The sequence below is a fragment of the Halobacillus sp. A1 genome (assembly GCF_024189295.1).
In the GTDB taxonomy this organism is placed as follows: Bacteria; Bacillota; Bacilli; order Bacillales; family Halobacillaceae; genus Halobacillus_A.
In genome coordinates this window covers 1-57671 of the sequence record NZ_JAIZEN010000005.1, presented here as the reverse complement: position 1 = coordinate 57671, position 57671 = coordinate 1, and the positions used below count along the sequence as shown (strand labels likewise).

At 40.2% G+C, this 57671-nt stretch carries 57 protein-coding genes (1 of these 57 running past the window's edge); 13 read left to right on the top strand and 44 right to left on the bottom strand.

Annotation, left to right across the window (positions count from 1 at the left end):
- Both sigE and spoIIGA read right to left on the bottom strand, forming a co-directional pair.
- On the bottom strand, positions 1-66 hold the beginning of the coding sequence (sigE, locus tag LF817_RS07105) for an RNA polymerase sporulation sigma factor SigE (RefSeq protein WP_253935097.1). 651 nt of this gene lie to the left of the window's left edge; the window shows 66 of its 717 coding nt (coding positions 1-66); its start codon is at positions 64-66; the stop codon falls past the left edge of the window.
- Positions 67-85: 19 nt separating this feature from the next.
- Positions 86-1003, bottom strand: a complete 918-nt coding sequence (spoIIGA, locus tag LF817_RS07100) for a sigma-E processing peptidase SpoIIGA (protein ID WP_253935096.1) — start codon at positions 1001-1003, stop codon at positions 86-88.
- A 543-nt stretch (positions 1004-1546) separates the two neighbouring features.
- Between spoIIGA and LF817_RS07095 the strand changes: the two genes are divergently transcribed.
- The 3 genes from LF817_RS07095 (at position 1547) to LF817_RS07085 (ending at position 6766) form a co-directional block, all read left to right on the top strand.
- The gene (locus tag LF817_RS07095; RefSeq protein WP_253935095.1) at positions 1547-3361 is read left to right on the top strand and encodes a glycoside hydrolase family 2 protein; all 1815 of its coding nucleotides are present in this window, start codon (positions 1547-1549) and stop codon (positions 3359-3361) included.
- A gap of 17 nt (positions 3362-3378) precedes the next feature.
- Entirely contained in the window at positions 3379-4773 is a 1395-nt protein-coding gene (locus LF817_RS07090; protein ID WP_253935094.1) for an MFS transporter, read from the top strand.
- Between the two features lie 1072 nt (positions 4774-5845).
- Positions 5846-6766 (top strand): ArsR/SmtB family transcription factor, encoded by a 921-nt coding sequence (locus LF817_RS07085; RefSeq protein WP_253935093.1) that lies wholly within the window; start codon positions 5846-5848, stop codon positions 6764-6766.
- Positions 6767-7560: 794 nt separating this feature from the next.
- Here the strand turns inward: LF817_RS07085 and ftsZ are convergent.
- The 16 genes from ftsZ to LF817_RS07005 all read right to left on the bottom strand — a co-directional run bounded on the left by ftsZ (position 7561) and on the right by LF817_RS07005 (position 27039).
- Complete coding sequence (ftsZ, locus tag LF817_RS07080; protein ID WP_253935092.1) at positions 7561-8718, bottom strand: cell division protein FtsZ; 1158 nt, start codon at positions 8716-8718, stop codon at positions 7561-7563.
- 56 nt (positions 8719-8774) lie between these two features.
- Positions 8775-10064: a cell division protein FtsA gene (gene ftsA / locus LF817_RS07075; protein ID WP_253935091.1), complete on the bottom strand. Its 1290-nt coding sequence runs from the start codon at positions 10062-10064 to the stop codon at positions 8775-8777.
- A gap of 281 nt (positions 10065-10345) precedes the next feature.
- Positions 10346-11209: a cell division protein FtsQ/DivIB gene (locus tag LF817_RS07070; RefSeq protein ID WP_253935090.1), complete on the bottom strand. Its 864-nt coding sequence runs from the start codon at positions 11207-11209 to the stop codon at positions 10346-10348.
- Positions 11210-11520: 311 nt separating this feature from the next.
- Positions 11521-12621, bottom strand: a complete 1101-nt coding sequence (gene spoVE / locus LF817_RS07065) for a stage V sporulation protein E (protein WP_253935089.1) — start codon at positions 12619-12621, stop codon at positions 11521-11523.
- A 65-nt stretch (positions 12622-12686) separates the two neighbouring features.
- A complete protein-coding gene (murD, locus tag LF817_RS07060; RefSeq protein WP_253935088.1) occupies positions 12687-14036 on the bottom strand; it encodes a UDP-N-acetylmuramoyl-L-alanine--D-glutamate ligase in 1350 nt (449 codons plus the stop codon).
- Positions 14033-14992, bottom strand: a complete 960-nt coding sequence (gene mraY, locus LF817_RS07055; protein ID WP_371925014.1) for a phospho-N-acetylmuramoyl-pentapeptide-transferase — start codon at positions 14990-14992, stop codon at positions 14033-14035. Before mraY ends, murD begins: the two co-directional genes overlap by 4 nt.
- 69 nt (positions 14993-15061) lie before the next feature.
- The gene (locus LF817_RS07050) at positions 15062-16417 is read right to left on the bottom strand and encodes a UDP-N-acetylmuramoyl-tripeptide--D-alanyl-D-alanine ligase (RefSeq protein WP_253935086.1); all 1356 of its coding nucleotides are present in this window, start codon (positions 16415-16417) and stop codon (positions 15062-15064) included.
- Positions 16417-17892, bottom strand: a complete 1476-nt coding sequence (locus LF817_RS07045) for a UDP-N-acetylmuramoyl-L-alanyl-D-glutamate--2,6-diaminopimelate ligase (RefSeq protein WP_253935085.1) — start codon at positions 17890-17892, stop codon at positions 16417-16419. Before LF817_RS07045 ends, LF817_RS07050 begins: the two co-directional genes overlap by 1 nt.
- An 84-nt stretch (positions 17893-17976) precedes the next feature.
- Complete coding sequence (locus LF817_RS07040; RefSeq protein ID WP_253935084.1) at positions 17977-19902, bottom strand: stage V sporulation protein D; 1926 nt, start codon at positions 19900-19902, stop codon at positions 17977-17979.
- Between the two features lie 83 nt (positions 19903-19985).
- A complete protein-coding gene (locus LF817_RS07035; protein WP_253935083.1) occupies positions 19986-22118 on the bottom strand; it encodes a penicillin-binding protein in 2133 nt (710 codons plus the stop codon).
- A gap of 21 nt (positions 22119-22139) precedes the next feature.
- On the bottom strand, positions 22140-22508 hold the full coding sequence (gene ftsL / locus LF817_RS07030) for a cell division protein FtsL (protein WP_253935082.1): 369 nt from the start codon (positions 22506-22508) through the stop codon (positions 22140-22142).
- Entirely contained in the window at positions 22505-23482 is a 978-nt protein-coding gene (gene rsmH / locus LF817_RS07025) for a 16S rRNA (cytosine(1402)-N(4))-methyltransferase RsmH (RefSeq protein ID WP_253935284.1), read from the bottom strand. The genes ftsL and rsmH overlap by 4 nt, the downstream gene beginning before the upstream one ends.
- Before the next feature lie 23 nt (positions 23483-23505).
- Positions 23506-23937 (bottom strand): division/cell wall cluster transcriptional repressor MraZ, encoded by a 432-nt coding sequence (mraZ, locus tag LF817_RS07020; RefSeq protein WP_253935081.1) that lies wholly within the window; start codon positions 23935-23937, stop codon positions 23506-23508.
- Between the two features lie 148 nt (positions 23938-24085).
- Positions 24086-25711 carry a bacillithiol biosynthesis cysteine-adding enzyme BshC gene (bshC, locus tag LF817_RS07015; protein ID WP_253935080.1) on the bottom strand — a complete coding sequence of 542 codons (1626 nt, stop codon included), beginning with the start codon at positions 25709-25711 and terminating at the stop codon, positions 24086-24088.
- A gap of 87 nt (positions 25712-25798) precedes the next feature.
- A complete protein-coding gene (locus tag LF817_RS07010; RefSeq protein WP_253935079.1) occupies positions 25799-26179 on the bottom strand; it encodes a DUF3397 domain-containing protein in 381 nt (126 codons plus the stop codon).
- Positions 26176-27039 carry a ketopantoate reductase family protein gene (locus tag LF817_RS07005; RefSeq protein ID WP_253935078.1) on the bottom strand — a complete coding sequence of 288 codons (864 nt, stop codon included), beginning with the start codon at positions 27037-27039 and terminating at the stop codon, positions 26176-26178. Before LF817_RS07005 ends, LF817_RS07010 begins: the two co-directional genes overlap by 4 nt.
- A gap of 155 nt (positions 27040-27194) precedes the next feature.
- Here LF817_RS07005 and LF817_RS07000 point away from each other — a divergent pair, with 155 nt between their 5' ends.
- Positions 27195-27680 (top strand): N-acetyltransferase, encoded by a 486-nt coding sequence (locus tag LF817_RS07000; protein WP_371925007.1) that lies wholly within the window; start codon positions 27195-27197, stop codon positions 27678-27680.
- Between the two features lie 44 nt (positions 27681-27724).
- Here LF817_RS07000 and LF817_RS06995 read toward each other — a convergent pair whose 3' ends face one another.
- From LF817_RS06995 to LF817_RS06980, 4 genes are all read right to left on the bottom strand, one after another.
- The gene (locus tag LF817_RS06995; protein ID WP_253935077.1) at positions 27725-28195 is read right to left on the bottom strand and encodes an RsfA family transcriptional regulator; all 471 of its coding nucleotides are present in this window, start codon (positions 28193-28195) and stop codon (positions 27725-27727) included.
- 64 nt (positions 28196-28259) lie between these two features.
- Positions 28260-29024: an enoyl-CoA hydratase/isomerase family protein gene (locus tag LF817_RS06990; RefSeq protein ID WP_253935076.1), complete on the bottom strand. Its 765-nt coding sequence runs from the start codon at positions 29022-29024 to the stop codon at positions 28260-28262.
- Positions 29025-29112: 88 nt separating this feature from the next.
- Complete coding sequence (gene rpmF, locus LF817_RS06985) at positions 29113-29286, bottom strand: 50S ribosomal protein L32 (RefSeq protein WP_253935075.1); 174 nt, start codon at positions 29284-29286, stop codon at positions 29113-29115.
- A gap of 46 nt (positions 29287-29332) precedes the next feature.
- Positions 29333-29857, bottom strand: coding sequence for a YceD family protein (locus LF817_RS06980; protein ID WP_253935074.1), 525 nt, complete (start codon positions 29855-29857; stop codon positions 29333-29335).
- Positions 29858-30067: 210 nt separating this feature from the next.
- Here LF817_RS06980 and LF817_RS06975 point away from each other — a divergent pair, with 210 nt between their 5' ends.
- A complete protein-coding gene (locus LF817_RS06975) occupies positions 30068-31279 on the top strand; it encodes a nucleotidyltransferase (protein WP_253935073.1) in 1212 nt (403 codons plus the stop codon).
- 1006 nt (positions 31280-32285) lie between these two features.
- On the opposite strand, the gene LF817_RS06970 is transcribed toward LF817_RS06975, so the two are convergent.
- A complete protein-coding gene (locus tag LF817_RS06970) occupies positions 32286-33308 on the bottom strand; it encodes a SepM family pheromone-processing serine protease (protein WP_253935072.1) in 1023 nt (340 codons plus the stop codon).
- Between the two features lie 2 nt (positions 33309-33310).
- Positions 33311-34102, bottom strand: coding sequence for a patatin-like phospholipase family protein (locus LF817_RS06965; RefSeq protein ID WP_253935071.1), 792 nt, complete (start codon positions 34100-34102; stop codon positions 33311-33313).
- Positions 34103-34284: 182 nt separating this feature from the next.
- Here LF817_RS06965 and ylbJ point away from each other — a divergent pair, with 182 nt between their 5' ends.
- Positions 34285-35463 carry a sporulation integral membrane protein YlbJ gene (ylbJ, locus tag LF817_RS06960; RefSeq protein WP_253935070.1) on the top strand — a complete coding sequence of 393 codons (1179 nt, stop codon included), beginning with the start codon at positions 34285-34287 and terminating at the stop codon, positions 35461-35463.
- Positions 35464-35472: 9 nt separating this feature from the next.
- Here the strand turns inward: ylbJ and coaD are convergent, their stop codons facing one another.
- Positions 35473-35955, bottom strand: coding sequence for a pantetheine-phosphate adenylyltransferase (gene coaD, locus LF817_RS06955; protein WP_253935069.1), 483 nt, complete (start codon positions 35953-35955; stop codon positions 35473-35475).
- A 14-nt stretch (positions 35956-35969) separates the two neighbouring features.
- Positions 35970-36518, bottom strand: a complete 549-nt coding sequence (rsmD, locus tag LF817_RS06950) for a 16S rRNA (guanine(966)-N(2))-methyltransferase RsmD (RefSeq protein WP_253935068.1) — start codon at positions 36516-36518, stop codon at positions 35970-35972.
- A 362-nt stretch (positions 36519-36880) separates the two neighbouring features.
- On the opposite strand from rsmD, the gene LF817_RS06945 reads away from it, so the two are divergent.
- Positions 36881-37270, top strand: coding sequence for a DUF7147 family protein (locus LF817_RS06945; protein WP_253935067.1), 390 nt, complete (start codon positions 36881-36883; stop codon positions 37268-37270).
- Between the two features lie 33 nt (positions 37271-37303).
- Here the strand turns inward: LF817_RS06945 and LF817_RS06940 are convergent, their stop codons facing one another.
- The 4 genes from LF817_RS06940 to LF817_RS06925 all read right to left on the bottom strand — a co-directional run bounded on the left by LF817_RS06940 (position 37304) and on the right by LF817_RS06925 (position 39176).
- Positions 37304-37579: a YlbG family protein gene (locus tag LF817_RS06940; RefSeq protein WP_253935066.1), complete on the bottom strand. Its 276-nt coding sequence runs from the start codon at positions 37577-37579 to the stop codon at positions 37304-37306.
- A gap of 79 nt (positions 37580-37658) precedes the next feature.
- Positions 37659-38093 (bottom strand): YlbF/YmcA family competence regulator, encoded by a 435-nt coding sequence (locus tag LF817_RS06935; protein WP_253935065.1) that lies wholly within the window; start codon positions 38091-38093, stop codon positions 37659-37661.
- A 75-nt stretch (positions 38094-38168) separates the two neighbouring features.
- Positions 38169-38534, bottom strand: coding sequence for a spore coat protein YlbD (ylbD, locus tag LF817_RS06930; protein ID WP_253935064.1), 366 nt, complete (start codon positions 38532-38534; stop codon positions 38169-38171).
- A gap of 213 nt (positions 38535-38747) precedes the next feature.
- On the bottom strand, positions 38748-39176 hold the full coding sequence (locus LF817_RS06925; RefSeq protein ID WP_253935063.1) for a CBS domain-containing protein: 429 nt from the start codon (positions 39174-39176) through the stop codon (positions 38748-38750).
- A 188-nt stretch (positions 39177-39364) separates the two neighbouring features.
- On the opposite strand from LF817_RS06925, the gene LF817_RS06920 reads away from it, so the two are divergent.
- A complete protein-coding gene (locus LF817_RS06920; protein WP_253935062.1) occupies positions 39365-39733 on the top strand; it encodes a YugN family protein in 369 nt (122 codons plus the stop codon).
- A gap of 94 nt (positions 39734-39827) precedes the next feature.
- Positions 39828-40886, top strand: a complete 1059-nt coding sequence (ytvI, locus tag LF817_RS06915; protein ID WP_253935061.1) for a sporulation integral membrane protein YtvI — start codon at positions 39828-39830, stop codon at positions 40884-40886.
- A 48-nt stretch (positions 40887-40934) separates the two neighbouring features.
- Here ytvI and LF817_RS06910 read toward each other — a convergent pair whose 3' ends face one another.
- From LF817_RS06910 to glsA, 12 genes are all read right to left on the bottom strand, one after another.
- The gene (locus tag LF817_RS06910; protein WP_253935060.1) at positions 40935-41477 is read right to left on the bottom strand and encodes a GNAT family N-acetyltransferase; all 543 of its coding nucleotides are present in this window, start codon (positions 41475-41477) and stop codon (positions 40935-40937) included.
- Positions 41478-41592: 115 nt separating this feature from the next.
- A complete protein-coding gene (locus LF817_RS06905) occupies positions 41593-42048 on the bottom strand; it encodes a DUF420 domain-containing protein (protein WP_253935059.1) in 456 nt (151 codons plus the stop codon).
- Positions 42049-42120: 72 nt separating this feature from the next.
- The gene (gene ctaG, locus LF817_RS06900; protein ID WP_253935058.1) at positions 42121-43020 is read right to left on the bottom strand and encodes a cytochrome c oxidase assembly factor CtaG; all 900 of its coding nucleotides are present in this window, start codon (positions 43018-43020) and stop codon (positions 42121-42123) included.
- 169 nt (positions 43021-43189) lie between these two features.
- The gene (ctaF, locus tag LF817_RS06895; protein WP_371925013.1) at positions 43190-43516 is read right to left on the bottom strand and encodes a cytochrome c oxidase subunit IVB; all 327 of its coding nucleotides are present in this window, start codon (positions 43514-43516) and stop codon (positions 43190-43192) included.
- Positions 43517-44140: a cytochrome (ubi)quinol oxidase subunit III gene (locus LF817_RS06890; RefSeq protein WP_253935056.1), complete on the bottom strand. Its 624-nt coding sequence runs from the start codon at positions 44138-44140 to the stop codon at positions 43517-43519. It lies immediately after the preceding gene.
- Positions 44140-46008, bottom strand: coding sequence for a cytochrome c oxidase subunit I (ctaD, locus tag LF817_RS06885; RefSeq protein WP_253935055.1), 1869 nt, complete (start codon positions 46006-46008; stop codon positions 44140-44142). The genes LF817_RS06890 and ctaD overlap by 1 nt, the downstream gene beginning before the upstream one ends.
- 33 nt (positions 46009-46041) lie before the next feature.
- Positions 46042-47100: a cytochrome c oxidase subunit II gene (gene coxB, locus LF817_RS06880; protein WP_253935054.1), complete on the bottom strand. Its 1059-nt coding sequence runs from the start codon at positions 47098-47100 to the stop codon at positions 46042-46044.
- 80 nt (positions 47101-47180) lie between these two features.
- Positions 47181-48116 carry a heme o synthase gene (gene cyoE / locus LF817_RS06875; RefSeq protein WP_253935053.1) on the bottom strand — a complete coding sequence of 312 codons (936 nt, stop codon included), beginning with the start codon at positions 48114-48116 and terminating at the stop codon, positions 47181-47183.
- Between the two features lie 344 nt (positions 48117-48460).
- Positions 48461-51904: a pyruvate carboxylase gene (gene pyc, locus LF817_RS06870; RefSeq protein WP_253935052.1), complete on the bottom strand. Its 3444-nt coding sequence runs from the start codon at positions 51902-51904 to the stop codon at positions 48461-48463.
- Positions 51892-53082 (bottom strand): putative lipid II flippase FtsW, encoded by a 1191-nt coding sequence (gene ftsW, locus LF817_RS06865; protein ID WP_253935051.1) that lies wholly within the window; start codon positions 53080-53082, stop codon positions 51892-51894. The genes pyc and ftsW overlap by 13 nt, the downstream gene beginning before the upstream one ends.
- Before the next feature lie 153 nt (positions 53083-53235).
- Positions 53236-53517 carry an Fpa/YlaN family protein gene (locus tag LF817_RS06860; protein WP_371925006.1) on the bottom strand — a complete coding sequence of 94 codons (282 nt, stop codon included), beginning with the start codon at positions 53515-53517 and terminating at the stop codon, positions 53236-53238.
- Positions 53518-53599: 82 nt separating this feature from the next.
- A complete protein-coding gene (gene glsA, locus LF817_RS06855) occupies positions 53600-54532 on the bottom strand; it encodes a glutaminase A (protein ID WP_253935050.1) in 933 nt (310 codons plus the stop codon).
- 83 nt (positions 54533-54615) lie between these two features.
- Here glsA and LF817_RS06850 point away from each other — a divergent pair, with 83 nt between their 5' ends.
- On the top strand, positions 54616-55110 hold the full coding sequence (locus tag LF817_RS06850; RefSeq protein WP_253935049.1) for a hypothetical protein: 495 nt from the start codon (positions 54616-54618) through the stop codon (positions 55108-55110).
- 90 nt (positions 55111-55200) lie between these two features.
- Positions 55201-55782 carry a YhcN/YlaJ family sporulation lipoprotein gene (locus LF817_RS06845; RefSeq protein ID WP_253935048.1) on the top strand — a complete coding sequence of 194 codons (582 nt, stop codon included), beginning with the start codon at positions 55201-55203 and terminating at the stop codon, positions 55780-55782.
- A 59-nt stretch (positions 55783-55841) separates the two neighbouring features.
- On the opposite strand, the gene LF817_RS06840 is transcribed toward LF817_RS06845, so the two are convergent.
- The gene (locus tag LF817_RS06840; RefSeq protein ID WP_253935047.1) at positions 55842-56126 is read right to left on the bottom strand and encodes a hypothetical protein; all 285 of its coding nucleotides are present in this window, start codon (positions 56124-56126) and stop codon (positions 55842-55844) included.
- 200 nt (positions 56127-56326) lie between these two features.
- Between LF817_RS06840 and LF817_RS06835 the strand changes: the two genes are divergently transcribed.
- Positions 56327-56530, top strand: coding sequence for a YlaI family protein (locus tag LF817_RS06835; RefSeq protein WP_253935046.1), 204 nt, complete (start codon positions 56327-56329; stop codon positions 56528-56530).
- Positions 56531-56574: 44 nt separating this feature from the next.
- On the opposite strand, the gene LF817_RS06830 is transcribed toward LF817_RS06835, so the two are convergent.
- Complete coding sequence (locus LF817_RS06830; protein WP_253935045.1) at positions 56575-56940, bottom strand: YlaH-like family protein; 366 nt, start codon at positions 56938-56940, stop codon at positions 56575-56577.
- Positions 56941-57130: 190 nt separating this feature from the next.
- Here LF817_RS06830 and LF817_RS06825 point away from each other — a divergent pair, with 190 nt between their 5' ends.
- The gene (locus LF817_RS06825) at positions 57131-57307 is read left to right on the top strand and encodes a DUF5325 family protein (protein ID WP_253935044.1); all 177 of its coding nucleotides are present in this window, start codon (positions 57131-57133) and stop codon (positions 57305-57307) included.
- Positions 57308-57671: the final 364 nt, after the last annotated feature.

Genomic DNA, 57671 nt, shown 5'->3' with positions numbered 1-57671 from the left:
TTGTTTAATTCCTAATTTAATGGCTATTTTATAAAGCCAAAACTTCAACTTAAATGACAACTTCACCGCTATTTTCCCCCCTCGACTATGCAGAAATCCCTTTTAAAGAAGCGTGCGGGTGAATCAATATTTGATACATCCGATCAAAAGTAAGATCATGATCCTGAATACCCACTAACGGTTTCTCAATTCGCAATTCCCCTTCTTCCGTAAACACAATAATAGAATCCACTAAAAAGGTGACCATAAGCTGACCGCTGCTGCCGGCACCTTGAAAAGGTATAAGCTGAACTGAAGATTTGAATGGATCAGGCAGCTGCTCTAAAGCGTCTAACATTTCGTCACCAACGAGCTGATTCAAAGTTTCATCAGGTAAAAAATTTCTCCATAAGTTACGGTCTGCTAAAAAAACCATTCTCTTGCTAATAGGATCGAAAAGATGATTGCCGCTATCGACTAAGCCTGTACACATTATAGAGTTGTTGTTAAAGACAACTTTCACACGATAAAGATCCTCCGTTTTTAGACGATGGGCTTGAATTTGTTCCATTCTCCATTTCGTGAATAACCAGGACACTGGGAAGCCAATACATACAAAAAGCCAGCTGAATGGATCACCGAAACCTGTGGAATACGTTATGACTTGACCCCCGTTCACCTCAATAGGGGTGCTGAAGAGAAAATGAATGCCTACTAAAGTTCCTCCAATTGCAAAAGTTACGAAATAAAATGTCAGCCATTGGATCAGCAAGGATCGAAAAGATACAAAAGAGAAAGCTGCAAAAATTATGAGGATGGAAAAGCACGTTTTGCCTAAAGTCGAAGCCAGCCATAAATCGGGCTGCAGTACGGTAATGGGAACAATACTTGAAGCTATCAGTGCTGCTGCAAAGATTCTAAAGTTTGAAGTTTTTGCTCTTGTCAACCCTTGGGTTAAATACAGAATCATCCCATCCATCAACAAATTCAGCATCCATACAGCATCTAGATAAATTCTCCCCACCTCTCTTTTGTATTTATTAATCAGTATAAGTGTGTACCATTAAAAAGTCTGTCAAAACATGAGCTGCTAAGAAGCTATTTTTGTCGGAAAGAGGATAGGTTTTTGAGCTTTTTTATATGAGTAGGTTGAAGGTGTTATGGATTGCTCCCGTATAAAGAGTTAAGAGCTACTCGCTTTCTTGTGGGAGAAAGTGATGAGCTTCCTCCTCAGTCTTAACGATGGAATCTCGTCTACCTCCTTCCCCTCATATAAGTGGAACTCGTAATTATTTCATAAGTAATGAAACGAAAAAATCATCCTGACACTGGTCATTATAGAATAGTATGTATTCTATATAACGGAAGTTTATAACTTGAGAGTAATAACCCTAACAATAATTTAAAAGCCCTAGTCATTCGACTGGGGCTTTTAATTTTGTAGTAGCTTTTCAAAGAAATTTATTTTTTATTACTATTTTTATTGTAATGAAACTTATTTATATGTAATAATAGTACTTAATAAATGAAAGCCCTTACTTTTTTTATTAGAAAAGGAGCGATAGTAATGGTCGTGAGCTCTGCATATCGATTAGTAAAAAAGCAATCCACAGAAATGGAATACCCTAGACCACAGTTTAAAAGAGGTTATTGGTACGACTTAAATGGAGAATGGGAATTCACGTTTGATGATCGTGATATTGGCGAACAAAATGGTTGGCCTAACTCTCCGGAAAAACTTTCTCAAAACATTCAAGTTCCATATGCTTACCAAAGTAAAATGTCCGGCATCCATTTAAATGAGAATCATGAAATTGTATGGTACAAAAGAAATTTTTATTGGGATAAACCTATGGAGAAGGACTTACTCCTTCATTTTGAAGCAGTTGATTATTACACCAAAGTTTGGGTCAATGGTCAATTTATTGGTGAGCATACAGGAGGACACACACCGTTTAGCTTCTCAATCGGGTCAGCTGTTCAACACGGGGATAATTCGATTGTAATAAGAGTGGAAGATCGAAATAGTGTAGAGCAGCCTATAGGAAAACAATCCTGGAAATCTTCTAACTTTTTATGCTGGTATACACGGACCACAGGAATTTGGCAGCCGGTGTGGCTTGAAGAAGTTTCACCCCTTCATATTAAACATGTAAAAATGACACCAAACATCGAGCAGTCTACTCTTCAACTTGAAACATGGCTCCCCCATCATCAATCAGAAGCTTATGTGGAAGCTCATGTCTATTTTCAGGGAGAATGGATCAATACCGTAGGAGCCGCAGTGAAAAAAGATCAAACCCGTGTTGAGATGACCGTGGATGTTGAATCGGATCAAGCTGACTTTCGGGTATTTTACTGGAGTCCGGATTCACCACAGTTGTATGACATTTCTTTTGTCTTACGAGGTGAGGATGAAGTAATGGACGAGGTAGACAGCTACTTCGGTATGCGCAGTATTGAGGTTACTGATGACAAAATACTGCTAAACCGTGAGACTTTTTATCAAAAACTAATTCTCGATCAAGGATACTATAAAGACGCATTGATGACTGCTGACTACGAACAAATGAAAAATGACCTCACAAAAGTCAAAGACATGGGCTTTAACGGAGTGAGGCGGCATCAAACTATTGCCGATCGCAGATATATTTACCTGTGCGATCAACTGGGACTAGTCATGTGGGCAGAAATGCCGAGCATCTTCCGATTTACTGATCAATCAATGAATGCCATGCTTCAAGAAAGCAGAGAAATGGTCCACAAGCATATTAATCATCCATCCGTTATTGTATATACATTAATGAATGAATCATGGGGAGTTAATGAAATCTACCATCGAAAAGATCAGCAGAGTTTTATAAACGCTCTCTATTATCAAACAAAAGCACTGGATTCCTCTCGTCTCATCGTTGGAAATGACGGATGGGAACACACGTTAACAGATATTCTTACAATTCATGATTACAATTCCAATGCAGAGCAACTTGCTAGAAGCTATGAAAACAAAGAAAAGTACGTAAATGGAAGCCCCTCTAAAACAAGCAGAAAACAAAATTATGCCCGAGGTTATCGATATGGTGGAGAACCCATTATAATGAGTGAGTTTGGGGGAATCGCTTTTGCTCCTGATTTAAATCAAAATGATTGGGGTTATGGATCTAGACCTCAAACGAAAGAGGATGCATTAATACGTTTCGAAAAGTTAATGAAAGCCATTATGGACACTGATTCTATTCAGGGCTTTTGTTACACTCAGTTATCTGACGTAGAGCAAGAGGTTAACGGCCTTTTAAATCATGACCATGAGGAAAAATTTGATACAAGTCAAATCTGTAAAGTTTTATCAGCTAAAAAATCTGATGGGTTTATTTTTGAATAACAAAAGGAGGAGAAAAAATGGAATCAGCTAAAAATCACTCACAAACTGATGTGGAATTGAAAGAGGACATTCGAAAAAAAGAAATCGCTTCCTATTTTGGATATGGTTTTGCACAATGTATCAGCTTCGGGTTAATAGGTTCATATATCTTATTTTTCTATACTGACATTCTAGGAATTTCTGCAGCTGCGGCAAGTATCATCTTTCTTATCGCAAGAACGTGGGATGCTGTAAATGATCCGCTTATGGCCTCGATGATGGATACGTTACATTCAAAACATGGAAAATTCAGACCCTATCTTAAATACATGCCCTTTCTTATCGTGATATCTACTATCCTTTGTTTTCTCCCTTTGGATGGGCTTAGTATGACGGCAAAAGTCATTTATGCCGGGGGAACTTATATTTTATGGGGAATGATTTATACGGCTTCTGATGTTCCCTTTTGGTCCCTATCGTCCGTTATGAGTCAGCAGGCCGAACAGAGAACAAAGTTAATTACTTTCGCAAACATGGGTGTTTTTACAGGAATCGCATTGTCACCAACTATTTTTACACCTCTTACCGAACTACTCGGTAGAGGTGACTTGGGACAAGGCTACTTGCTGGCTACCATTGTATTAATGGCAATTGCACTCCCTATTATGTTAAATGGCTTCAAAAATACGAAAGAACGAGTCAAACCTCCTAAAACAAAAGTGAAATTTTCAGATGGCGTACGTGCAATTAGAGCCAACAAGCCGATGTTTGCCATACTGGTTGTCTTCTTTTGTAATGTCTTTATGAACATCACGCAAGCCTTGAACATATACTTTTTTACGTATAATCTTGGAAGCGCTTCATTCATGACCATTTTTGGGATCATTAGTTTTGCCAGCTGTATCGGCTTTTTCATTATCCCTAAGCTGAACTTGAAGTATAAGAAAAAACATATGCTGATGGTGATTGTAGCTGCAGATGTAGTCATTAGGATCATTTGGTTTAGTCTTGGTTACTCTAGTGTTGTAGTTTCATTCATTTTCATAGGAATCACAATGCTATTGTACACAACTACAGGACCTTTAATTTCTGGAATGCTCGCAGAAACAATAGAATATACAGAATGGAAAACCGGAAAACGTAATGAAGCTGTTATCTTCTCAGGACAAACGTTTACAGGGAAGTTGTCTGTGGCTGTTTCTGGAGGGGCTACGGGGCTGATCTTAACCGCGATTAATTATCAATCAAATCAGGCCCAAAGTGAGTTTACGCTGAACATGCTTTTCTTTGTCATAGCCCTGCTCCCTGCGCTCGGATCGATCATTCGCTTCATTATCATGTATTTCTATTCCTATACGGAGAAAGAGTACAAGGAAACTGTTGAGAAGATACACCTTAGAAAACAAAAGGAGGAAACGGCTCCTCAAAGTTAATTCTAATCATGCTGATTGGAACGAACGGATACAGTACTATGAAAACACAATAGGTTAATGAGGAGTGCAAAACCAAATCAGGTTTGCACTCCTTTTTGAAAGTTATTTTAAAGTTCGTTGTCATTAATAGTTATTAAACAATATGGCAGGATAGTGTAAGACTTGATTTCGAGATAGTCTGGGTTCGTTGCCGTATTTAGAGTCAGGGGTGTTTTGGAAGCTACTCGCTTTCCTGTGGGGGAAGTGGCGAGCTTCCTCGGGCTTTTCAGCCCTGTGGGATCTCGCCTACATCCTTCTCCCACGGGAGTCTCGCAGCTTCCCAACACCCCATTCGATAAAAGTGAGAAACGAACCCTACCGTTAAAATTTCATATCCCTGCCCAATGAATATATTGTACTCTGCCTCAAGTTTATTAATAAGAGACCTATGTTAGACCAATCAGTGTGCTGCCATCAAAGTTCGCTTTTCTTGAAGGTGCAATGCCGTAAACAATTGGAAGATGCTTGGTACTCATCTCTCACGTTTTCATTTATTAATTAAGGAAAGAAATCACTTCCGTTTGGGTATGGCACACTCCATGGGCGGAGGTGATGTTTCACACTATCACTAGCTATGTCTAAGTGAAAAAATTCATAATTAATTTTTCAGTGTTCTTAGGTACAGAAGTACTGTCATAAGAGCTTCCGTTCTACTAATGATCGCTAAGAGCTCCGGGAAATCGCGAGACTCCTGTGGGAAGAGAGTGCTTGGTGAGACCCCGGAGAGCGAAGCTCGAGGAGGCTCACTGCGCTCCCACGGAAAGGGAGGGATTTCCCGGAGCTCTTACCTCTGTTAAACATAACGGAAACCGTCTAAACATCTCGAAACTGAATCTTCCACTATAGGGAGCTAATGCAAATTATAAACATGTAGAAAAAGATCTCGTGCACACCTTACCCATATGAAAGTACATTAACAGTGCCTGCTCGTTTTTCCATTACATAATTTCAACAGTCATGCTTGCGTCCCTTATTTTTGCATTAATTTGTTATACTTAAATAAAAGACACACTCGTATACGGAGGCTTCCCTTGTGAAAAAATTACCATTAACTTTTGAAAATATGCTCCCAATCAATAAAGCACTATCTAATCCGACCCGTGTAAAAATATTGGATTTATTAAGCGAAAAGCCGCACAACGTCAACGAGTTATCTGAGAAATTGAATCTTCCTTTTTCCACTACCGCTTCCCACGTAAATAAATTAGAAAAAGTTGATCTCATTGTGACGGAACTAGTTCCTGGAAGAGGTACTCAGAAAGTAAGTGCCATTAACTACGATAGAATCATCATCGATTTATTCAATATGGAAGAGCAGACTAATGAACATGAACTTTCTATTGAAATGAATATTGGGGATTATCTTGACTGTCATGTTTATCCGAACTGTGGACTCGTTAGCGACCGGGAATACATTGGCATCCAGGACGACCCTCGTTCTTTCTATGAAACAGAACGAAAGAAGGCTCAACTTTTATTCTTTAGGGATGGCTATGTAGAATACAGATTTCCTAACCGAATTCCTTATGGGTACAAAGTAAAGGAAATTTCGTTTAGCGCAGAGGTTTGTTCCGAAGCTCCCAACTATAAGCTTGACTGGCCATCTGATATAACAACTTGGGTCAATCATACAGAAACTTCCACATGGACTTCTCCAGGTGACTTCGGAGGGGAGCGAGGGTCCCTTACTCCAGATTGGTGGCGAACAAACCTGACCCAGTTTGGTTTACTGAAACAATGGAAAATCAATGAAGATGGTTGTTTTATTGACAATGAAAAAGCTTCTGACGTAACCATAGGAGACCTTAATTTAAGCGAGCATCCCTACGTTGCATTTAAATTAGGCATTAAAGAAGATGCCCAAAATAAGGGCGGCATGAATTTATTCGGTTCAAAATTCGGTAATTACGAGCAAGGAATCATAATGAATATTAAGTACGAAGCTAAGAACTGAATCAATTTTAATTTTGTAGTACACACATACGGAATAGAAAGAAGCAATCCAATGTAACAGCTCGAAAACACTCATTGAAGCGAAGGAAGTCTCAGTAGCCGCTAAGCGCTGGGGCTGGATAATCCCCCCTGTGGTTTATGTGATAGTTATTATTCATAAGTATTAGGGGGGGGTAAGCTGTGGGAAGAGAGTGCTTGGTGAGATCCCGTATGATGGGACGTCCGAGGAAGCTCAGCGCGCTCCCACGGAAAGCGAGTCATTCCATGCCGCCCTGATCCACCTACCCAATATCTCGAAACCGAGCCTTCCGCCCTCCTGCCATATTGTTGAATAACTCACTTATCAATATCTATCAACAACCACCTTTAACAAAGCCTATAAAAAAGGCGTGAAAAAGGTTGGACTCCCTATAAACTAGAGTTCTCTTCACCTGATTGGCTGGCTTTAGTTCGGTATTGCACTGAACTGAAACCAGCCAATTTTAATATCAAACTTTGTTTCAATTCCCCTTAAGATAATAATTTCTCACCATAATACACCTTATTTCTTAAGTCCATAAAAGTTCACTGTAGAGGCACTTTCTTTATAAGGTGTTTTTCCTAGACATACTATTTTTGGAGTACTGCTCAAATTTCCAAATTTCTCAGCCTATAGTTAACATGATAGGAAACCTTTAAGATGTTCCTTCACAATTATTAGCCACTGTATTTCTCTCAAAAAAAGACCCCAAAAGTTAGTTTGACTCTAACTTTTGGGGTGCCACTCCTATCCATTTGGATAAAAGACTTTAATAATTATCTGCGACGATTTCTATTTCTTAAAAACGTCGGAATATCTAGTGTGTCTTCTTCATTACCAGCATTAGGTTTTGGTTGTGAATGAGGTGCTTTATGCTCTCTAGTGGACTGCGGCTGTTCTTCGCGTGTCCTCTCCACGTGGTTAGGCTTCATTTGATTGACAGGATTTTGACGAGGCTTCTGTTTGCCTTGAGCAATTTGAGCTTCATCAAACCCTGTAGCAATAACGGTTACGACAATTTCATCTTTTAGGTTCTCATTGATTACTGAACCAAAGATTACGTTTACTTCCTGATCAGCAGCTGATGTTACAATATCGGCAGCCTCTTGAACTTCATAAAGGCTCAAATTCGATCCGCCACTGATGTTCATTAGTACCCCGTGCGCTCCATCAATAGATGTTTCCAGCAATGGAGATGAAATAGCTTTTTTAGCTGCTTCAGCTGCACGGCTTTCACCTGTAGCGATTCCGATCCCCATCAATGCAGAACCTTTATCGACCATGATCGTCTTCACGTCAGCAAAGTCGACGTTAATCAGACCAGGTACAGCAATTAAATCAGAGATTCCCTGTACACCCTGTCGCAATACGTTATCCGCTTCACGGAAAGCTTCAAGCATCGGTGTATTCTTATCAACAATTTCAAGCAGTCGGTCATTAGGAATGACAATTAAAGTATCTACACTGCCTTTTAAACTGTCTGTTCCAGTAGCTGCTTGCGTTGCACGCTTTCTGCCCTCAAACGTGAATGGTCGTGTCACAACACCTACAGTAAGCGCGCCTAGTTCTTTTGCGACGTTAGCGATGACAGGTGCAGCTCCAGTACCTGTTCCTCCGCCCATTCCTGCAGTAACGAAAACCATATCCGCACCTTGTAATGCTTCTTCGATCTGCTCTTTGCTTTCTTCCGCAGCTTTGCGACCTACTTCCGGATTGGCACCAGCGCCTAAACCGCGAGTAAGCTTCCCTCCGATTTGCATCTTCACTTCAGCTTTCGATAGATTCAATGCCTGGGCATCAGTATTCACTGCGATGAATTCTACCCCTTGTACTCCGTGCTCGATCATACGGTTGACGGCATTACTTCCTCCCCCGCCAACACCTATTACTTTAATCGTTGCTAATTGATCCATGCTCGTATCAAAATCTAACATCATCCGTTCCTCCTATTTCTACAAGATTACAAGATTACAATTTCATGATTGAACTATCAATCAAAAAAGTACTTTAATAAGTTAGAAAAACCTGATTCTTTCTTCTCTTTTGATTTACTGGATTGTTCGTTTGACTGCTTGGAGACTCGCTTTTGTTTTGGCTGAGTCGACTGTTCGTATTGAGTTGTAATAGACGGAAATAATTCTTTTCCTTGTATTTTCGCATTACGGTAGGCAAATTGCAATATTCCTACTCCACTAGTATATTGCGGCTCTCGAACACCCAAGTAATCCGGAATAGCTAGTCTGACATTTGAATGGAATACATCTTGAGCTAACTCAAGTACTCCAGGCATGTTCATCGCTCCTCCTGTCAAAACGAAGCCGCCTGGCAAATCTTTTACTCCCATTCGTTGTAATTCTTTTGCAGCAAACACAAAGACCTCTTCCAGTCTTGCTTCAATCATATCAGAGATTTGCAACTGATTGAATGATTGTTGCCGATTACTTCCTATAATAGTAACAGAAAATGTTTCTTCTTCGCTTGCGTCATCGAAAAACGCATGACCATATTCTACTTTTATATTTTCTGCTTCTTCAGTTGAAGTTCTCATACCGATCGAAAGGTCTTTAGTGATATTGTCGCCACCATAAGGTAACATGCTTGTACCTTTCAAATATCCTTCTTCAAAAATGGAAACAGTTGTAGAACCTCCCCCTACATCTACAAGGGCTACACCTAAGTTGGTTTCATCATTAGAGAGAGAAACTGTTCCCGCAGCTAAAGGCTGGAGGCAAACATCCAGCACTTCCAACCCAGCTCGCTCAACACATTTAAGTGTGTTATGTAAAACAGTTCTGGCACATGTAATGATCATACCTTCCATCTCTAGACGAACCCCAATCATACCACGAGGATCAGTGATTTCATCCTGACCGTCTACGATGAATTGTTCTGGAATGACATCTACAATCTCGCGTTCTGGCGGCACAGACACTACTTGCGCTGCATCAATCACTCTTGAAATATCTTCATTTCCGATTTCCCGCGTTTCACTAGAAACCGCCACTACTCCATGGCAAGGCTGGAGTTGAATATGATTTCCGTTTACTCCGACTACGACACGTTCGATTTTCATATCTACCATACGTTCTGCCTGTTCAACCGCAGATTTTATCGAGTGGACGGTTTGGTCAATATCAACTATGGCACCTTTTTTCATGCCATTAGACTTAGCTGACCCAACACCTATTATATTTAATGAGTCATTTATTATTTCACCGATAATTACTTTGATTCTGCTCGTACCTATATCCAAACTTACTAAAATTTCGTTCTGATTCACCTGTGACGCACCTCCTGTAACAAACCATATAAGTACTAAAATCATATCGTTTTTACTATTAAAAAACAATCTTTGCAATAAAAACGTAAATGAAATGACAAACTTAGTTAATTAGTCACGTGATAAATTTCCTACTAACTAGTTTTTCAACATGACATGGTTATTTCCTTTGTTTTTTTAATATTTGTGAGTTTCCACATTTTGCTTAAGGAGTCCCTATTTTGAATTGTTCATCTTTAGGAATACCTCAGCTTCTTACCAAGAATCATTACATTCACATTCTAACCTTCATTCTCATCTTCTACAACTCCACCTTCATCCTCTATGATGCTTTCACTCTCTTCAGTTTCTTCCCCTATCGGATCCGATTCATCTTCACCATCTTCGCTTTCATCTTCTGATTTCGGGTAAGCCTCAAAATAGGCTCCCACATCAATATGAATAATTCCTCTTTCTCCCTCTTCAATTTGGGAAGTTATAGAAGGATAAGCTGTGATTTTCTCAGAAAAAGTGCGGATCGAAGCTTGAACCTCGTATCCATCATTCATGTATAAGGTAATGAGATATGGATTATCTTCGTCAGGGGTATAGTGAATTTCGGAAATAAGGCGTGAAATACTGTCAGGTACTTCCTTCAGCTGCTTAGACATTTCTTCCAAGTAGCTTGAATCACTGAATTCTTTTAAAATAGGAGCATCACCGCCAGGAAGCTGTGTCGTGGCGTCGATTAGGGCACCATTTTCTAATATAGGTTGAAATTGACCTTCTGTCTGTATGTACCCGATACGTTCAGCTTCCTCAATTTCTACCACAATGGTACTTGGCAGTGATCTTTTCACATCTACACTCATCACCTGCGGATGAGTGGACACCCTATCTTCAACAGCTCCAGCCTCCACCTGCCAAATATTCGTATTCGACTCGATTTCCGACAATTCTTCAATTTCTGCAGAGCTGACAAATGTGCCGCCTTCCACCTTTACTTCATTAACATGACTTAAAGGGGACTGTAAATATACTACGACTGCAATTAACAAAAAAAGGATAGACAAATATTGTATCAACCTTCTATTTGCTTTTTTCTTTCGTATTTGTTTTAACTTTGGTATTCGATCCTCTATGGAAACAACTTTCTTTTCTTGCATAGTCATCAATTCTCCTTGTTGCCATTTCCATTTCATCTACTTTAAATTATTAAGTTACGCAAACAAATATAGGATTTTACATATCTCCTATTATATCATAGATATTGCGCCATTTATGTACAAGAATTCAATTGTTTATCAAGTTATTACTTATAAAATCAAAAGAGTTCAAAAGGTCTAAGCCATATTATAAAGAACCCTGTAAATTATACCACGTTATTGTTTATATAAAACATATAAATCTAACCCAAACACCTTTACTTTTTATAGTCACAAAAAAACCGCACACTCGGTTTGTACGGTTGAATAACTTATTCATTTGAATATCTGCTCACACTCAGCAACAAGCCTAAAGCCCCTAAAGTCAAAGTCAGGGAGGACCCCCCATAACTTATAAGGGGAAGCGTGATTCCAGTTACAGGAATAAGCCCCGTCACTACACTCACATTGATCATTACCTGGATGGATATCATTCCTACAATTCCTAGCGCAAGTAAACTTCCAAACAAATCGGTGGCATGCAGACTTGTTCGTACACCCCGCCATAATATGACAAAAAAGAGGATTAACACAATAGTACCGCCTATGAATCCGAGCTCTTCAGCTAGCACAGAATAAATGAAGTCAGTCTGTGGCTCAGGCAAGTAGAAGAACTTTTGCATACTTTTGCCTAATCCTAAACCTAGCAATCCTCCCGGGCCAATAGCATAGAGTGATTGGATGATCTGAAACCCGCTTCCAAGTGGATCTTCCCATGGATGGAGAAAAGCAGTAATTCTTTGTATTCTGTAAGGAGCTGATGCAATGAGGCCCGCCATACCCGCAATTCCCCCTGCAACGATCAGCATGAAATGAGCAACTCTCGCTCCTGCAACAAACATCATTAATAGACAAGTACTGACCATGACGACCCCTGTACCCAAATCGGGTTGTAGCATAATCAACGCGAATGGAACAAGAATGATGGCAAGTCCTGGAAGGAAACCTTCTTGAAATGATGCCATTCTCTTCTGCCTCTGCGAAAAAAATTTAGCTAAGAAAATGATTAATCCCAACTTCATGAACTCAGAGGGCTGAATACTAAACATACCGATACCTATCCAGCTTTGCGCTCCTCCTCGTACCATGCCGACACCGGGTATTAACACGAGAAGGAGAAAAACTAAACAAATGAGGACAATCACTTTTGCGTATTTGAACCATACATAATAAGGAATGTTCGAGAGTGTAAACATAGCGATCAAACCTAAAGCAGCAAAAAGTATTTGTCGTTTTGCAAAAAACCAGGGATCATCGAATTTATACTCTGACCATATACTTGATGAACTGTACACCATTACGATTCCAATGAGTAGTAAGCTGAGAATCGCTGAAGTCAACCATATATCAGGTTTTTGTTCATTAGCCCGCATAAAAAAGCCCTACCTTCCATTAATATTGGAAACCAGGGCTTTGAATGCTTGTACATATGCCCCTACTACAGCTTATGCACAGCCTCTTTAAACATATGACCTCTTTCTTCAAACGTGCGATACTGGTCCCAGCTTGCACATGCAGGAGACAGCAAGATAACATCCTCACTCGTAGATATTTGATAAGCGTCTTCGACAGCTTCCTTCATGTTATTCACAGTTGAAATGTGCTGGACCCCTGCCTGCGTGCCGGCTAAACTAATTTTCTCAGCTGTTTCACCGAATAGAACCATAGCTTTAACATTCCCGAGCTTTTCAACCAACTCATCAAACTGATTGCCACGATCAAGCCCTCCTGCAAGAAGGATGATCGGCTGGTCAAAAGCTTTTAAAGCATAGGAAGTCGCTAGAATATTAGTAGCCTTTGAATCATTATAAAAGTAGACACCATTTTTTTTCGTTACAAATTCTAAACGATGCTCCACCCCGCCAAACGAAGTTAAGACTTTAACAATCGCTTCGTTTTTTATTCCACTCACTTTCACAGCGGCGACGGCAGCTAATATATTCGCAAGGTTATGCTCACCCACTAATACAATGTCACTTCTTTTTACGACGGGTTCGTCCTTAAAATAAACCCACTCCTCATCACTCCAGGCTCCCTCGACTTTTCCTTGAAGTGAAAAAGGCACCAACTGAGAAGCAAACGAAGGAAGGAAGTTCAAGATTGCACTATCGTCAGCATTGTAAACTAGATAATCACTCTCACTTTGGTTTGCAGCGATTTTAGCTTTAGCTTTATGATAATTTGCAGCTGTGTGATGATAGTCAAGATGCGCATCAAATAAATTGAGCCATACCGCTACATTAGGGCTGAACGTTTCAGTCCCTAACAGTTGGAAAGATGAGAGCTCTACAACCATTGTCTCTTCATCTGCGGTACTTCGAGCCACCTCACAAGCGACTTCCCCGATATTCCCTGCAATTGAAGCAGGTTGTTCGTCCTCTTTCAAAAACTCATGGATTAAAGTTGTTGTGGTCGTTTTTCCATTGGACCCTGTCACTCCAATTAAATTGCCTTCATGAAGAAATCCGGCTAACTCGATTTCCGTCACGATAGGGATCTGTCGTTTTTCCGCTTCAGCCACCATCGGGTTTTCATAAGGAATCCCTGGATTTTTCACAATCAGATCAATGTCATTGAGCAGTTCTAAAGGATGACTCCCCGTCACTACGCGAGCGCCTCGCTCTTTGAACTTCGTAATGTCTATACTATTTTCATCTGCTTTTAAATCATTTATGGTAACTTTAATACCACTATCTAATAAAAGTTCAGCAGCTGCTTTCCCACTTTTAGCCAGGCCTAGTACAAGGACATTTCTATATCGGAAAGTCTTGGGGTCTAAACATTTCATCCGAACATCACCTCTATATAAATTCCGAGAACCGCAAATAGGAAGCCGACCGTCCAAAAGGTTGTGACAACTCTCCATTCAGTCCATCCCTTCAATTCATAGTGATGGTGAAGCGGACTCATTTTGAAAATGCGTTTTCCTGTCGTCTTAAAAGAAGCAACTTGAAGGATGACAGACAGAGTTTCGATGACGAAAACCCCTCCAATAATAACAAGCAGTAATTCCAACTTTGTCAGAATGGCTACCATTGCTATAGCTCCGCCCAATGCCAATGAACCAGTATCACCCATGAATACTTTGGCCGGATGTGCGTTGAAAACAAGAAAGCCTAATAATGAACCAACAACAGCTAAAGAGAAAACGGCTACTTCTACATTGCCTTCCTCCATCCAAGCTAATATTCCAAAGGCTCCAAAAGCAATCGCAGCTGTACCTGCTAATAAACCATCCAAACCGTCCGTCAGGTTTACAGCATTTGAACCGCCCACCAGCATCACAAGGATTAGGAGGGCATAGCCGAATCCAAGTTCAAGTTCCATCGAGGTTCCTGGAATCTCTATGTATGTAGAAAAACCATTTTGCTCCAGAATGAAATAGACGATAACTGCAATAATGATTTGTCCGAGCATCTTCTGTTTAGAATTTAAACCCATGTTTCTTTTCAGTGCTACCTTAATGTAATCATCTAAAAAACCTAAAAGTCCATATCCAACTAGTACGAATAAAACAATGAACAGGTGGACTTGACTGGGGTTCGGGATAAACCATATAGATGAAATAATCGTAGTCAATGTGATAGCGATCAGGATCATGACACCGCCCATGGTTGGTGTCCCTGATTTCTTCTGGTGTGATTTCGGTCCTTCCTCACGAATACTTTGGCCAAATTTCAACCTTCTAAGAAAAGGGATCGTAATAGGCGAAATTACGACTGTTAGAATGAAAGATAGCGCCATAGTCAGCAGCAAGATATAGTCGTTCAATGAAATTCCTCCTTATGTGCAATCATGATTGTCATCGCCTGTTTATTTCTCTGTAAGATCGTTTAATAATTGTTCAAGCTTCATCCCTCTGGAGGCTTTGATTAAGACGACCGTATTGTCAGTTAATCTCTTTTTTAGGTGATCACTCAATGATTCTTTATCTTTAAAATGAATACTTTCTATATTTGGATGTTTAACCTTTACAGACTCCACTATTCTACTTGCATGCTCCCCGATCGTATACACAGAGCTGATTTGATCTGTAATTACAGTGGCCACATCTTCATGAAGCTCACCTGCAAATTCGCCCAATTCAAACATATCACCTAAAACAAGTATTTTATGGGATCTCGATTGCAATTCTTCGATTATTCCAATGGTTGCTTTCATTGAAGTAGGCGAAGCATTATAGGCATCGTTGATAAGAAGAGATCCATTGATACCATCTACTTTTTCAAACCTCATCCCTGAGAGCTCTATGTTATCAAACCCACTCTGTATTTCATCTGGAGTCAAACCTAGTGTTTGGGCTAAAGAGATGGCATAAGCAGCATTTTTAACATTATGCCTGCCTGCAATAGGTAACGTGTAATTGTGAGCAAGCACTTCGAAATGACTTCGGTCCTCTAGAAGTTCCTGGACTTTAATGACGACAGAAGATTGACTTAGAAAGCCGCATGATACAGATCGATCTGTCCCAATATAAGACTTTAGCAGATCTTCATCCCCGTCAAATATGAACGTACCATCATGCCATCCGTTAAGAATTTCCAGCTTTGCTTTAGCAATCCCCTCACGCGACCCTAAATATTCAATATGAGACTCCCCAATATTCGTGATAATTACATGAGAAGGCTCTGCTAGTTTAGATAATAAAGAAATTTCTCCTGCTTGACTCATCCCCATTTCAAGGACAGCCACCTCTGTATTACTCGGCATAGATAATATCGTTAAAGGTAAACCGATATGATTGTTATAATTCCCAGCGGTTTTATGAGTACGAAATTTCACTTGAAGCACAGAAGCAACGAGATCTTTAGTTGTCGTCTTTCCATTAGAACCTGTGATACCGATAACGGTGGGATTTACTTTTTTCAAGTAAAACGAGGATGTCTCCTGAAGTGCCTGGAGAGTATCCTCGACGAAAAAAACAGGAAACTCAGTAGGAATTTCCCTGGGTAATTCGTGATCTTTCTGCCACAATGCAGCAACAGCACCTTTTTTAATTGCTTCGTTAATAAACTTATGTGCATTGTGATTTTCACCGACTATCGGTACAAATAAGCTTTGCTTATTTTCCAAACGAGTATCCGTCATGGCACCGCGGATTAAGATTTGGTCATCAGCGGCACCTCTATAGGATGGAAAAATTGATGTTAATTCATTTATTGTAAACATTACGTGCGACTCCCCTTAACCTTCGATAAGATATTTCTCGCTACCTCACAATCATCAAACTCATAACGCACGCCATTAATTTCCTGATAAGTTTCATGTCCTTTGCCTGCAATGAGAACCATATCTCCTTCTTCAGAATTGGAAATCGCAAGGTCGATCGCTGATTTGCGGTCTTCTTCTATTACGAAGTTGCCATTCAAGTGGGCAGTCATATCATTTAAAATTACAGTCGGGTCCTCTGTTCTTGGGTTATCAGATGTAAAAATTGATTGGTCAGCGTATTTCATAGCTACATCGGCCATCAGTGGTCGTTTCTTGCGATCTCTATCGCCTCCGCATCCAACCACTACCCGGATTTCACCTTTACAAAATTCGCTCATAGTTTTCAGCACATTCTCTAGTGAGTCAGGTGTGTGCGCGTAATCGACGACCACTCCAAATGGCTGCCCTTCTAATACAGGTTCAAATCTTCCACGCACCCCTTTCGTATGTTCGAAAGATTTTTGGATAACGGACAGATCTATTCCTGAAACTAGAGCAGCGCCTGCGGAAGCCATCATATTATATACACTGAACAATCCCATTAAAGGACTTTCGATGGTAACCTCACCTTTAGGGGTGCTCAATACAAAGGAACTCCCTTTCTCGTGAAGTCTGATCTCTCTTGCCATGATATCAGCCGGCTTATTTATACCATAAGTCAAAACGGGTTGGGAGGTGGCACGGATGAGTTTCCCAGCTACCGGTGAATCACCATTGATGATAGCAAACTTCTCCCGTTTCAAATTATACCCATTTCCTAGTTGGGCAAACAATAGGGACTTAGCACGAAGATAGTCGCCCATGCTTTCATGATAATCCAAATGATCCTGGGTCAAATTGGTGAAAACGGCCACATCAAAATCACAGCCATAAACACGGCCTTGATCCAATGCATGGGATGACACTTCCATTATGGCTGTATCCACTCCATATTCCACCATTTGCTGAAAACTTTGCTGAAGCGAAAGAGCATCAGGTGTTGTGTTTTTCACAGGATATGACCTTCCTGCGATATTCATTTGAATCGTTCCTATTGTTGCGGTTATGTGCTGTTCAAGAGTGAAAATTTCATCAAGTAAATAAGTAATTGTCGTTTTACCATTTGTACCTGTCACGCCTATGGTATGGATTTTCTCGGTTGGATAATTGTAAAAAGTCGAAGAAATCATAGCTAATGCTTTCGTCGTATCATTAACAGTTATTACAGGAAAATCAATGGCCAATTCTTTCTCAGCAATAATCAATGCTGCCCCTTGATCGATGGCTGAATTTACGAAGTCGTGTCCATCAGATTCACTGCCTATGATACATACAAAAGCTTCACCCAGACCCACAGATCTAGAATCCATGGACACACCGGTGATTTCTATATCATCCACATGTTGATTTGTTTTGTAAAAAGGAATTAGTTCTAATAGTTTATTTAATTTCATACATACCATCCTAACTGTCGACATTCTTTACTATTATAGCAAAAATCAAGCCCACTGTATGGTTTTGACATAAATTTAGAAAACTCAATCATCATTTAAATAAATACGGATGGTTGATCCACTAGGCACTTTCACTCCTGCTTTAGGAGCTTGAGCGACAACAGATTCTCCTTTTCCACTTACTTCTACTTTTAATGTCGTCATTAGCTTATTGATATCTTTTTTCTCCATCCCTGTGACGTCCGGCACTTCTACAAGTGGTTCTTCAGGCCAGGAATATTCTTTATCTAATCCGTCTTTACGAGGTTTTACACCGAGTGAACGGAGACTATCTTCCATGATTGAACCAACAATGGGAGCTGCTACTACCCCGCCAAATTGCACAGTCCCTTTTGGATTGTCAATCGCTAAGTAAACGACCAATTCCGGGTCATCTGCAGGGGCAAACCCGATGAAAGATACAATATGATTATCCGTCATATACTTTCCGTCTTTGCCCACTTTCTGTGCTGTTCCTGTTTTTCCACCCACACGATACCCTTCCACGTAAGCGCCGCGACCTGTACCTTTCGCTACCACACTTTCCAAAGCCTTACTTACTTCCTTTGAAGTCTGTTCTGATATCACTCTCTTAATTAAATTCGGCTCTTTCTTTTCTAATACTTCACCGTCCACAGGGTCCAGCCATGCTTCCTGTACATAAGGTTCATAGTAATAACCCCCGTTCACAGCAGCAGCTACTGCCATAACTTGTTGAATCGGCGTGACTGAAACGCCCTGTCCAAATGCAGTTGTCGCTTGTTCTACTGGTCCAACTTGTTCAGGTCTGAATAAAATCCCGCTGCCTTCGCCTTCTAAGTCAATCCCTGTTTTTTCACCAAATCCAAAACGATCAATGTATTCAAATAATTTTTCTTTACCTAATCGTTCACCTAATTGGACGAAACCTGGGTTACAAGAGTTTTGCACGACTTCTAGAAAAGTTTGATCACCATGGCCGCCCCTTTTCCAACATCTGAGTGTTGCCCCTCCAACTTTAACTGAACCCGAGTCATGGAAATGTTCATCTTCCAAATTCACCAGCCCCTCCTCTAAAGCAGCGGCTAACGTAATAATTTTGAAAGTGGATCCTGGCTCGTACGTGCTCCAAACAGGCAAATTCCGATTATAAGTGGATGCATCCACTTCCTGATAATTTCCAGGATGGAAATTCGGCCTTGATGCCATCGCTTTTACCTGTCCCGTTTTCGGATCGACTGCAATAGCTACTGCTCCATCAGGTTTATATTTAGCTTCCGCCATATCCAATTCCCTTTCCACGATCGATTGAACGTTATAATCAATCGTAAGCTGAAGGTCTTTCCCATCAACAGGAGGGGTATAAGTATCTGCTATATCAGGCATCCTCTTCCCTTTTGCATCAGAAAAAAAAGACAGTGCCCCCTGCTCTCCTTTTAGTTGCTCGTCATACACCGATTCAAGTCCAAGGAGTCCCTGATTATCAATTCCGCTGAAACCAAGTACATGAGAAAGAAAAGAACCGTTCGGGTAATATCTCAATGAATCTTCTGCTACGTAAACCCCTGGCATATCGAGCATCTGAATAGCATTCGCTTGCTCGTCCGAAATCTTTCGTCCTTCAGGATGGATTTTTTCAATTGATACTTGCTTTGTAAGGTGTGAGAATGCTTTATCTACACTCATCTCCAAAATGTCAGAAAGCTGTTTTGCTGTTTTTTCGGGCTCTTTTATTTGTCTTGGGACGACCATAACAGTTGGTGCCGATTGATTTCCAACTAAAACTTCTCCATTCGTATCTAGAATTTTCCCTCGTTCCGGCTCAAATGTTATATCCCTCCCCCAGGATTGTTCAGCCTTGTCCACTAGGAAGTCACTTAACACGAATTGAACATAGCCTAGACGGCCAATGATTACAGTAAAGATAATTAACCCCACAAAAAAAACAGCGACTAACCGCTTTCTTACGATTACTTGCGATACCCTTCTCATATCCATAACTCCTTTAAAGTCGATAGAGTAAGCTTGTATCACTATATGCAATCGGAAAACGATTAGAACACTGTTGGTTTTGATCACTCTGGCTTAGTAAGTTCCACTACCAGGTAGCCGCCTTCTCTTAGCGCAGTACCTTCTTCCATGTTCTGGTTACTCACATAACCATCTCCCATGGTTTCTAGTTCAAGATTAAAATGTTCAGCCAGTTCCTGTACATCACGCAGAGACCAACCCTGGATATCAGGCATCACAGGTTCATCTGTAACCAGAATCATCCTCTGCTCTGTCATAACGTTTGTGCCTGCTTCGGGTAAAGTAGCCGTCACTTCACTCCCTGCTCCTACTACAGTTACGTTTTTGAAATCTTTCTTCAAGTCTTTTTCAGCCTTTTCTGTAGATTTTCCAACGTAATCTTTTACTTCTTTTTCTTTTACTTCAGGTTCTTTCTCCTGATCAGGATCAATATCCAAATAGTGAAGGCTGTTTTCCATTACCGATTTAACGATAAAAGAAGAAGGTTCTGATCCTGTTTCAGTCACATCAAGATTCGGCTGCTTTACCGCAACATACATGAGCAACTCCGGGTCTTCCACTGGAGCCATGCCGAGGAAAGAGAAAATGTGGTTGTCCTTTCCAGTAAGGTAACCTCCTCCTTCTTTCGGTATTTGTGCTGTTCCAGTTTTTCCCCCAAGAGAATAATCTTTTAGTTCAAAAGGTGAGCCCGTTCCATTTTCTCCTGAAACGACTCGTCCCAATAATTCACGCATTTTAATTGCCGTATCCTCTGAAATTGGTTCTCCAATAACTTCCGGCTCTTTCTCACTTATGACTTCCCCGTTTTCGCTGGAAGTGACTTTTGACAACGTGTAAGGTCTCATCATTTTACCATCATTTGCTATTGCAGTGGCCGCTGTCATAAGCTGCAATGGAGTATTTGTTGAACCTTGACCAAACGCAGTTGTCACTTTTTCAATGGGATAATCATAAAGGATCTTGCCTTGACCCTCTCCAGGAAGATCTATTCCTGACTTTTCATCGAGATTAAATTCTGAAAGGTACTCTCTGAATTTTTCAGGGCCAAGCAGTTCGTAACCAAGTTTGGAAGCCGCCACGTTAGATGACCTTTCGAACCCCTCATCATACGTGATTTCTCCCCATCCTTCCCGGTTGTGATCCCTTATGGTACTCCCAGAAACTTCATATGAACCGGATTCAAACGTATCCTTCCCATTATATACTCCATCTTCTATGGCCGAAGCCCATGTGAACATTTTCATAGTAGACCCAGGTTCAAAAGAATCAGCAATAATGTCGTTATACCAATTATCCACTTCGCCTAGATCGTTAGGGTTATAACTTGGCCTGTTCCCCAAAGCTACGACTTCTCCTGTCTTAGGATTCATAACCGCTGCCATGATCTTTTCCGGTTCATATTCCTCATCGACTGTTGCCATAGCATCTTCTAAAAATGTCTGTATCTTCTGGTCAATAGAAAGATGGACATTATCTCCATTATCAGGTTCCGTCAGTACTTCATTAGGGTTCAATAATTTAGAGCCATATTTATCTCTTTCATAAGAGATTTCACCCTTTTGCTCTTGCAAGTAATCTTCCATCTGTTTCTCAACACCGGTCACTCCCGTAATAAGCCCATCATCATTACGAGCGAAGCCGATAATGTGAGAAGCGAATGTACCGTTTGGATAGTAGCGTTTGGATTGTTCCTCGAAATCGATCCCTGGCAAATCAAGTTCCTCAATCTCTTCCATTTGATCTTTTGAAAGATTTGCTCCCTTACTGCCAAATTCGACCTGGAACCTTCCGTCTTCTTGAGCGTCGTTTATTTGAGTTTCGATTTCCGATGTCTCCATATCTAACAAAGGAGCCAGCGCAGACGCCGTTTCATCCGGACTCGTCACATGTGCTGGCTCCTCTTCAGATTGAGAAAATTCCGGGTCCACCACCGCATACACCTTGTATGTAGGGCGGTCATACGCTAAGAGCATTCCATTCTTGTCATAAATGTTCCCTCTATCCGCGTCTAAAGAATAGGAACTAGTTCTGGCTTTTTCCGCCCATTCATTCAAATTCACACCCTCAATTTCAGCAGTGGACTGAATATATAGGAACCGTCCAGTGATGATGAGGAAGAATGCCGAAAAAAGCAAAATCAGGATCGCGGCACCCTTATGTGTATTTGAGCTTTTCATAAGAAGTTCACCTAGTTTCTCTTAGTTTCCAGCATAGCCTGCTTGTTTGACTTCTGCGTTTTGCATTTCCAAGCCATTGTCTTTTGCAATCTGAAGAATACGGTCAGGGTTACTTAGTTCTTTAGCATCATAAGCCAGACTGTCGTTAACCGCCTCTTGTTGACTGATTTTCTGTTCAGCTTGTTGAATATCACGGTTTAGTGTATCAGTAGTCGAAGAAAAATGCACCATAAAAACTGAAGCCAACGCTATGACGCCTGTAGCTGCAGAATATAAAACTTTCTCCCCTGTACTTACCCATTGCTTTTTTTGAATTTTGACTTTGACTTGCTTTTGCTGCTGTTGGTGTTCGATTGGCTGCTGCATTTTTTTTACTCTCTCTGTACTCAAGTTTGCTTCCACCCTTCTTCAAATGTGAATGAATCTGACCATGGTTTAATTTTCTCTACCACTCTTAATTTTGCTGACCTTGAACGTCGGTTGTCTTCTAACTCTTCTTCTTCTGCAACAATCGGCTTGCGTGTAACCATTTTAAATGGTGGCTGTTTATCTTCAGGAATCATCGGGATGTTTTTCGGAAGAGGCGGATTCGTACTCCATTTCTTAAATGCCTGCTTACATAGTCGATCCTCTAATGAATGAAAGGTGATCACCGCTATTCTCCCATCTACAGCTACCGTTCTGGCCGCTTGGTGGAGAGTGTCTTGAAATGCTCCCAGCTCATCATTGACAGCAATTCTGATCGCTTGAAAGATCCTTTTTGCAGGGTGGCCACCTTTTCTTCTCGCTGGAGCGGGTATGGCATCCTTTATCAATTCAACGAGATGTCCCGTTGTTTCAATCGATTGTACCTCTCTGGCAGCCTCAATTTTCCTTGCGATTTGCTTTGAAAATTTCTCTTCCCCGTATTTGAAAAATATTCGGACAAGGTCTTCATACGCCCACTCATTTAAAACATTCCATGCTGATGTTTCATTCGACTGGTCCATCCTCATGTCCAGAGGAGCATCGTTATGGTAGCTGAACCCTCTCTCAGCTACATCGAGCTGAGGACTTGAAACACCTAAGTCGTAAAGAACCCCATCTACGTGCTCGATTTTAAGTTCGTTCAGTTTTTCTTCTAATTGGCGGAAATTAGCATGTACTAACGTAACTTTCTCTGCGTAGGGAGCTAACCTTTCTTTTGCTGCTTCTAACGCATGCTCATCTTGATCAAAAGCTATGAGCTTTCCTTTATCAAGTCTTGATGCAATCTCAATGGAATGCCCTCCGCCTCCTAAAGTGCAGTCTACATATACACCATCAGGCTTAATATGCATCTGCTTTATTGTTTCTGATTTTAATACACTATAATGTTCAAACATTTCTTCACCCGTTTCTCTACCTATCAAATATCGAAATCCAACATATTTTCAGCAATCTCTGAGAAAGACTCTTCTGATTCTTCGAAGTAGCTTTCCCACAAATCTTTACTCCAAAATTCAATACGATTTGATACACCAATAACTACACATTCCTTATCTAACTTCGCATGGTTTCTCAGCGGTGGGGGAATGTTTACTCTTCCCTGCTTATCTACTTCACATTCGACAGCTCCAGAAAAGAAAAATCTAGTGAAGGCTCGCGCATCTTTTTTAGTAAGGGGAAGCTTTTTCAGCTTTTCCTCTAATAATTTCCACTCGTTCATAGGATAAGCGAATAAACATTGATCTAAACCTCTTGTCAGCACAAAGCCTTCTTGAAGTTCTTCACGAAATTTCGAAGGGACGATGATCCGTCCTTTCATATCGATGTTATGCTGAAATTCGCCCATGAACATAGAGTTTACCCCACCTTCTATTTTCAGACTACCACATCACTCCACTTTTCACCACTCATTTTTAAATATTCTACTGACGCAAAAAAAATCCTGCTTATTTAAGCAGGATTCTTACTGTTTTTTATAGTGGGAGATGGTGGGGGGTTATTTAAAATCTAACGACAAAATGGGTGTGATCAAATGATAATTCTCTGCTGCACACTCTCTCAAATACGTCTATACCGTACATATTAACCCATGGGACTATACTCCACATTCTTTCCTGCAGAGCTCCGCCTGGGCGCAGCAACAGGTTCAATTCATCGAATACTCGCAACTCCCGTTCGTAATTTTCTTCGGTCGATTTCAGCATCCGTTTTTGAAGGAAGCCAATTGACTGATGAATATATTCTAAGTTTTTGTCTGCTAGTGCTTTCATGTCCGGCCCCAGATCCGCAGCTTTGTTTCTAAGAGGCTTGTGGATGTTTTCTATTTCTTTTTTCATCTCTTCTGCCAGCTTATCTATTGGCTGTTCACCTAATGTCGCTATCCAGTTCAATTTATTAGGACCCGTGCCTTGCTGGACTCCAGCCCCTACATCAATTTCGTAATCACGAAGTCTTTTATCGGATGCACGATCCAGTAATGTAAATGATAACCTTGGAATTACTGGAGGCATTCGTAAATTTAAAGTATGAAAAGCTGGTTTAAGCGCTGCCCAATAATTTATTTCTCCAGGACCTCCGACGAAACCGAGAACGGGAAGAAGGAGTTCCTGCATAAGCGGTCGAGTAACTACGTTATTACTAAGCCGCCATGGCTCCTGTTCAGCAAGGGAAAGCAGATCATCTTTACTTAAGCTAACTTCTCCTTTTTTCCCTTTGAAGAATCCATCTTCATCCCTGACTAACAGAACCCGCTCCCCGTCTTTATGAAGAAACAAGTTTGCGTCATTTGCTGAGCTGAACAGAGATATCGGGTAGCCTTCCTGTTTGATTTTCTGCTCGGAAGAATATACGCTCTGAGCAATCTGCTCATTATGGTAAACCATTTCCTTGAAGTAGGATCCTTCTAACTTGCGAATTTCTCGGTCATGAGCATCGAGTAAAATCAAACCTTCACGAGGAAACAATTTATGAATCACTTTTGCAAAAAAGTCCGTAAAGCTGCTCGACGTTTTAATCACATCTTTGAAGCTTGAATAAACACTGGAGGTATACTCCGTTTCCTGAAGGTGGTTAAAGACCTTATCCAGCCAGGCTATCACATCGTGGTCATTAAATATTAAATCTGACACGGATGACTTTTCATTCACTTCAGTATCCACCTGTAGTTTTTCCATAGACTGGTTGTTTTTCATATAAATGTGATTGATTTCCGCAAAGTCATGATCCTCCCCTGCGATCCAAAACACAGGTACAACAGGACTCCCTAATTCCTTCTCTTTCAATTTCGCCATCTGTAAGACAGAAATGATTTTATGCACAGTATATAAAGGGCCTGTTAGAAGCCCTGCCTGCTGGCCGGCTACTATAGCTGTCGTGCGTTTATCTTCTAACTTTTTAATGTTCTGAAAAGTTGGTGCTGAAGCATTCCAGCGATCATTCAACTGTGTAAGTACTTCAGTTAATTCTTCCCGTTTATAATGGTTATCTTGAATGTCCTCAGCTCTTTTAAGCCAATCACTTTCATTGGCAGGATTAAAATCGAATTTATCGTGCACACTTTTGTTATCCGCTTTATAATCAGCAACGAGAGGGTTAGCATCCGAAAAATTAATTGGATCGATGCGCATTTATGAACTTCTCCTTCTATACATAGGTTGTTATGTACCACTATGTATTGTACAAAAAACCGCCGCGAAGTTCACCTAATCTGTTTGTTACAGAAATAGACGGTCCACAATCCCAAAAGCGGTCAACCCTATATAAACAGCTGTAAATACTAGGAAACTCAATCGCAGAAAGCTTTTAAAGGCTTTGAACAAGAGGATTTCTTCAGATATTTTATATTGAATGATAATTGCTACGCTCAGTAAAAACAGAAGAAATACAATGATCCATGCTAAAGCGTTTAAATCGAACAACACGATGAAAAGGGTATGTACAGCTGTAACTAGAATCGGTACCATAAGCTGAGCCGTCTGATGAACGGCTTTCCTGTTATTTCGATACAGCTTACGAGTTATAAAATAAAGCAAAAATAAAAATAAAAAAGGCACGGTGACTATAAAAGCTAAAATATATACAAATACCTCACTCATATAGCCTCTCCTTTATAATTTATTGCCTCCAATGCATGAATGGATTCAATGACAAAATTATGATATGGAGCCTCCCCTTCCAGTTTTTCAAGGATAAATCCACAGATCGCGTCTATTTCTGTTTTCCGTTCCTCATTGAGATCTTTTAACATAGAGGATTGATTTTCACCCGTAGACTGTGCAATTCGGCAGATTCGTCGCCATTGTTCTTCATGGATAAGTCCCAAAGCTCTTGAACCCTCTTCACACAATAGTTCTGCCAGCTTTCTGATATGGTCATTTTCTAAAATGTGTTTATTTTTCACTCTAAATATTGCTGTTAACGGATTAATCACTGTATTAATAATCAATTTCTCAGAAAGCATGTTCCAGTAATCATCATGAAAGTAAATCGGGAACTTTTCTGATCCAAGAAGATCAACAAGCTGACTTGCAATTTCCTTCCCATGATGATTCGCAAGCCGAATGGAACCCCTTCCCGTGTGAAAGACTTCATATGCGGAGGCTTTCAGTGCTCCGTGCTCAACAATGCCCAGGGCACAATTATTGGGCAAATGCTGAATGAAGGATAAGTGGGTCATTCCATTTTGAATAAATAGCAAATCAGGATTTGAAGGCAGAGTTAAACTTTGCAGGTGATACTGTTTTACAGCCACAATCAAAAGCTCCTGTTCATTCATCTGCTCATTATTAGAATAAGTTTTAATTTTACGCATCATTCTGTCGCAAATGACCCCATTTTCATTCAATGCCCTCTTTTGCTTTTCCGTTCTGACATAGAGGGACACCTTGTGAACAGCCCCTAAATGAGCTGCAAGAAGTAACCCTATAGAACCTCCGCCTATAATTCCTATTCTCACGAGTTTTACACCTCCGTTCTAAAGCCTTTTTTATTATTGTAGCAAAATTCATTTAGATAAGGGAGAAGATTTTTCCATAGGTAATTGTTATTTCATTCTGAATATTTTTATATTATAATGGTATATTAGATAGATATTTGAAAGGGGAATCTGGAATGATGACAAAAATAAAGGTTCAGCCTCTTTTGGTAAATTATAAAACGTTAGAGGAATTCAAACGATTTAAAGAATATGGGAATCAAGAATTAGCTATGTTTGAGGATTTAGAAAGTAACATCGTCGAGAATGACAGTGAGTCACCGTTTTTTGGAATCTATTTTGGAAACGCTTTAGTGGCAAGAATGAGTTTATATCGCGTCTCAAAAAAATACGATTATTATTTCACACCTCCTCAAGACTATTTAGAACTTTGGAAATTGGAAGTTCTCCCGGACTATCGCAATCAGGGATATGGAAAAGCTTTAGTGGATTTCGCTAAAAGCTTCAAGTTACCAATAAAAACAAACCCAAGAATTAACTCACATGGGTTTTGGGAAAGAATGGATTTCCATAAAGCTCATTATGAGGTAGAACGTGACCTGGGCGAAAACCCGCTCATTTGGCTGCCTTCGGGAGTCGAGGAAAGAGATATAAGTGAATAAAATAACACAAGGCCGCTACATTTTATGTGTAGGGCCTTTTTTATTTAAGAAGACGTCTGATAACGATTCTTCACCCAATTCGTCAATTTATCAATCTCAGACCAGGCATCTTCCCATTGTTTGATTTGATTTTTCAAGCGTACATTTTCTTCGCTCAGCTGATACAGCTTAGATTGTAACTCTTCCTGATCATGCTGGGAATGCTGCTTCATCTCTTTTAAAAAGAGTATGGCATCATCAAGAGATATAGATGAGTTTTTTTGCAATGCAGCAGGGTTCACCGTGTTTCGGTAGGAAGTACGCTCCTGCTTAGCTTCACGGATGTCGTTTTGATAATTTTTTCTAACCGTTGCGTTCCACCGGAATCCGCAAGCAGCAGGTGTTCGATTTAATTGTCTCGCAACTTCTTGAAAAGCTTCCAACTGGGTATGGCCTTCTTTAATGTATTGCAAAACAGTGTGTGCTAGTAATTCATCTTCATCTATCTTCCAAGCATCTTGTCTTGGAGCATCCATTCTATCCCTCCTTTATAGTTTGCTTATAGTTATGCAAATGTGGAGGTTGATAGACTATACTTCATTATTTTTTTCGTGATTCCTTGAATCTCCGCAAAGCTTCTTTATGTTCAGACGACTCCCAAAGACGAGCGCAATTCTCAACTTCAAGTTCCATGTCTTCCAATACTTCTTCAATAGATAGTTTGCTTAAGTATTGTTTCTTAAACCATCGTAACTGCTCATTAGATTTGTTCATAATGGAACTAAATATATCTTCATCCTGAAAGTTCTCAGCCTCTATAATTTTATGTAACCAGCCTATGCGAAGTGCTTCCTCCGCTCCATACATAATCGCATCCATCAACCACTGAGAAGCTGCTTCTGGTCTTATACGTCTATATAACAGTTCGCCGCCTCCCCATCCAGGGATAATTCCTAAACTTGCTTGTACGAAGCCGAACTGTGCGTCACACCTCCCATAACGAAAATCACATGCTGTAGCTATCTCACATCCTCCCCCCCGGGCCTGTCCGTTAAGAAGAGCAACAGTCGGCATTGGAAATGTGAACAACTCATACAAAACCTCTTTCATCAGACTCAACTTAACGTAAGCTTCCTGCTCATTTAACCCTCCGTGGAATTCCATCAAATCGCCTCCAGAACAAAAAGCCCGGTGACCGGCTCCCGTTATGACAAGACACTTGACACTCGGATCATTTTTTAACTTTCGGAGCGTTTGTAATAGCTCACGACTCATTTGTTGGGTAACCGCATTCATCTTTTCGCTTCGGTTTAATGTTACCTTAGCCAATCCACTTTTAGTCTGTTCAATTCTAACCTGTTCCATATCCACTTCTTCCTTTCTACTGCTAAGTACTTCTATCGGATGTAAAAAAGGAGCCTGAATGGAATTCAGGCTCCTTTAACACTTAGATTTACTTTGCAATGACTTGCTTTCCATTATACTGTCCACAAGATTTGCAAACATGGTGTGGTTTTGAGTACTCCCCACAGTTCTGACATTCTACCATGCCAGGTACATGTAGTTTTTTGTGAGTACGGCGTTGGTTTTTAACCTTTTTTGAAGTTCTGCGCTTAGGTACTGCCATGTTGTACACCTCCTTTTATTTTACGAGAGGAAATCAGATTGTTTCCTTATTCGTTATTTTCTTTTTCATCTAATAATGATTGCAGTTTAGCCATGCGAGGATCTACTTTGTTTTCCTCCGGTTCTTCTGTAACCACCTGCCACCCTTTTCCTTCAGTTAGAGCTTGAGCGTGTACCTCATCGTCCTTACAAAACACACGAGTTGGAACCTCTAATAGAACATTTTCCTTTATAAAGGGGGTTAAGTCAAGAATTTCTCCACGAACCGGATGAATCTCGCTCTCATCTTCTTCTTTATAGAAGGAAGACACATTAAATTGCTCAAGTCCTTCAATTTGAAAAGGGTAAGGAACATCAACAAGTGTTCTCGCACATGGAAGAATCATTTCACCTTCAGCTGTAAAAGTGACAGTAATGTCGTCACCACGCTTTGTAGCTTGACCTTGCACATGCACATCAGAAATTCTTCGGATGTCGTTGTTCATGTTCTCTAATTCGCGGATATCTACATCTTCTTCAAATTCAAACGGCTGATCACCGGATTGATTAAGTTTTTGTAGAGGAAATTTCATTTTTTCACCTCATGGCAACAAGAGTTATTGTAAAAGGATTTTCGTGTTTTGTCAATATATTTTCTTTACACACACTGACTCACGAATTCCAATACTTATATTTTATATAAAATTGAACAGAATCTCAACTAACTGCTACCATCATGATAAAATATGGAGAACAGTAGTAATTATCATGCCGCTTTTTAATGCGGCAAGGAGGTAACTAAGATGAATGCTTGCGGTATAGTAGTGGAATATAATCCGTTTCACAACGGTCATAAATACCACGTATCAAAAAGCAGAGAACAGTCAGGTGCAGACTGCATGATCGCGGTAATGAGCGGACATTTTCTCCAAAGAGGAGAACCGGCCATAATAGATAAGTGGCACCGTGCAAAAGCTGCTTTACAATCCGGAGTTGATTTGGTTTTAGAACTCCCCTACGTCTACGCGGTACAGCATAGTGACTATTTCAGTAAAGGGGCGGTCCTTTCCCTGTCAGCTTTGGGCATTGATTCGTTATGTTTCGGCAGTGAAAACGGAAAAATCCCTCCGTTTATGAAGGCTTATGATGATTTAAAAGAAAATAAAACCTCCTATGAAGTAAAAATGAGACAAGCTCTGGACCTTGGGCATTCCTATCCTGATGCTGCTCGAATAGCCAACGAGGCGATCGGCATATCGACATCTTCATTCGACTTTTCAGCTCCTAATAATATATTAGGTTTCAGCTATATAAAACAACTTTTGACATACGATGAATCGATCAAGCCTTTGACTATAAAACGTCAGGAAAGTGAATTCCATGATGAACATCTTTCAGGACGGATGGCAAGCGCAACTAGTATTCGTAAAGAGATATTAAAAGAAGGTAGAATTTCTGAACATGCCAGGCAGGCTCTTCCTCAGGAAACCATAGACCAATTAACACTTTATCGCGAAAGAGCGGATTTATGGCATGATTGGAACCTGTATTTCCCCCTGCTCCACTATAAGCTATCTGTTAGCTCTCTTAAAGAACTCCATGCTATTCACGGAGTGGACGAAGGATTGGAATACCGATTGAAAAAAGCCATTAAGACATCGGTCTCTTTTGGCGACTTTATGGAAAAAGTTAAGACGAAGCGATATACGTGGACGAGAATTCAGCGTGTGTGTACACATATTCTTACAAATTTCTCAAAAGAAGAAGCTGACCTATACTTAGATCAGAACACCGTCCCGTATGTACGCGTCCTTGGCATGAACCAGACGGGTCAAGAATACCTTGGTCACCGCAAGAAAAAAATGGAAGTCCCTCTCATTACGCAGCCGCAAAAGGCTAATCACCTTATGCTTGAGATAGAAGAAAGAGCTTCAGCTGCTTACTATAATCCGCTTCCTAATGACCGTAGAAACAATCATTATCATAGGGAATTCGGTGCGCCTGTCCGCATTTAACTTGATTGAATGATGACTTAGCAAAAACCCTTATTGAGAAAAAACACTTTAAAATTAGAAGTGCTCATAAAAATTATTGCTCGTTTTCCATCATCTAGTTTAATCGTTCATATTTTTATAAGCTGCGCACCTTGTGGTAGTTATTAAACTATTTGGCAGGATACTTTAAGACTCAGTTTCGAGATAACCAGGGTTCGTGGCTGTAATGAGAGTCTGGTGTGGTTGGGAAGCTACTCGCTTTCCTGTGGGGTATCTGCTGTTCCTTCATCTTGATGAGTAGAAGGTGGTTTTAGGAATGGACTCGCTTTCCGTGGGAGTGCGGTGAGCTTCCTCAGGCTGTCGCCTTCCGGGATCTCACCATTCACTCTCATCCCACAGGAGTCTCGCCCATTCCTAAAACCACCTAACTTATATTAAGAGACGGAACTAAGAAAAGAGAAGCAAAAAAAATCTCTTGTACCAACGTTTCCGCCGCCCCTCACTATAGATGTGCTTTCTCGAAATCGCCTGGATAAGAACTTTCACACTTATAGTGGGAGCGTTAAACTCCAGTGCTCTGGTTATAGCATTTTAGTTTTAAAACTTCCTGCACTTCGAGGTAGTTCCAAGCGTTTTCTTGCATACAGAAGTCCCGGTGGTTATCACTTAAAACCAGTTATTTTTTATGTGAAGCACCAACTAAGATGTTTCCGTTATCCTCACAAAAGCAAGAAGGTCCGGGAAATTACGAGACTCCTGTGGGAAGAGAGTGCTTGGTGAGACCCCGGAGAGCGAAGCTCGAGGAGGCTCACTGCGCTCCCACGGAAAGGGAGTGATTTCCCGGAGCTCTTACCTCTGTTGAACATAACGGAAACAGTCCAAACATCTCGAAACTGAGTCTTCTGCTATAGGGAGCTTATGTGTAACACTGAAAATTAACAGAGCTTGACATAGAAAAAAGGACTGTCCATGAAGGTCTAATTCTTAGACTTTCAGGACAGCCCTTCAATTTAATTTTCATATCCAATTAACTCGCTTCCATTTCATTAAGATAATCAAGGGCATCTTGAAAATTATCTACCGGAACAATTTCCATCTCAGTTCCTATATCTTCTGCAGCTTCTTTAGCGACCTCGTAATTCGATCCCTCAGCTCCACCTTCGTTAGGAGCAAAAAACACGTCACTTTCCTCTCGATGAGCGGCTACTACTTTTTTATCAATTCCGCCAATCCTGCCAACTCTTCCATCGTAGTCTATTTCGCCTGTACCAGCAATTTGTTTACCTTTCGTTATATCTTCTTCCGTCAAACGGTCGTACATTTCCAGAGAGAACATCAGTCCTGCACTAGGGCCTCCAATTTCTCCGCTTTTAATTTCAGCTTCAGGATTGACTTCAACTGAACGATCTGTAACTAATGAGATGCCAACCCCGACTCTATCTGGTTCATTCGGGAAAGGGGCTACTTCAATTTCTTTGTCTAGTGTTTCATCTTCTCTTTTTATCGACAGGGTTACACTCTCGCCTTCCTCCAGACCTTCCACATAATCAACCAGTTCAGCGGATTCATTTATTTCCTGGTTATTGATACTAACTATTTGATCTCCAGGCTGCAATTCTTCTTCTGCAGGCATCCCCTCGAGCGCATTAACGACGAACACACCCTCATAATCAATTTTAATATCTCGATCGGCTGTTTCATAAGCTACGACCTTGGCCGCTTCCTGTGAAGATTCCATAAGCTGAAGCTGTGCGTGAAAATATTCTTCTTGTGAAATACCCTCAGGTCTTACCTGTTCAATAGGAACGACTTCATAATAGGGTCGTATTTGAGCGATCACCCATTGAAGCGGGGTAGCTTGGCCACCTCTCACTGTAACCAAATGCATATCTCCCTCACTAGGAAATGAACCTTCAATTTCAACGAATGGCTCAAGAGCATCAGCCGTCCCTGGTTTATATATATAGAATGGCAAGCGATATGCACCGATAAAAGCTACAATGAGCACAGCTATTATACCGGTGATTATCATTCTTTTGTTGGACTTCATACTTATGTTGGCTCCTTCCAATCCCTAATCTTATTCAGGATGCTGTCTATCTCATTCTCAGCTGCTTTTTCACCTTCTTTTACGATTTCTTGAAGGTCTGTAAATGCTCGTGAACTGAATTTCGTTACATCAGGTCGAATCATAATATCAGTGAAGGAAGAGCGTCCGGTCACTGATGCTAATTCATCTTGCATAATATCGATGCTTTGTATAATGACATCATAAATCGAGTGAATCGTAGGCTCTGCATCTGTATGAGAACAGTCAACGGCGATGATAATGTCGGCGCCCATGTCTTTTACTACTGAAACAGGGACTCGGTCGATGACCCCACCATCAATATATAGACGTCCGTCAATTTTTTCGGGTACGAAGATGCCAGGAATCGATATACTCGCCCTTACTGCATCACAAGCGGGTCCTTTATGAAAAATTTTCTTTCCACCAGTTGTTAAATCAGTAGCAACAATAGACATAGGAATGGTGAAATCTTCTATAGTTTTCCCAAACGTAAATAAACGGATATACTCTTTAATTCTACGCCCCTGAACAAACCCCATTTTAGGAACGGTAAAATCAAGGTAGTATTTCCGTTTAAATGTGAAGGCTAACTTGTACAAGTCATCGATTTTTTGCCCGGCTGCATACAAGGAGCCTACCAAAGCCCCCATACTGCTTCCCGCAATCATATGTACAGGAACCTGATTTTCATGCAGTACTTTCAGCACACCTAAATGAGCGAATCCACGTGCACCGCCTGACCCAAGAGCCAGTCCGATCTTAGGCTGTTTCAATCCGCATCTCTCCCTGGGTAACAATAAGTCAGTTGACCAGTTAGTAATTTCATGAGCTTTTCCCTTTTATTTTATGGAATATGATCCGCACTTATGAGCGTACTAATAAGTATTCGTTACAAAATCTATCCCTATTTTACTATGGATGATTTTAGAAGTACAGAAATCGAGAAATCTTTGAGGTGATCGTACTGTCGTATTTCAAGACATCATTGTTTACAATTTCATCCCTTTATTTGACCATCTCTCTTATTCAAATGCCAGATGTAGCTTTTGAGGCTAGCACGCGCGGCTTGAACCTCTGGTGGACAATCGTTTTCCCCTCCCTGCTCCCTTTCTTCATAATAGCCGAGCTGTTATTCGGTCTTGGTGTTGTCCATGGAGTAGGGATATTATCTGAAAAAATTATGAAACCTTTGTTTAATGTACCGGGAGCAGGCGGATTTGTCTGGGTGATGGGCATGGCCAGCGGTTATCCTGCTGGAGCTAAATGGACAGTAGAATTGCGTAAAAGAGGACAAGTCACCCAAACCGAAGCTGAACGATTAGTTGCCTTCACTAACGCTTCAAGCCCTTTGTTCATTTTAAGCGCTGTTGCTGTAGGTTTTTTCGGTGACCCGGCGTTAGGGGTGTTTTTAGCCGTGGCACATTACGGTGGAAGTTTAATCGTCGGTATCTGTATGAGATTCTACGGGTTTTCCGACCAAGGTTCTAATGAACGTTCGGCAAATTTTTCATTTAAACAAGCATTTTTAGCGATCCATCTAGCTCGATTGGAAGACAAAAGACCCTTCGGCCAATTATTGGGCGATGCAGTAATTAAATCAGTACAAACCCTTCTTTTAGTGGGTGGATTTATCATATTATTCTCAGTCTTAACCGGTTTATTACAAGGCGGTATTCTTTTTTCTTCCGCCTCTAACATTCTGTCGCTAGTTCAAGTTCCTCCAGATCTTCAAACTCCAATATTGACGGGGATGCTCGAGATGACAAACGGTATTGGGGAAATTACTTCATCAAACGCTTCACTTGTCACGCAACTCTCGATTGTCAGCTTCATGCTAGGGTTTCACGGTTTCTCTATACAGGCTCAAATAGCAAGTATACTTGCCGATACTGATATTAGATTTACACCTTACTTCATAGCTAGAATCATCCACGGTTGTTCAGCTGTCTTGATCATGCTTATGATTTTCAAATGGAGCAGCATGTCCAGCCGGCAAGCTGTCAAAATATTTAATGAACCGTCAATCTATAACTACTCCTACTTTGATTTCATGTTCGTTGTTGGGCCGATACTAACCATGAGCGCTATAGTCCTGGCGTTGATATTAGAAATCAAAAAAATAAAGCAGACCTGAGAGGCTGCTTTATTTTTGATATTTCTTTTTTAAAGCTTCTTCGACAGGAGGAGGCACTAAATCGGAAATATTCGCTCGATATTTAGCCACCTCTTTGACAATACTTGAACTTAGAAAGGAATATTGATTATTTGTCATCATAAAAAATGTTTCAATTTGCTGATTCAATTTTCTGTTCATTGATGTGATTTGCATTTCGTATTCAAAATCACTGACAGCACGCAAACCGCGAATAATAGCCTGAGCATTTTTTTCTTCTGCATAATCCATCAATAATCCATTACATGAATCTACAGAAACGTTATCAAAATATTTAGTAACTTCTCTAAGCAGAGCCACTCTTTCATCTACATCGAATAAAGGAGCTTTACTTTGATTATTGAAAACGGCTACCGTCACGTGGTCAAAAACTTGAGCACCGCGCTGAATTATATCTAAGTGGCCGTAAGTCACTGGATCAAAACTTCCTGGACATATCGCTAACCTTGTCATTTATGGCTAACCTCCTACTGAAAAATGGACACACCTATATTACTCCCATATTTTTCCGATTTCATAAGTTTGAGATGCATGACTTTTTCCGGTACTTCTTCTGAAGCATCATGCTCACAAACGATAATAACATTTTCAGCCAAGAGGTCGTATTGTACAAGCTTCTCTATTAACTCCCTATAAGAGAATTTTTTGTAAGGAGGGTCGAGAAATATGTAATTGAATTTCAAACCTCTTTTGCTTGCTGCCTTCATGGCAACATAAGCATCTGTTTTAAAGACTTCTGCTCTATCTTTCAAACGCAGCATTTCTAAATTCTGATGGATAACCTGTACGGCTTTCTGCTGCTGGTCAATAAAAATGCAGTCATTTACACCACGGCTTAAAGCTTCTATCCCAAGACCACCGCTGCCCGCAAACAAGTCCAAAGCTGATCCTCCATCAAAAAAAGGTCCAATCATCTGGAACAAAGATTCTTTAGCTTTATCTGTTGTCGGTCTTGTCTTATGGTTTGGGACCGGCCTAAGCTGACGCCCTTTGTGCTCACCTGAAATCACTCTCATTGTGGGCCCCCTCTCTACATTCACAATAATCCTACCATAATTCAGCGCCCACTGGAAATTTTTCATTAAGAACAGGAAACAAGTATAAAAAATTCTTTTTTGGTCATAATGTTAACAGAAGCAGCGACTTTTGCTTCTGGAAACGGTGAAGACTTATTTCCCCATAAGTTTTTCGACCGGTTTCTCCTCTCCCTTTGCTTTTTGCTTTACTATTGAAAGCAGAAAGAAGGGCTGTCCATAATGGGACAGCCCTATTTTTTTATCCTTTTTTAAACCTCGTTTTTAACTTATCATTAAAATAGTGGTGGACAAACTATTAAAAATGATAAAGTAACAAAAGATGAAAAAACGGGAGGCTTATTATGAGACAAAAGTTTATTGAATTAGGGGAAGGTTACGCAGATATCTATGAATTGTTAGAATTAGGAGAACAAATGCCCGAACGAATTGATTACGCTATTGCTTTTTATTGTGAAAAATCTAGACAGGCTGTCTCTTCGCTGGCATTCATTATGAAACCGACCTCGCAGCAAAAATTTCAACCTATTTATATATGCCGGGAAGGGATACCAAATCCCCACGAGAAACCAAACAAGCGCTTCGATTTATTTCAAGCTGTGGCTGAAAGTGCTGGGAAGACAGTGACTGAATTCACAGTAAAGCCTTCTACTATGTTTCCGGAAACTGAACTTTATTATAACTATTTAATAGGCATCTTAAGAACAAACCGTATTTTATCTCCACTAAGTTAAAACATAAGCGGCCGTTCTTAAACGGCCGCTTTTCTATATACCCATTTTATAATCGTATTGTTTCGCTTTATCAGGCTTTGCATTTTCGAAGTCTGTCCTAATGTCAGGCTTATGTGAAATAAGAACTTTAGAAACGAATGGAAGCCTTTCCAGTTTGTCCATTTTAAAATCGACTTCGTCCTGATTAACATAAATCAAAGCATACTTATGCTTTTTTGAAGCGTGAATCAAATGCCCTTGTTTCTTGATTTGCCTTATATTTTTCATATGTTGAAAATAAACAATCAGACCTTGTCTTTTTGTTCTCATGACGTTCCCTACTTTTTAAGAGTTTAGACTTAGTTTATCAGAGGATAAGTATTCCATCAATCATACTCATATAAATAAACTACGAGGCACAGCCGCAGCCTCCTCCGCTGCCACATCCGCATCCAGAATCAAATACCATTCCGTTACGAGGTACTTTGATTTGTTCACTCACACTAAAGGCAACACTTTGACTGATTTCATCAAGTAACTTCTGCACTTCTCTTTCTGCTCTCTTATATTGAACGACTTTCTCATGCATATCCATTTCACGTTTCACACTGCGAACGCGCTTCATGATATCATTGTAATCTGGGTGATAACGACCGAATCGTTGAACATCCTCATACTGATCTTTTATATTTTTAAAATTACGGATTAAAGTTTGAGCTTCCTCATCAGTTTCCATATCTAATTTAGCCTGATGGTACTGCGCCATGACTTCTGAATCCATAATCATCTGGCCGATGGTTTCTGAACGGTCTATAAGATCGACAATTTCCATTGTTGCTAACATGGTTTGCGTTCACCTCCACCTTTATCATAACAAAATTCAAGGCAGATTGAAATATACTTCCATCTGCCTCGTTTCTTAATAGTAAGGGTATTCAACTGGGGGTCTTCTCTCTTGTTTATCTTGCTGAACATTTGAAATAATCTGCTGAATCTGGCCTATGGCGCCATTAAGATCATCAATGTGCTTTGAAACATCTTCCCAGTCAATCTCTTGAAGTAAAACACCGAACTGTTTCATCCATTCTTTTTTGGACATTTTCCCTTCACTCTTCACTTCGGGCAGTGTATCCCAAAAAGCATCATCTTCCCCGAGGATCATCCACTTTTCATAATAACTTTGAATCAGCCCGTGATTTTTTCTTAGATGATCTTTAATATGTGGATGCTGCTTAACGAATGCCTTGAATTTCTGAACACTCGGTTGTAAATTGTGTCCACTCATGATTCTCACACCTCACTACTCTTATCTACAATACAGCCTATGCATTTTTTTTCAGTTCGTTCATCACTTGTTAATACAAAAGCTAAGTTTAACTTCAATGTTGATTTTTCATGAAAAGTTATACAACGGTATGGAAGGATAGTTGAAGACTTGGGTTTCGAGTATACAGGGCAAAATAAAAAACGGCCTCCCATAAGGAGACCGTTTTTTATTTTAGTGAAGTTCAGGACGTTCTGAAATTTCTTGCAGTGCAACTCCAGCTGCCTGATCCGATTTTTCTTCAGTCGAAAGATCACCTAGTGAAATTATACCAGTAAGTTTGCCATTTTCCACGACAGGTAGACGGCGCACCTGATGCTCAGCCATCATTTGGCTGGCTTCTTCCAGACTAGCTTCTGGGCTGATATTATAAACTTTGTCACTCATCACTTGTTGAACAGGTGTTGAGTCAGGGCTGTGACCTGCATAACCGCGAACGGCTAAGTCACGATCTGTAACCATTCCCATTATTTGACCATTGTCGTCACAGATAGGGACAGCCCCTACACCCTGCTGTTTCATCATATTAGCTGCGTCATATAAGCTGCTGTTCATCTGACACACCGATAAATCAGTGCTCATGATGTCTCTAACCTTTTTCATGAAAAAATCCTCCTCATTTATTCAAATTTCACTGGTTAGTATCCCCGAATCAGAACGATTAAATCATGCAAACACCATTAATTTATAGTATAATTAAATGGCGCGATACGAGGAATTCTAAAAATTGCTACTTCCTCTGTTTCATATTAAAATGAATGCATATACATAAAATTTGCGAGGTGACAGGAATGAAACTTGAAGGTACTGGGATCGAAGGACTAGTCTGTGATTTAAAGCCTTTGACCCACATTATGGAAAGCAATGGATTTATTTTAGGTGGATCTTGGGACTACGAACGAGTGACTTATGATTATAAGGTAGACTCTCCAGAAAAAAACGTCACGTACTACATTCGAATTCAAGGTTATGCCATAGAAGGGGACGTAGACCGTGGGAACGCTGTCATTCAATTAGTTACCCCTCTGCTAGGAAAACATTATTATCCACACGGTGTTGAGTATGGCGAACAAGAGGAATTCACCTCAAGTTTAATCGAAAGAGCGAATAAAGCCGTTCACAACCTACAAGAAGCTGTAGTTCAGCATCAAAAATCATAGTCATCAGCATACAGAATAAGTCGCACACCTTGTTTGGTGAGCGGCTTTTTTAGAGCAATGTCAACGAATTTATAGAGAGGGGGATTTACAAAAATTGTTCCGCTACCTTAGTAAACGTCAGTGGATACTGATCTTCTTAGCACTTTTATTCATCATAGCGGGTTATTTTATACTTCCCGTATCCGTTCCATTAATCATCGCCTTTATTACTGCATTATTCTTAAACCCAGCAGTCCGCTGGATGCAGTTTAAATTCAGACTTAATCGAAAAATGGCTGCTACTATTGCATTTTTGTTATTTTTAGTGATGATATTTATGCTCGGCGCCTATACGGTTACACGTGCAGTAACTCAAATTGTTGAATTAGCAGATAATACACCGATGTACATCAACCAGATCAACAACGTGCTGCTAAATTGGCAAAATGATATGAACAGCTTTTCACAAAATATGCCCCAGGAATTCGTCGATAAAGTTTCCTTAGAACTTATGAATACAATCGACTCGACAACACAAACGCTGAGCCAGAAGCTGCAGCTCAGCAACATAGCTGCTTTTGCGGCAAAAATTCCAGAATACTTAGTGAGCTTCCTTGTTTATTTAATTGCATTATTTCTTTTTATGCTGGAACTGCCGCGTCTTAAAGATAAAATGCATAGTAATTTCACGGAAGCCACTTCAGAAAAAGTAAAATTTATGAATGCACGTCTTTCTTATGTTGTTTTCGGCTTTTTAAAGGCACAATTTTTAGTAAGCATCATAATATTCTTCGTCTGTCTCATCGGATTATTATTCATATCGCCTGAAGTAGCTATTGTCATGTCTCTGATCGTATGGATTGTTGATTTCATCCCTATCATCGGGTCTATCGTGATTTTAGGGCCGTGGGCACTTTATATGTTCATTACAGGAGATTTTACTATGGGGGGACAATTAGCCGTGCTGGCTATTGTTTTACTGGCTATCCGCAGAACAGTTGAACCGAAAGTCATGGGAAGACATATAGGATTGTCTCCTCTTGCCACGCTCATTGCTATGTATATCGGCCTCAAACTTATAGGAATTTTAGGTTTTATATTGGGGCCTCTACTTGTCATCGCTTTTAATTCAGCTAAAGAAGCAGGGATCATTAAATTGAACTTCAAATTATAATATGAATCGAAAAAACCTTTCTCCATACTTAGAATGGAGAAAGGTTTTTTACATTTCTTGATTAAACTCTGATTTTTTATTGTTTCTCTTTTGTTTCTTCTTCTCAAAAGTGAACATATCACGGTTCATTAGAGTTTGGGAAAAGCCATTATTAATCAAAACCTTTTGAGAGGGAATATTCCGCTTACCGCATTGAGCCTCGATGCTACGTACTTTATCATGTGAGAATCCCCACTCACACATCGCTCTAACAGCTTCTGTAGCGTAGCCCTTGTTTCGCTCATTTTCTACTACATGATACCCCACTTCGATCATCCCATCTTCATCAGGGGGTCCTTTAAACCCTATATCTCCTATCACTAGTTCTTGATCGACATCAATCATAATCCACGGCCCGAAACCCAGTACTTGAGAATCCTTTTCTAAAGCTTCTGCATAGAAAGGCAGCATCGCCTTCAAACCATCGTGCGGCCAGCTTTTATTCCAGGGAAGCTTGTATTTGTAATAAAATCCTAAAGGATTCTTCATTATCGTTTGAGCCAACTCTACTGTTATCGGGACGAATTTAATTCGAGCGGATGAGAATTCCATCTACTTTCTTACTCCCTTTCCTTTATGTAATATACTAGTCATAGTCACCTGTATACCTGTTTCCTATACTTATTAAACAAAATCATAAAAAAAACAGCCAGATGATTCTGACTGTCTAGAAGCCGAAAATAGCTTTAAGCATACTCGTTGTTGTTCCCCCATCATAAATAATGTATAACAGTAAATAAACCATGACGCCTGTAATAGCTGTACAAAACCAAATGACACTAGTGACAGGGCCGATTTTTCTATGTTTAGGGAGCTTCCTTTTTAAAGCCAAATTCAATGTGACTAATCCGAACACTCCGCCCGTGGTAGCCAAAATGATGTGAAAGATTAAAAAGATGGTATAGTAAGTTTTTATTTGGTCGGGACCTCCGAAGCTTGTGTTCCCGACAAAAATTGTACGGCTTACGTATATGATAAAAAAAGTAAGAGCACTGATCGATGCAGCTACCATAGTTCGTTTGTGGGCTTTCCTTTTATCTTTAGCGATAAACACCCAACCGAAAGCTACAAGAATTGCGCTTACTACTATAAAAAATGTACTCAATGTCGGCAATAAAGGCATAGATGTTTTCTCCTCTTTAAAAGCTTACAGAATAAGGAGCCGAAATACGTTTATTAACGAATTATTTCCGACCTAAGATTCTGTTTGAATGTTTGCAGGAAGTGGATCGATCGTGTCTCTTTCTCGATTGAACCATGTAAAGAATATCCGGGCAATCATTACACCGAAAATAATCTCCTGTGTAATTTTCATTATGATTCCACCAAGCTGCTGGTCTTCCACTAAAGGCATAGGAGTAAAATATTCAGGACCACTAAGTGAGCTGGAAATACCATTCAATACATCCGCAGGAACGCATAAACTCATCGCCTGCATCCAGGCGCCAGATTGCGTATACGTTTCATATAAAGGAGTACCAGCAAAAATGATCAAACCGCATGCAGGTGTAATTAATATCCCATTAGCAAATATAAAACCTATCTTTAATATCGGACTTAAGCGATCCATTTCCTTCAATGGTGTGAAAACGGACCACCACATAAAGAATGCCGTAAGTAAAATAAGTGTTGTAATTATGGTATGGGCAGCTTCATTAGACTTTGCGTAATCAAATAATACAGGCATGTGATAAATGGAAAACGCTCCATTAAATACAATCAAAGCTAATAAAGGTTTGGTAACGATACGCAGGAAGCTGCTCAGAATAGGCACGCTAAATACTTTTCTCCAAATCCATACAGGGATACCTTTAATGATCAATATAGGGAAAAGCAGATAGTATAACGCCATTTGCGTCATGTGAGCTGTGAACATGATATGGGACAATAAATCTACAGGCGACCCTTTGATGATATAAAGTAAAAGTAGTCCGGAATAAAACATCAGTTGCTGACCAACGGTAGGACGTTCTTCTCCCTTTTTACGTTTAGGTCCAGTGACATAAAAATAAATAGCAGCTAAAGCTATAATGAATACTAAATAATAAGGACTCCATAATGCACGAAATCCAAAAATTTGAAGTTCTAACCACATTTGTAGCTCACCCCAGTTTCCTATACTTGTTCTACTCTATTCTAACGAATATCAGGATAAAAAACGAGCCTTGCTTAAGACATTTTTCTATTGTTCATAAATTGGACATAAAGTTCTACCTTCTATAAAGGCAAACAAAAAAGACCGGAAATTCCGGTCTTTTTGCTCTCTACCACCAAATGATTGTAGTGAATGTGATTATCGTTAATATAGCAACAGCTAACCCACCATACATCATTACGGCAACCATGTCATGTCCCTTATTTTTCATATGCATGAAATAATAAAGCTGGAAAAGAACTTGAACTACTGCAAGCAGCAGCAAAGTCGGAACTAAAAATACAGAGCCAATATCTAGTAAAACCATTCCGAAAGCAATGAATGTAAAAAGAATCATCAAAGCGAAGCTAATGACTTGCTGCTTCATTTCTTCTTTATGCTGCTTTCGTTCAAATTCGGCTTTCTGCTGAGGTGTTTGTGATTGATTATTCACTATTTAGCCCACCTTTCCCATCAAATAAACGACAGTAAAGATAAATACCCATACAACATCAATAAAGTGCCAGTAAAGACTTGCAATATAAAACTTCGGCGCATTATAAAGGTTCAAGCCCCGTTTTGAGTTACGAATCATTAAAGTTACAATCCAGCATAATCCGAACAATACGTGCCCGCCATGAAAACCAACTAAGGTATAAAAGGCAGAACCAAATGCTGAAGATCTGAATGTAAATTCGTACTCATGTATATAATGCACAAATTCATAAATTTCAAATCCTAAGAAAGCTAACCCTAATGCTACGGTTATACCTAACCAAAGCTGCATCTTTTTGAAATCATGGTTTTTCATATGATACATCGCATAAACACTAGTGAGTGAACTAGTTAATAACAGCATCGTCATAATGAATACTAATTCTAACCCAAAAAGGTTTTCTGGCGTATTCTCACCAGCTGTCGAACGGTTCAAAGCCAGATAAGTACCGAATAAACTGGCGAAAAGTACAGTTTCTCCTCCCAGGAAAAACCAAAAGGCTAAAAATTTATTTTTACCCTCGAGGGTGGCTTTCTCAGGATCATGTGGCATTTGCTTAGGATTGAGTACGTCATCATGACTCATTATTCACCAGCCCCCTTTTCAAGATCTTTTTCAAGCTCTTCTTTATGAATATGATGCCCAAGATCATCTTTCAATGATCGGGTCAGCATAGAACCTAGCGTAAGACCCATACCAAGGAATACGAGGATCAACCAAGCTTTATTATCTACCTGGTAAATAAATCCAAACCCAGCTATAAATAGCCCCAGGGAAATCAGAAACGGTAATATCGATGCGTTAGGCATGTGTATATCACCTAATGGCTCAGCAGGTGTCATACCTTTCTTGCCTTCACTCTTCTCAACCCAAAGTGGATCAAGACCACGTACAAGCGGAGTTTGAGTGAAGTTATAGTGAGGAGGTGGAGATGGAATAGACCATTCCAGAGTACGACCATCCCAGGGATCTCCGCTTACTTTTTTAGCTTTAACACTTGTATAGACGACATTCACTAGGAAAATCACAGTACCGATAGCCATTAAGAAAGCACCGATCGTACTGATCAAGTTTCCTGCTTCAAGCCCCTGACCTTCCAAAAATACCCAATAACGCCGTGGCATTCCCATAAGACCAAGAAAATGTTGTATAAAGAATGTCAGGTGAAAACCGATAAAGAATGGCCAGAAGGCTAATTTTCCTAGCTTTTCATTCAATACTTTTCCAAACATTTTCGGCCACCAGTAGTGAAGGGCTGCAAAAAGACCGAAAACTACTCCGCCTACAATAACATAGTGGAAGTGCCCGACTACAAAGTAAGTATCGTGATACTGGTAATCCGCTGCAGCTGCAGCTAACATTACACCTGTCATACCACCAATAGTAAAGGACGGGATAAAAGCGACAGACCAGAGCATAGCTGCTGTCATCTTAATGTTTCCTCCCCACATGGTGAACATCCAGTTGAATATTTTAATCCCTGTAGGAACCGCGATAGCCATAGTAGCTACGGCGAAAATAGAGTTAGCGATTGGTCCCATACCTACTGTAAACATATGGTGAGCCCATACCATGAACCCAAGAAAACCAATCAATACAGTTGCAAACACCATGGCGGAGTACCCGAATAGTCTCTTCTTAGAAAAAGTTGAGAATATATCACTAAAAGCGCCAAATAAAGGCAGTATGAGAATATATACTTCGGGGTGACCGAATATCCAGAATAGGTGCTCCCAAATAATAGCGTTTCCACCAGCGGCCGTATCAAAAAATACCGATCCAAACATACGGTCGAACATCATTAAGAATAGTCCAACTGTAAGAGCCGGGAACGCAAATAAAATCAAAGCACTAGTTACGAAAACAGCCCACGTAAATAGTGGCATACGCATATAAGTCATACCAGGAGCGCGCATGTTCACGATCGTAACAAGGAAGTTAATCCCTCCGATTAATGTACCGGCACCTGATATCTGAAGGCCCATAACATAATAATCGACGCCGTGACCTGGTGAAACAGTAGATAAAGGCGCGTAGTTTGTCCATCCTGCGTCAGGAGCTCCTCCTGTGAACCAGGAAACATTTAAAATAACGCCGCCGAATAAAAACAACCAGAATCCAAGTGAATTCAAAAATGGAAAAGCTACATCCCGTGCTCCAATTTGTAATGGAACCACGGCATTCATCAAAGCAAATATAAGTGGCATGGCAGCCAGGAATATCATCGTTGTACCATGCATGGTAATCATTTCATTGTACAGACCAGCAGAGATGAAATCATTATCTGGTTTCATTAGCTGTATACGGATTAACATCGCTTCAAGCCCGCCGATTAGGAAGAAGAAACCACCAGCGACCAAATAAAGATGGGCAATCTTTTTATGGTCAACAGTTGTTAAGTAATCCCAAATCATAGCGCCGAGTCCACGATTCTGTGCAAGTGCAGTACTCACGCTTTAACCTCCCTTTAAAACCTCAACATTTATTTATTCTTCTTCAACTTCTGCCTCTGAAGCACTAGCACCTACATCTGAATGGTCCAGTTCTAATAGGTAGTCAGCAATTTGACTCGCCTCATCTTCAGAAACAAGGTTTGCAGGCATTTGGTTTCCTGGTTTGAATTGCTCAGGATTTACGATCCAATCCATTAAATTTTCTTTTGATGGTTCAATGACTCCTGCAATTTTCGTTCGATTAGCAAAGTTAGTCATATTAGGACCTTGTCCTGCTGCCCCGTCTCCGATAGCATGACAGCCCATGCAATTATTTTCATAAAGTTCTTGACCTTCTTGGGCTTCAGCAGTTGCTTCAGGGTCGACATTCTGCATGTCTTCTTTCCACTGATCATAATCTTCCGGGCTTACAGCGATGACGCGAAAGTCCATGAGCGAGTGTGATGGACCGCATAATTCTGCGCAATGTCCCCAGTAGACTCCTTCTTCATAAGCTTCTAAGTACATCGTATTGTCATTGTCCCCAGGGTTGGTATCCATTTTACCAGCAATGGATGGAACCCAGAATGAGTGAATGACATCGCTTGATTTCATATCTAAGTATACTCTTTCACCAGTAGGAATATATAAATCCTGACTAGTAGAAATCTCGTCATCCGGGTAACCGAAATGCCACCAATATTGATTCCCGGTAACTTCAATCGTGGTTACACCTTCGTCACCTTTTGTAGATTCGTCTGCTAAATCAAATGTAGCTTGAACTGTTGGTACAGCTAATACAAGCAGCAAAATAATCGGTATAACTGTCCAAATCACTTCCAAAGCCTTGTTACCTTCAGTTTGTTTAGGTATGAAATCTTCCTGGCCTTTCTTCTGACGATAACGAATAAGTACAAACGTATAGATGGCCATAACGATAATAAATACAAATAGCATTATCGCAATACTGATCATCATAAGATCAAACAATAAATCCGAGCCGTATCCTTTTGGCTTTAGAGCACTAAGATTATCAACACCACAGCCTGTTAATAGAAGGGTTAGTGCACTAAAAATGAAGAATGCCCGAAGCTTTCCCATCCAACCTCTCATTGAGTAATACCTCTCTTTCTTTTTTGGAATTATAACAATATATATAGGAACTAGCTCATAAAAAATATGAGCTAGTTTCTCTAATAAGGGAAAGGCAATGTAACTAACACCATCGTTAAGAACATGATGGTCAAATAATTAAGAGAATAAACAAACATCCACGTTGCCCACTTATAATCATCCTTCATGAAAAAACCAGCAATCCCAAGGATCAGCCATCCAAGAGAAAGGGCAAAAGCTATTGATAGGAATATACTGCCGAGTGAAGCTAAATATATCGGCAATGGAAGCAGGCAAGCTACATATATAACTATCTGTCTTTTAGTCATGCGAAAGCCATGGACAACAGGCAGCATAGGTATCCCTGCCGCTTTATAATCGTCTCTCTTTTTCATAGCTAAAGCCAGAAAGTGTGGTGTCTGCCAGATAAACATTATCAGGAATAAAATGACCGCTTCCAATTGTAAGCCTGGGTCGATTGCTGCCCAGCCTATTAAGGGCGGTACAGCTCCTGAGAAACTTCCAATTACTGTATTAATAGTATACTTCCTCTTTGACCACATCGTATACAGAACAACATAAGTGAACCATCCGAAGGCGCCGAAGAGAGCCGCCGGAATTGTCGTAAAGGATAATATAATAATCCCAAGAACAGAGACAGTTACTCCCATCCATTTAATTACGTTAATTGGTATGGAGCCCGTCACGGTTGGGCGGCTGTCTGTTCGAGCCATCAAATGGTCTATATCTCTATCATACCAGTTATTTAAAATACATCCACCGGCAATTACGAAAGCGGTTCCGAACATTGTCAGTAAGAAGGTTAGCCACTGATCAGTAAAGCTGGCACCTGTAAAATAAACAGCGAGCCAAAAGCCAGTAAAAGTAGTAATTAAATTGGAGTTTATGATCCCGACTTTAATTAAGCTTTTAATGTCAGCTAGAAATGAAGTTTCCCGGACAGTCGATTTGATGACTTGGGGTGCTGGTGATTCAGCTGTTCTAGGATTGTCCATTGAAATATCTTCCCTCCTTCTCCTGCTTCATAGTTTCATCTTTATAAAGCAGTCTTAGTTCCTTGTAAAAAAGTAACATTCTCAAGAAACATCAAAATAATTGTATCATGTAATCAAGTTTCTATCTATTTCTACATTACAATTTTATTTTTTTGTGTCAAAATTGTGAAGGTTGAAGGGATACAGATTTCAAGGTTTTCAATTGAATAGACATCCTGCCGAATCTGTTCATAAATAAAATGAAATAGTGAACTAACGTACTGTCCTTACAAAAATAAAACCCGGCATTTTACGCCAGGTTTCATTATCTCCTAACACTAGACTAGCATTTTTCTCCATTTTAGTTATTCAAACTCTATCAACAAGTCTCCTACATGTATGGCTTCATTATTTTTAATATATATGGCCTTGATTACACCATCAAAAGGTGCTTGAACTGTTGTTTCCATTTTCATCGCTTCCGTGATCATCAAATGATCTCCTTTTTTTACTCTTTCGCCACTTTCGGATAAAACTTTTATAACCGTGCCAGGCATACTTGCTCCAATATGTTTTTCATTCGACTTATCGGCTTGAGGACGCTCCTCAACGGTGGAAGCAACATTTTGGTCTTTTATGACTACTTCCCTCGGCTGCCCGTTCAGTTCAAAATAAACAGTGCGATTTCCGTCTTCCTGGGCTTCACCGATGGAAACGAGCTTGACAATAAGGGTTTTCCCTTGTTCAATTTCCACCTCTATTTCTTCACCCAGTCGCATACCATAGAAAAATGTCGGTGTATCCAAAACGGACATATCCCCATATTGTTCAGTAAACTTTTGGAAATCCATAAAAACTTTAGGATAAAGTGCATGGCTTATTAGATCGAAGCTTGTAATCTGTCTGCCCAGCTTATGAAATAAGGTCCCTTGTAACTCTTTAAAATCGACAGGGTCCAGCAGTTCACCGGGACGCACCTGTAAAGGTTCTCTTCCTCTTAAGATAATGCGCTGCAATTCTGGAGGAAATCCTTCGTGAGCCTGTCCTAAATACCCCTGGAACAACTCTACGACACTGTCAGGAAAAGATAACGAGTCACCACGCTCATATATATCATCTTCGTTCAAATCATTCTGAACCATAAATAAGGCCATATCTCCAACGACTTTCGAAGAAGGTGTGACTTTAACTATATCACCGAACATATCGTTTACACGACGGTACATCCTTTTAACTTCATCCCAGCGAGAAGCGAGACCCACAGCGCGTGCCTGCTGTTGAAGGTTACTATATTGACCGCCTGGCATTTCATGAATGTAAACCTCTGAATGAGGTGCCATCATTCCACTTTCGAAATCTTTATAATTTTTACGAATATCTTCCCAATAAAGCCCTAACTTTTCATATGCGGATATGTCCATTCTCGGTTTGCGTTCATTATATTGCATTGCGTAGTAAAGACTATTAGCACTTGGCTGTGAGGTAAGACCGGCCATTGAACCTGCCGCCACATCGACTACATCCACTCCAGCTTCAATAGCACGAGCATATGTAAATATGCCATTTCCGCTCGTATCATGGGTGTGTAAGTGAATCGGTATGTCAATTGTCTCTTTCAGATGGGAAATAAGCTGATAAGCCGCTTCCGGTTTAAGCAATCCTGCCATATCTTTAATACCTAGAATATGAGCACCCGAGTCTTGTAATTCTTTAGCCAAGCGTTGATAATATTTCAAATCATATTTTGGTCTGGTGGAGTCGAGGATATCGCCGGTATAACATATAGCAGCTTCAGCTACTTTATTATTTTCCCTGACGGCATCAATCGTAAGCTTCATGCCTTCAACCCAATTTAAACTATCGAATATACGGAATACATCGATACCCGCATTCGAGCTTTTTTCGACGAACTCTTTGATCAAGTTATCAGGATAATTCTTATAACCAACAGCGTTTGAAGCCCTTAAGAGCATCTGAAATAAAACATTCGGCGCATCCTTACGCAGTTTAAGAAGTCTTTCCCACGGGTCTTCGTTCAAAAAACGATAAGCGACATCAAAGGTTGCACCGCCCCACATCTCTAAAGAGAAAAGATCTGATAATAATCTAGCGGTAGGTTCTGCAATAGTATGAAGATCTTTTGTCCTTACACGTGTAGCTAGTAATGATTGGTGTGCATCACGAAAAGTTGTATCTGTTAAGAGCACATCCTGCTGGTCGATCAACCAATTGGCTAAACCTTCTGGTCCTTTTTCGTCCAAAATTTGTTTTGTACCCGAGGGCATTTCCTCGAGCGTATTGATATGAGGAACTCTTGGAGAAGGAAGTGTCGGCTTTTTCCTATTACCCTGCCCTTCAAAGCCGTTTATAGTACGATCGGCTATGTAGGACAGCATCTTCGTTCCGCGGTCTTTTCTTTTTGGGAAAACAAACAATTCCGGAGAACGATCGATAAATGTTGTATTATATTCCCCTGTTTTGAACTGCGTATGTTGGATTACGTTCTCTAAAAACGGAATGTTTGTTTTAATTCCTCGAATTCTGAACTCCTTGAGGTTCCTGACCATTTTCTGAGCTGCTTGATCAAAGCTTAAAGCCCAAGTAGAGAGTTTGACGAGGAGGGAATCGTAAAACGGTGAAATGACTGCTCCTTGAAATCCATTTCCTGCGTCTAATCTTACTCCAAATCCTCCGCCTGATCGATAAGCCATTATTTTTCCTGTGTCAGGCATGAAATTATTTAAAGGATCTTCAGTAGTAACTCTTGATTGGATGGCATATCCGTGAGTTTTTATTTCAGCTTGTTTAGGTATCGATAACGGTTTCTCATGAAGGGCATATCCTTCAGCAATCATGATTTGAGATTGAACGATATCAATCCCTGTAATCATTTCAGTGATCGTATGCTCTACTTGCACTCGTGGGTTTACTTCAATGAAGAAAAATTCTTCCCCTGTAACTAGGAATTCTACAGTTCCGGCATTCAGATAATTGATATTTTTCATCAATTGAACAGCCGCAGAGCAAATCTCTTCTCGTAATTCATCAGTTAAAGAAACACTCGGAGCAACTTCGACAACTTTCTGGTGACGACGCTGTACAGAACAGTCGCGTTCGTATAAGTGAACGATATTTCCTTTTGAATCACCGAGGATCTGAACTTCAATGTGCTTCGGTTCTTCGATAAGTTTCTCAACGTACATCTCAGAACTTCCGAAAGCTGCCTTCGCCTCTGACCTTGCCCGATCATAACTATCTTTTAAGGTCTCTTCACTTCTTACAATTCTCATACCGCGACCGCCGCCGCCCATCGCAGCTTTGATCATTAACGGATAACCATGTTGGTTGCCAAAGTCACGGATCTCATTTAAACCGCTTACAGGACCGTCCGTACCAGGTATGACAGGAATGTTAGCTGCCACCGCCTGATCTCTTGCTTTCACTTTATCGCCAAACATATTCAGGTGTTCACTGCTAGGGCCTATAAATATGATTCCCTCTTCTTCACAGCGTCTGGCAAAATTGATATTCTCCGACAGAAATCCATAACCAGGGTGGATCGCATCCACCCCGACACTTTTTGCAATTTCAATAATACCTTCAATATCCAGATAAGCATCAATAGGTTTTTTTCCTTCTCCAACAAGGTATGCCTCATCAGCTTTGTATCTGTGAAATGAGCCTGTATCTTCTTGAGAGTAGACGGCGACTGTACGAATATTTAATTCAGTACACGCACGAAAGACTCGAATGGCGATTTCTCCACGGTTTGCTACAAGAACTTTTTTGATCTGTTTTAATTCTGCCATGATCTCACTCCTTGTTTATCAGCACGATGAACGGGCTCTCTAAGTGGTTCATACGTTTTTTGTTTCTCAGATTCTTTCAATTTTACATTTCTAGCTACATTGTTTAGAACGCCTAATGCCAGCATCATGATAAGCAGCGATGATCCTCCGTAACTGACTAAAGGCAGAGGTACACCAGTGATTGGCAGTAGTCCGCTCATTGCTCCAAGGTTTATTACCGATTGGATAGCAAACATCGAAGAAATACCCAATGCTAATAATGCTCCGAATGGATCTTTACATTTCCACGAAACATACAGCCCTCTTAAAACGATGAGAGAGAGTAGACCAATCGTTATGATCACCCCCAGGAAACCTAGTTCTTCTGCTATGACAGCCATAATGAAGTCAGTATGAGGCTCAGGTAGGTAGCCTAATTTTTGTACTCCTTGACCTAATCCTTCACCTAGAACCCCGCCTGTGCCAATCGCTACATAGGACTGGATCAAGTGATATCCATCTGCGTCAGGAGTACTGAATGGTTCATAAGCTCCTGTGAAACGTTCAACACGTTCATCAGTGATCATTTGTGTCGCTGCCAAAATCAATACTAGCCCTGTAACTGAACTAAGAATTAAAATGTGTTTCCACCTGATTCCTGAACTCATAATTAATAGGCTGGCAATCATACCGATAACTGCAGCCGTACCAATATCAGGCTGTAATACAATAAGCGCAAGCAAAAATCCTGTAACAATTAAAGGAGGAAGTACAGCTTTTGAAAAATTTTCTATATAATCTTGTTTTTTTGCATAAACGGAGGAAAGATATATGATCAGTCCAAGTTTTGCTAATTCTGCAGGTTGAAAATTCATGAAACCTAAATTATACCAGGATTGCGCATTATTTACATTCGTCCCAAAAAAGAATAATCCAACGAGGGACATCACCATGATAAGTACGATTAACTTGGACATTTTTTTGAAATGTCTGTACGGAAAGATTGAGGCTAATATCATCAGTATTATACCGATGAACACCCATTGTAATTGTTTGAATAAATAGTGGCTGCTAGATACATCGTAGCGCACTGGCCCATATACCATGCTGGCGCTGTAAACCATGACTGTCCCAAACGCCACTAAAGCGATCGGAGCAAATAATAAGGTGAAGTCATAGCTCTTTAATCGTTTTATCATAATATTCATCCCTACTATACTTATATTTTCTTGTTGTACATCTCATTTTCCTGCTTTTTTTATGTAAATAGAGAAAATTCGTTTAAAATCAACACATATCCTTACAAAAAAACTCAAATCACAACATAAAATGTCGTAATTTGAGTTTGTCTGTCACGAATTTTGCGCTGCTTCATGTAAGACATTTAGTTGTTTTTCTAAATTATCTAATATCGACTTTCCTTCTTCTTCGCTAATTAAGTCCAATCGAACTGCAAAATGAATTTCTCGTGAGAGCCCGAACATTTGTGTATCTAAAACTTCCTCATATAATGGACATTGAGGCATGGTCAAATTGTCCATTTGAACTTTTATTAGTCGCAGTATTTTATCAGCATCAGCCTTCAGAAGGGCATAGGCCTTTTCCTGGTGATCCACAGCCACATCAGACAACATCAAGATCCCCTCCATTTACAGTCTATCTTCTATTAATAGTATCGTCTTGGACCAAAAAATGCAACAATGGAATTGCAGTATTTTAAAATATCGATAGATCGTAACGATTCGATAAAATCTCCAATAGTTTTGTCCCAACAACACTATTACCCTTCTCATCCAGGGCTGGACCATAGACTGCAATGCCGCCAAAACCATTCAATGATGCCATGACACCGCCAGAAACTCCACTTTTGGCAGGAACTCCTATTTTTATCGCAAAAGCCCCTGAAGCATCATACATTCCGCAAGTGACCATAAACGTTTTACATATTCTTGCAAAATGTTTTGAAATAATTCTTCTCCCGGATTTTATGTCCCTTCCTTCATTCGCGAATAATGCGCCAATCCTTGAGAGTTGCTTGACGTTTACGTCTATTGAACATTGCTTCGTATAAACATCCAACGTCTCTTCCACACTGCCGTTAATTACATCATGCTGCTTTAAATAATATAATAAGGATCGATTTAAATAAGCGGATTGAAACTCTGATGCAGCCACCTCTTCATTCACTCCTATTGAGTGATCATCTGTCATTTCATGTATAAAGCTCAACAGCCTTCCCACTTTCTCAGCGGGGTTGTCTCCGTGAATCATATTGGATACAGCTAAGGCTCCTGCATTGATCATCGGGTTCAGCGGTTTGGAGGGGCGGTACTGTTCTAAACGATATATAGAGTGAAACGGGTCACCAGTAGGCTCCATTCCTACCCTGTTAAAAACATATTCTTCCCCATTGTCCATAAGGGCAAGTGCCAGTGCGATCACTTTTGAAATACTTTGAAGCGTAAAACAGGTTTCCACTTCACCAGCATGAATACAATCATCATCTAAATAATAAATAGCAGCTGACAAATCGTCTGGGTTTTGCTGTGATAATGCCGGGATATAATCAGCCACTTTTCCATCATGTGCATAGGGACGTACGTTGTCCAGCCAGCTTTCCAGTGTATCTTTTGTAATTTTATCTTTCATACAATCTCCTCCTAGTGAAATCGTCTACATTTTTTGCTATGCTTTGAGTGTAGTTATTTAATTGAGAAAGGTGGCTGTTCCATTTGATCGTTCAAATACAAGGGGATGTGAAATTCCCAATAACTTTAGATCCTACTGTATGGATTTTTGATGATAGAAAACGCAGTTACGATGAAATATTCAATCCTACTTCTGTACCAAGTCCTGAAGATAAAGATGAAGAGCTAAAAAAGCAGTCCAAACGATTTGATAGAGAAGTCTATCAACAAAAAATCAATCCACCTGTCAACAGGAGTCTGCACCGGCGAGAAAAAGAGCGCATTTTAGAAGAATCATTCTTGATGCCGATCCAGCCTTTCATCCATACAAGTGAGCCGAAAAGCCACGTCGAAAGTGTAACTCTAATTACTGACTCCGGAGAACATAAACTGGATGCCGACCGATTTGCAGAAGGATTATTCTTATTTTCCAAAGACGGTAAACCTTTAAAGGAAGACGGCCCGGTACATTTATATTTTGCCGATAAAAGTAAAGAACAAACACCCATTAAAGGAATTAAAAGAATCATTTTTCAATAATAATGAGTAAAGGCAGCTTTCAAAGGCTGCCTTTTTGCATAATAATGGCTGGAGCTTCGCACACTATAGAAAAAGAAGCGAGGGTCCCAAATGAAGCCTATCTTAATTATTGGAGGTTTACTCTTTTTAATAGCATGTCAGCAGCAGGAAAGTGATTCCTTGTTACAGGAAAAGTCTAACACCAATACAAATATGCAATATGTAAGCAACTCTGACCCCGTTCCACGGGAAGATAAAACGAATCAAGAAACGGCCCGCCACCTTGCAAAACTTGCTGTCGAGATACCTGATGTACATGACGCAACTGCAGTAGTCATCGGTAAATTTGCTGTGGTCGGCATCGACGTCGACAAAGACCTGGATAGGTCGCGCGTCGGGGTAATTAAATATTCTGTTGCCGAATCTCTCAAAGATGACCCTTACGGAAGAGAAGCCTTAATTGTGGCCGATGCAGATGGTGTTGAACGCATTAGGGATTTAGGTTCTAAAATGGCTGAAGGGCATCCTGTAGAAGCAGTCACCGATGAATTGAGCCAAATCGTGGCAAGATATTTACCCGAAGGTCCTGTCGAACACGAACCTGAAGAAACCGATCAAAACAAAGAAAAAATACCTGAAAATGAAGAGAAAGAAATCGACGAAATCCAAGAGGAACAGTCGACGGACCAATAAAAACTCTCACGCATTCATGCTCATGCGCTCCACATTAAAACAGCTAAACCCCTTGGGATTTAGCTGTTACTTTTTTCAATGATTTCTCTTTCTTTTTCAGTTAAATCATTGTAGTACTGAACTCCAAACTGAGAACCTTCTGAAACCATTTTTGCGTTTTCACTGTCAGCCAATTCAGGGTTTCCAGCTTCTTCTATCGGCATATCTTCCTTTTTAGAGAACTTCCCTTGTATCGACTTAGCTTTATCTACTACTTGCTGCCTCTTAGTTTCATCTTTCAATAAATATGCAGCCACTCCGCTTGTCGCGGCTCCCACTGCTGTAAAAATCCAACGCTTCTTCACACTATCATCCCTTCTGAACACCTTAAAATTTTCTGTATGTAAAGTGTTCCCTTTCGAATTTTATTTAAACCACAAAATGCGAGAGATTCTGAATCATGATATGATGTAAATTAAAGAAAACTTTTATAAGAAAAAATCAATATAAGCAGAGAAATATATATGTTCTATTAAATGAATTCATTTTGAAAGAGGTGACCAAGATGAAAGTGAAATGTGTATTATGTGATTCAATTAATACAATCGACAGCTATTGCTTACAAGCTAAAAGACTCCGGAACCGAAGGATCACAACTTACATGTGTCCTGACTGTCATGAAAGAATAAAAAAGAACACAGAAAAACGAGTAAATTCAGGACACTTCACCTTTAATCGCGAAAGGAAACGTGAGAAGCATCTGCCTTAAATAGAGAATCCCCCTGACATTGTTTTTACAAGCCAGGGGGACTTTTATGACTGATGCTGCTCATTACTGCGTTCTTTATGAAGTCTAAATCGATAAATCCCGAGAATTAATGCAGCTACGACAAGGCTTTCTGCTAAAGGTAAATTTAATCCCAGAATTAAAGTTAAAAGAAACGTACCTATGATGAGAACACTATAGACGACTATATTTTTCATTAAAGGTAATTTCCTCGCGAACCCCAGTTTGAACGTTATGATTGCCAGAATTACTGTGACTAAGTATAAAAAGAAAAATGAACGAAAAAGCAACGCTACTTCACTCTCATCATTCATATTAACTTCACTGCCCATGCCCTTGAAAAAGAAATCTGCTATCGGCCACAAGTCTGTTGGTACTTCTAAAGTCGACATAATTGTCTTGATGCCTCCCTACCCTTCATTACTCTCCATATCATACTAAATCTTAGAATTTTACGCTACCACATTCGCCAGGATAAATTTCAACCGTTTTCATCTATAGTTATTTGTTTTATAATGAATACTGACTTTACTAGGAAAAAAACTTAATAAACACGTCTCTCAAACATTTAGGAGTGGAATGATGAAAAATATTAATTGGAACTCAATACTTCTCGCTTTTTTTGTCATATTATCATTTATATCTGTGGGTTTCGCCCTCGGGCAGAAAGTTTTTTGGCTTGCAGGCGCTTTTCTTTTAATTGGATTTGCATTGATGGGTTATGGGATATCAAAGAAAAAGAGAGAAACTGCTCATTAAAAAACGCGGCTTTCTCTCAGGGTAGTTCTGATACTATGGAGAAAATTCCATAAAGGCTTAATGCTCACAAAGACGCTGGGATATTATCCCAGCGTCTTTGTTCGTAAAATTTCCTTAATAAACTAAAGCTCCTTTTAGTGGAAGACTCAGTTTCGAGACATAATGAGAATCCAGGGGCTCCGGGAAACGGATCGCTTTCCGGGGGGCGGGCGCTGAGCCTCCTCGAGCTTCGCTCTCCGGGGTCTCACCTGTCCCGCTCCTCCCCCAGGAGTCTCACCGTTTCCCTCCGCCCCTTTGCCATATAAGTATCTCGAAACCGCTTCAACAAAAGCAAACAATTCTGTTAGTACGCAGTTTCTCGGTC

Bases quoted from the DNA above. Each gene is read 5' to 3' on its own strand.
- LF817_RS06995 (WP_253935077.1), bottom strand. From the start codon at position 28,195: ATGGATGCTCCAAGACAAGATGCTTGGAAGATAGATGAAGATGAATTA.
- LF817_RS07035 (WP_253935083.1), bottom strand. From the start codon at position 22,118: ATGAAAAGCTCAAATACACATAAGGGTGCCGCGATCCTGATTTTGCTT.
- LF817_RS07070 (WP_253935090.1), bottom strand. From the start codon at position 11,209: ATGCAAGAAAAGAAAGTTGTTTCCATAGAGGATCGAATACCAAAGTTA.
- LF817_RS06970 (WP_253935072.1), bottom strand. From the start codon at position 33,308: ATGAAGTCCAACAAAAGAATGATAATCACCGGTATAATAGCTGTGCTC.
- bshC (WP_253935080.1), bottom strand. From the start codon at position 25,711: ATGCGCATCGATCCAATTAATTTTTCGGATGCTAACCCTCTCGTTGCT.
- LF817_RS06975 (WP_253935073.1), top strand. From the start codon at position 30,068: ATGAATGCTTGCGGTATAGTAGTGGAATATAATCCGTTTCACAACGGT.
- LF817_RS06925 (WP_253935063.1), bottom strand. From the start codon at position 39,176: ATGAAAAAGGTTAGAGACATCATGAGCACTGATTTATCGGTGTGTCAG.
- rsmH (WP_253935284.1), bottom strand. From the start codon at position 23,482: ATGTTTGAACATTATAGTGTATTAAAATCAGAAACAATAAAGCAGATG.
- LF817_RS07095 (WP_253935095.1), top strand. From the start codon at position 1,547: ATGGTCGTGAGCTCTGCATATCGATTAGTAAAAAAGCAATCCACAGAA.
- LF817_RS06835 (WP_253935046.1), top strand. From the start codon at position 56,327: ATGAAAGTGAAATGTGTATTATGTGATTCAATTAATACAATCGACAGC.
- LF817_RS06920 (WP_253935062.1), top strand. From the start codon at position 39,365: ATGAAACTTGAAGGTACTGGGATCGAAGGACTAGTCTGTGATTTAAAG.
- ftsW (WP_253935051.1), bottom strand. From the start codon at position 53,082: ATGATAAAACGATTAAAGAGCTATGACTTCACCTTATTATTTGCTCCG.
- LF817_RS07050 (WP_253935086.1), bottom strand. From the start codon at position 16,417: ATGTTTACAATAAATGAATTAACATCAATTTTTCCATCCTATAGAGGT.
- LF817_RS06890 (WP_253935056.1), bottom strand. From the start codon at position 44,140: ATGAGTCATGATGACGTACTCAATCCTAAGCAAATGCCACATGATCCT.
- murD (WP_253935088.1), bottom strand. From the start codon at position 14,036: ATGAAATGTTTAGACCCCAAGACTTTCCGATATAGAAATGTCCTTGTA.
- LF817_RS06945 (WP_253935067.1), top strand. From the start codon at position 36,881: ATGAGACAAAAGTTTATTGAATTAGGGGAAGGTTACGCAGATATCTAT.
- coaD (WP_253935069.1), bottom strand. From the start codon at position 35,955: ATGACAAGGTTAGCGATATGTCCAGGAAGTTTTGATCCAGTGACTTAC.
- LF817_RS06935 (WP_253935065.1), bottom strand. From the start codon at position 38,093: ATGTTAGCAACAATGGAAATTGTCGATCTTATAGACCGTTCAGAAACC.
- LF817_RS07090 (WP_253935094.1), top strand. From the start codon at position 3,379: ATGGAATCAGCTAAAAATCACTCACAAACTGATGTGGAATTGAAAGAG.
- pyc (WP_253935052.1), bottom strand. From the start codon at position 51,904: ATGGCAGAATTAAAACAGATCAAAAAAGTTCTTGTAGCAAACCGTGGA.
- cyoE (WP_253935053.1), bottom strand. From the start codon at position 48,116: ATGGACAATCCTAGAACAGCTGAATCACCAGCACCCCAAGTCATCAAA.
- rsmD (WP_253935068.1), bottom strand. From the start codon at position 36,518: ATGAGAGTGATTTCAGGTGAGCACAAAGGGCGTCAGCTTAGGCCGGTC.
- LF817_RS07040 (WP_253935084.1), bottom strand. From the start codon at position 19,902: ATGAGAAGGGTATCGCAAGTAATCGTAAGAAAGCGGTTAGTCGCTGTT.
- rpmF (WP_253935075.1), bottom strand. From the start codon at position 29,286: ATGGCAGTACCTAAGCGCAGAACTTCAAAAAAGGTTAAAAACCAACGC.
- LF817_RS07045 (WP_253935085.1), bottom strand. From the start codon at position 17,892: ATGAAATTAAATAAACTATTAGAACTAATTCCTTTTTACAAAACAAAT.
- LF817_RS06990 (WP_253935076.1), bottom strand. From the start codon at position 29,024: ATGGAACAGGTTAGAATTGAACAGACTAAAAGTGGATTGGCTAAGGTA.
- mraY (WP_371925014.1), bottom strand. From the start codon at position 14,992: ATGGCGCTATCTTTCATTCTAACAGTCGTAATTTCGCCTATTACGATC.
- LF817_RS06830 (WP_253935045.1), bottom strand. From the start codon at position 56,940: ATGTCGACTTTAGAAGTACCAACAGACTTGTGGCCGATAGCAGATTTC.
- ylbD (WP_253935064.1), bottom strand. From the start codon at position 38,534: ATGAGTGGACACAATTTACAACCGAGTGTTCAGAAATTCAAGGCATTC.
- spoVE (WP_253935089.1), bottom strand. From the start codon at position 12,621: ATGCGGGCTAATGAACAAAAACCTGATATATGGTTGACTTCAGCGATT.
- ftsZ (WP_253935092.1), bottom strand. From the start codon at position 8,718: ATGTTAGATTTTGATACGAGCATGGATCAATTAGCAACGATTAAAGTA.
- LF817_RS06905 (WP_253935059.1), bottom strand. From the start codon at position 42,048: ATGCCTTTATTGCCGACATTGAGTACATTTTTTATAGTAGTAAGCGCA.
- coxB (WP_253935054.1), bottom strand. From the start codon at position 47,100: ATGAGAGGTTGGATGGGAAAGCTTCGGGCATTCTTCATTTTTAGTGCA.
- mraZ (WP_253935081.1), bottom strand. From the start codon at position 23,937: ATGTTCATGGGCGAATTTCAGCATAACATCGATATGAAAGGACGGATC.
- ctaG (WP_253935058.1), bottom strand. From the start codon at position 43,020: ATGTGGTTAGAACTTCAAATTTTTGGATTTCGTGCATTATGGAGTCCT.
- LF817_RS07010 (WP_253935079.1), bottom strand. From the start codon at position 26,179: ATGAGTGAGGTATTTGTATATATTTTAGCTTTTATAGTCACCGTGCCT.
- LF817_RS06910 (WP_253935060.1), bottom strand. From the start codon at position 41,477: ATGGAATTCTCATCCGCTCGAATTAAATTCGTCCCGATAACAGTAGAG.
- LF817_RS06860 (WP_371925006.1), bottom strand. From the start codon at position 53,517: ATGTTGTCTGATGTGGCTGTGGATCACCAGGAAAAGGCCTATGCCCTT.
- LF817_RS06940 (WP_253935066.1), bottom strand. From the start codon at position 37,579: ATGAGAACAAAAAGACAAGGTCTGATTGTTTATTTTCAACATATGAAA.
- LF817_RS07000 (WP_371925007.1), top strand. From the start codon at position 27,195: ATGATGACAAAAATAAAGGTTCAGCCTCTTTTGGTAAATTATAAAACG.
- LF817_RS06825 (WP_253935044.1), top strand. From the start codon at position 57,131: ATGAAAAATATTAATTGGAACTCAATACTTCTCGCTTTTTTTGTCATA.
- LF817_RS06980 (WP_253935074.1), bottom strand. From the start codon at position 29,857: ATGAAATTTCCTCTACAAAAACTTAATCAATCCGGTGATCAGCCGTTT.
- glsA (WP_253935050.1), bottom strand. From the start codon at position 54,532: ATGAAAGATAAAATTACAAAAGATACACTGGAAAGCTGGCTGGACAAC.
- LF817_RS06845 (WP_253935048.1), top strand. From the start codon at position 55,201: ATGAAGCCTATCTTAATTATTGGAGGTTTACTCTTTTTAATAGCATGT.